Consider the following 57671-nt stretch of genomic DNA (forward strand, 5'->3'; position numbering starts at 1 on the left):
GTATCGTGAGCGGGCTGCTGTGGGCCCTGAGGCCCGCACGGCGTCGCCGTCCGGCGTCGAAAGACCAATTCTGCTGCGGGATCCGCCGCTGGACTCTACCGTTAAGCCTTGGCTAAGGGGGCTAACAGGAGGATCCCAAGTGCGCGCTTTTCAATGCGTTCCCGTCATCGCCGGCCTCGCAACCGCCCTGATCGGAGGCGCCCCGGCGGCATCGCCGGTGGCCAGCGCGCACGCGGCCGCGGTCTCCCTGACGGGCAACGGTACGTCGCTCGGGGACGGCGTGGCGTTCCTCATGGGCGGAACCGGAATCCCGCAGCCGCCGCAGACCTACCTCGATGCCGTCAACGATCTGTTCTTGAGCCCGCATGGATTCGGTGGCGAGTTGGTGTCGCTGTTCACCCCGGAGAACGTCAGCGACACCTCGCGCGCGGTCGGCCTGCAGATGCTTGAGAATGCGGTGGCTGAGCGACTCAACAGCGGAGAGGTCGACGCCGACCATCCGATCGTGGTGTTCGGCTACTCGCAGAGCTCCTCGATCTCCGTGGGGCTGATGCAGTGGCTTGCCGAGCACGAGGTGTCGAACGATCTGGTGCGGTTTGTCTTGATCGGCTCGCCGGCTACCAGCGCCATCCCCACCGACCTGTATCACACCGACGTCTACAACTACGAATACGACCCGGTCGCTTTCAAGCCGACCTACTTCAACCCGCTGGCGGACCTCAACTCTGCGCTGGGCTTCATCTACGGGCACTCGGTGTATCTGAGCGCGACACCCGAGCAGATCGCGAACGCGATCGAGCTGCCGACCTCGGACCCTGACTCGCTGACCACCTTCCACATGCTGCCCTCCGAGATCTTGCCGCTGCTGGCGCCGCTGCAGTTGCTGCCGATTGTCGGAATGCCGCTCTATGAGCTTCTGGAGCCTGTCACCCGGATCCTGGTGAATCTCGGCTACGGCAGCATCGACCATGGCTGGCCGCCGGGGGACGTCGACGTGGCGGCGGGCTCGGGGCTGTTCCCGCCCGACATCGATTTCGGTGAGCTGCTCACTGCCTTGGGCAAGGGTGTAGTCGACGGGATCAACAACTCCATCGCCAGCTTGTTCGACCCGGACACCTACACGATTTACTCGCTGCAGGAGAACCCGTCGCTGGCCGGAATCGTTAACGAGGGATACCTCGCGGGCTACCTCGACTCCCCGCACCCGTCGCTGGAGGAGGCCCTGACCGGCCTGTTCAACTTCCTGACGGCGTTCACCGACACCACCCCGTACGAGATGCCTGAGCCGGTCGATCTACTCGGCTAAGCGGTTTTGCCTCGGAGAATTTGTTCGATCCGATCCAACAGCGCGTCGGGGTCTTCGTTGGCGGCGTCTTTCCAGGCGACGAGTGCGTTGGCGAGGTTGATCGGCTGGACGGTCAGGTGCAGGCCGAGCAGGACCGTCTGGACGTCGGTGTTGTCCGAATCCGCGGTGTGGTAGGCGATCTCGGATTGTAGCGACTGGCCGTTGACCGGGTTTGGGACGGTCTTGGGAGTGATCGACTCGATGTTCTCGCGGCGGATTTCGGTCCACTTTGACCCGGGGAGGGCTGACCGTAGGGCCAACGCCGACGAGCTGATGCAGAGCGGGCACCGGCGCCACATGCGTAGCACACTGACTACCGCCAATGGCATGACGCCCATCAGCAGGACGCCGACGAACCGAAGCCATGCCGGATTGCTTGGCTCGCGTCCGGCCGCAGTCCCGGCGACCCCCATGAGCGGGATCACGACGATGACCATGTAGGCGTTTCCCTCGAACCAGGGGGTGTAGCGGCAGATGATCTCGTCGGCTGTGCGGCGGAGCCCTGGACGGAAAATCCGACGCTGACCATATGCAATAAGTAGCGCCGTGCAGAGATTGACAACAGACCAATACCACTGCAGTCCCGCCCACATGGCCACCGGCAACAACAGGCACAGCGCTGCTGCAAAGGCGTATCGCAGCGCCGGCCCCCATGGGCCCCTTGTCTCGCAAGTTGTCACGGCCGGTCCTCCCGCGTTCTCCCCATCGGGGTGTAGCCATGGTCGCCGGTCGGCGCGCGACGCTGAGGCATGCTCAGCGGCATGATCAGTACGTCCGATTCCAGAGCGGAGTGTGCCATGTGGTTACGCGCCAACGTCCGAGTGACCGCGGAGGATCTGATCGATTCGGTCGAGGAGTGCGTCGGGGTCGTCGTCGGTGGCGTCTTTCCATGCGACAAGTGCGTTGGCGAGGTTGATCGGCTGGACGGTCAGGTGCAGGCCGAGTAGAACCGTCTGGATGTCAGTGCGCTCCGAACCTCCGGTGCGGTAGGCGATTTCGGTCTGCAACGACTGGCCGTTCACCGGATTAGGGACGATCTTGGGGGTGATCGACTCGACCTGCTCGCGCCGGATTTCCGTCCACTTAGAGCCCGGCGTGGCCGGCCGCAGAGCCAACGCCGATGGGGAAATGCACAGCGGGCAGCGGCGCCACATGCGTAGGGCACTGAATAACACCAACGGCATGACACCCATCAGGAGGATGCCACCGATCTGAAACCACGCTGGATAGCCGGGATCTCGGCCCGCCGCAGCCATAGCCACACCCATGAGCGGAATCACGGTGCCGGCCATGTAGGCGTTTCCCTCGAACCAGGGGGTGTAGCGGCAGATGATCTCGCTGCCTGTGCGGTTAAGTCCCGGCCGGAAAATCCGCCGCTGGGGGATGATGATGGCGAGCGCCGCGCACACAATGCCAAGCGTTCCGTACCAAGGGAATCCGACCCAGACGTCCGCTATTGCTAATAGCAGGAGGAAACCGCCGAAGGCGTAGCGGACTACCCGTGCCCATCGACCTTTCGTCCCGCTAGCCGCCATCAGCAGCCGTCTCCAGTTCTGCCCACCGGAGCGCCGCCCTCATTGCCGCTGGGTGCGCGACCAGCGGCGACCGGTCGGACCGCTAGCCAGATGTCCTCCCGCGGAACCGGTGAGTCTTGTAGGGCGGTCACCGTCAGCTGCGCGATCAGCGTCTCCTGTTCGGTTGTGATGATCCGGGATCGGGACATGCTGTCGAGAATCCCGAGTTCGTGGCTGATCTGCATCGCGAGTAATCCCGATGCACCGGGTCCCTCGGTGGCGGCAGCGAGTTCCCGGCGCAGTCCATGAGACCCGGGTACCGACTGCAGCTGCTGCTCGGACAACATGGCGAATACCTCACCGGCGTCGAGTGATGCCTCGACGTGATGCAGCGTCAAGACCGCGTTGGCGCAGAACCGGTCGATGCGCGGATCGCTGCGGCAGACCCATACGCCGATACCGACGGCGGAATCGAACGGTTCCCAGTTCGGCGGGACGTCCACGTCCATGGCAAAGCCGTCGAACCGGTCGACCGGGGCCACCGCAACGCGGTTCTGGGCCATAAACTCATCGAATCGCACGGTCCGCGCGCCTATCCGAATCCGAATAGTGACTTCGCGTCACGCGCGACGCTACCCACCGCATCTGTGACCGGATGCCACACCGCTTCGACGCTCTTGGACGCCAGCATGGCGGTGCCAGCACCGACAACGGCGCCGACCACCATTCCGGTGGCCGTTCCCGCCCCCGGGACTACGGAACCGGCCAACCCACCGAGTTGAGCGCCCGCCCAGAGACCCGCCGCGACGCCGACACCCTCGCGCGTGACCGCCTCGGCAACCGAGTTTCCGTCCTGAATGTCGGACATCACCGCCGGGACCGCACTGGCCACTCCAACCACCCGAGCAACTCGGGAGAAGCCCTTCAGCTCAACGCCGCCGACCGTCGGGTCTTTAAACCACTTCAACAAGCCGGGATCAGGTGCACCGGGGCCCGTGGTGGGGCCCTTTGCGATCACGTTGAGCGCGGCCTGGCGCACCCCGTCGGCAGTACCGCCGGCGATGGCACCTTCCCCTGCGATCAGTACGTCTTTCAGCGGCGGGACGAACCCGGGTATCTCGCCCGCGGCGCTGCTTTGCGGCTCGGTGCGCGGCGAAGTCGCTTGACGGTCACGCGGCAGTGTCGTGTGGGGCAGGCCGGCTGCAGCTGCGCCACCGTCAGCGCCTTCTTCTGGGAAGCTGAGGCGCTCCAGCCCGGCGGTGGCGGCGGCGAGATCGCGGGCGATCCCGGCCTCGGCGTTGACCAGGTTGTTGAGGCGGCTGCGGAGCGCGCTGACGTGGCCGTCGGCGGCCTGCTCGCGCGCGTCGCGTTCCGCGGTGGGGCTGTAGCAGGGCAGCGTGTCGGTGAGGGTGTAGTCGTCGTCGACGTTGAAACCGTCGGAGAGGGCGGCTTCCACCGCGGCAAGCACCGACTGTTTGTTCGCCTCCTGCTGGCCGTAACACCGCTGGGCTATCTCGTCGGCTGCCCGCAACTGATCCGCCGGCGTTCGTACCTTGACCGCATCGGCCGCGGTGCGGTCCTGCATGCCGTGGGCGGCGCTGCCCTCCCAAATTGTTCCTCCAGGGCGCATCGACGCCGTGCGAACTTCGGCGAACGCACTCTCCCAGCCGTCGGCAAGCCGGGACCAGTTCTCACCGCACGTCTTGAGGAATTCCCAGCTCGCCGCTCTTAGCACGGAAAGCGACGGCCAACCGTTGCTCAGCGTCATCGGTGGCTACCTCGGTAGGCCAAGCCCGCCGGCTCCGCCGTCGCCGCTCGGGGAACCGCCTGGCGCACCCGAGCCCACTGCGGCCAACGCCGCTGCACCGCCGTCGTCCATCGCCTCGTAATCGCGCGCCGCCGCGGTGAGCTCGGCCGCTGTCGCGTGCATCCGGCTGCCGAGAACCATGCCGACCCGGTTCGCACCGGCGCTGACGGCCGTCGCCGCCGCGCTGCTGGATTGCCACGAAGGCGCCGCCACCGTCGGTAGCGTCACCGCGACCTGACCGGCCAGGACGTCGCAGCGCTGCGCCCGCGCGCGCAGCCCTTCGGGCACGACGCGAAGCCCCGGTGTAGTCACGAAAGAAGGCTAACGGTATCGGAACGTCGGGCCAATTCACCGACGGTCTCAATCGAACAGCGTGGCGCAGCTGTGCTGTCGCTCCAGATCCAGCAGTACTCGTTTGCGGTCGATCCCCCCGCCGTAGCCGGTCAGGCTGCCGTTGCTGCCGATGACGCGGTGGCACGGCACGATGATCGAGATCGGGTTGCGGCCGTTGGCCAACCCGACCGCCCGCGAGGCCGTCGGCGCGCCGATCTGCATGGCCAACTGCCCATAGGAGCGGGTCTGGCCGTAGGGGATCGTCAGCAATGCGGTCCACACCCGACGCTGAAACTCCGTTCCGGCCATCTCGTAGGTCAGGTCGAACTCGGTGAGTTCGCCGGCGAAGTACGCCGCGAGTTGCTCGACCACGTCGGGGAATGCGGCGTCGTCACGTCGCCAGCCGGTGCGGTCGGGGGCGTGGGAGTGGTCGAGCATCAGCAGATGGCTCAGCTTGCCGTCCTTGCCGGCCAGGGTGAGCGGCCCGATCGGGCTGTCGATGGTGCGTTGGCAGGTCATGCGATCTCCTTGGACGTCGGGGGCCAGTCGTTGACGGCGTGATCGAGCGCGGCCCACAGCTGCTGGGTGGCATACGACCGCCACGGACGCCAGCGGGCAGCGTGGCGGGTCAGCGCCCGCGGCTGTTCCGGCAGCCCCAACTGCCGGGCGGCCACCTGCACGCCCAGGTCGGTTACCGGGAACGCATCGGGATCGCCCAGGGCGCGCATGGCGATGACCTCCGCCGTCCAGGCGCCCACCCCGGGAACTTCCAGCAGCGTGTGCCGGGCCCGGTCCCAATCGCAGCCCGCGCCCAGGGCGATGTCGCCGTCGGCCAGCTTCGCGACCAGGGCAAGCAGCGTGCGCCGACGCGCCCCCGGGAGCGCGAGCTGGTCGGGATCGATGCCGGCGAGGCGCTCCACCGACGGAAAGACGTGTGTCAGTCCGCCGGCCGGATCGTCGATCTGCTCCCCGTGGGCAAGCAGCAGCCGGCGGGCGTGGGTGCGGGCTGCCTTGATCGACACCTGCTGGCTGAGCACGGCCCGCACCGCCAGTTCGGCCTCATCGACCGTCCGTGGAATACGTTGACCCGGCGCCTTTTTCACGAGCGGCGCCAATGCGGGGTCATCGGTGAGGGCGTCGACGACCGCTTCGGGATCGGCGTCGAGATCCAGCAGCCGCCGGCAGCGGGTGATGGCGGCGGTGAGGTCCCGGAAATCCTCGAGCACCAGCCGGCATCGGACATGATCGGCGGCCGGACTCAAGCCGACTATGCCGTTGCCGTGCGGTAAGCGCAGCGTGCGCCGGTAGGCACCCCCGCGTACCTCTTCGCAACCGGGAACCGCGCAGGCCGCCAGATGGCCGAAGACGCCTTCGAACGCGAACGGGGTGCGCACCGGCAGCCGCAGCGTCAGGGCTCCCGGAGCGTTCTGGTCGGACACGATGCTCGGCCGGGTGACTGCCCGTTGCCGCAATGCTGTCGGGGTGGCGGCGTACACGGCGCGGACGGTGTCGTTGAACTGCCGGATGCTGGCGAAGCCCGCCGCGAACGCCACGTCGCCCAACGGCAGCCCCGTGGTCTCGATCAAGACCCGGGCCGTCTGCGCCCGTTGAGCACGGGCCAAGGCCAGCGGCCCGGCCCCGACCTCGTCCTGCAGCAGGCGCTGCAACTGGCGGGCGGAGTAGCCGAGGTGGCCGGCAAGGCCGGCCACCCCCTCCCGGTCGACCGTGCCGTCGGCGATCAAGCGCATCGCCCGGCCGACGACGTCGCCGCGGATGTTCCATTCCGGAGAACCCGGCGCGGCATCCGGTCGGCAACGTTTGCAGGCCCGGAAGCCGGCCCGGTGCGCCGCCGCCGCGCTGGGGTAGAACCGCACGTTGCGCGCCAGGGGCGGGCGCACCGGGCAACTGGGCCGGCAATAGATCCCGGTGCTCAGCACGGCCGTGTAGAACCAGCCGTCGAAGCGGGCGTCGCTGGACTGCACGGCACGGTAGCAGCGGTCGAAGTCCTCGTGCACGTTGTAACCATGGCACGCGCCGGCCGATGACACTAGCGGAAATGCGACACGATAGTGCCCGACCGGCGGCGCCCCCGGGGCTACCATCTGGGCGTGACGGCACTGGTACAGCGGTACTTGGACGGGATCCTCGCCGAGCATGCCGACGTGAGTGTCGGCGCCCTGGCCAGCTACATTCCCGAGCTGTCCCGGGTCGACCCGACGGGCTTCGGACTGTCACTGTCGTCCTCGGACGGTCACGTCTACGAATCCGGCGATGCCGGTGTGCAATTCACGATGCAGTCGATATCAAAACCGTTCACCTACGCCCTGGCGCTCGACCAGCTGGGGCAAGCCGATGTCGATGCGCGGGTCGGGGTGGAGCCCTCCGGTGAGGGATTCAACAGGATCAGCGTCGATCAGGTCACCAATGTTCCGAAAAACCCGATGATCAACGCCGGCGCGATCGTGGCGTGCTCCTTGATCCCGGGCAAATCCGCCGACGACCGATTCGGGCTGATCCGCGAGTTCTACAGCGCCTGCGCCGGTCGCGGCCTGGACTTCGACGAGGACGTCTACCGCTCCGAGAAGGCCAGCGGCAGCCGCAATCGCGGGATCGCCTATCTGCTGGACAGTTTCGGCGCGCTCGGCGCTGACCCCGACGACGCCCTTGATGTCTACATCCGGCAGTGCTCGCTGAAGGTGACCAGCACCGATCTGGCCCGGATGGCCGCGACGCTGGCGCGGGGCGGGTTCAACCCGCTGACCGGCCGGCAGGTGACCGACGCGGCGGTGGTGCGGCGCACGCTGTCGGTGATGGTGACCTGCGGGATGTACGACGCCGCCGGCGAGTGGGTCAGCGCGGTCGGTATGCCGGCCAAGAGCGGTGTGGCCGGTGGCATTGTGGCGGTGCTGCCCGGCCAGCTCGGGATCGGCGTCTATTCGCCGCGGATCGATGCCAAGGGCAACAGTGTGCGTGGGGTACTGGTGTGCCGCAGCCTTTCCCAACAGCTGGGTCTGCACTTTCTGACCGTGAGCAGCGAAGCCCATGCAGCGATTCGCGGCGTGTACACGCCGCGACCCGGCGTCCGCGTCTACGAGGTGCACGGCGATCTGCTGTTCGCCGGAGCCGAACAGGTGGCCCGCACCGCCACCCGCGAATGCGCCGACTTCGACACCGCGATCCTGGACGTCTCGCGCCTGCATACGATCAGCGATCCGGCCCGCGCCCTGCTCGCCGGGCTGGCCAACGATCTGCAAGGCCTCGGCAAGCAAGGTCTGCTCGTCGATCCCGCCGGCGCGGTCACACCCGACCCGGCAGCCTACGACGCGCTGGTATTCGCCACGATCGAGGATGCGCTCGCCTCGACGGAGCAGCGGGCCGGATAGCGCCGGCTACAGCGGACCGGCCAGCAGGGTGGGCTGGTCATATCCGCGCAGCACCACCGAATCGCCCAGCACCCAATGCGCCTGCTCACCGACGCTGGAGGCCAACATCGTCTGCGCCGTGGTCAAGAGCGGGAGGTGCCGGGTTTTGGCCAACTCACACAACCGAGCGGCTTCGTTGACCGGTTCGCCGATGACGGTGTATTCGAAACGTTCTTTGGCGCCGACATTTCCGGCGACGACCTGTCCGGACGCCACGCCGATACCGGCCCGGATCTCCGGCACCTCATCGGCCAGTCGATACAGAATCCCGCGAGCGGCGGCCAGCGCTTCATCTTCGGGCTGATCGAGGTGGTTCGGCGCGCCGAAGATCGCCAGGGTGGCATCACCCTCGAACTTGTTGATCAGTCCGCGATGGCGATCCACCTCGTCGACGACCACCGCGAAGAACCGGTTGAGCAAGGTGACGACCTCGGTCGCCGCCTTGGCGGTCACGATCTGCGTCGAGCCGACGATATCGACGAAAAGGACTGCGACATGGCGTTCTTCGCCGCCCAGTTGGATTCGGTCGCGTTCGGCGGCGGCGGCGACCTCGCGCCCGACATGGCGCCCGAACAGATCACGCACCCGTTCGCGCTCGCGTAACCCGTGCACCATCGCGTTGAAACCGCTCTGCAGCTCACCGAGTTCGGTGCCGTCGAACACCACCAGATCGCCGCGCAGGTTGCCTTGTTCGACGCGCTTGAGCGCGGCCCGCACTACCCGCACCGGAGCAGCGGTGAGCCAGGACAGAATCCACATCAGTAGGAATCCGAACACCAGGGTCGCAACCGAAATGATCAGTACCGCAATGCCGAACTGGGTCATGGTGAGGTTTTTCAACACCAACGCGAACATCGCCGTCAGTGCGATGCCCAGGACCGGAACACCCGAGCTGAGCAACCACACCATCATGGTGCGGCCCATGATGCCCGAGACGAACCGTCGCGGCGGCCGCCCGGCGGCGAGTGCCTGCGCGGCCACCGGCCGCAGCGCGAACTCGGTGAACAAGTAGCAGGCCGTGGCGACCTGGATGCCGCAGATGCCCACGGTGAACGCCACGATCGGAATGAAGATGCTGTTCTCCAACCCGTAGAGCAAGGTGAACAGCACCGCAGCCACGCCCCAGAGCGCGAGCACGACCTGCGACACCCGCCAGGGCGCCAGGAAGGCGTTGCGCTCATCCACCCGGCTGGGTTGTTGCTCCTTGATCGCCCAGCGCAACATCATGATGGTGCGCCGCGTGATCCAGTAGGTGCCGAAGACCATCGCGATCACCACGTAGGCCGGAACGACCCCATAGGTCAGCCATGCCGGGGCATCGGCGAACACGCTGGGCGTCGGGAAGGCCACCGTCACCAGCATTACCGCCACGCCGATCCCGAGCAGATTGGTCACCACGATGACCACCGTCATGATGAACTGGATGCGAATCCTGCGCAGGTACTGGCTTTCCGAGACCCTGCCCAGCAACCAGGAGCCGTATTCGGGTGTCTCCGGGAGCCGGCCGCTCTGGCGGGTCAGCAGCTCCAGGATCCGGCCCAGCCGTTGCGCGGTCGTCTTTGGCGGCTTCATCGTGGCGTAAGAATAATTCCTCGGGGCTGCGCCTAAGGTGGTTCGGATGCGACTCGTGATCGCCCGATGCACCGTCGACTACGTCGGCCGGCTCACCGCGCACCTGCCGTCGGCTCGCCGGCTGCTGCTGCTCAAGGCCGACGGATCGGTCAGTGTGCATGCCGACGACCGTGCCTATAAGCCGCTGAACTGGATGAGCCCGCCATGCCGGCTCACCGAGGAAGCCGGCGGCGAGTTCCCGGTGTGGGTGGTGGCAAATAAGAGCGGTGACCAGTTGCGGATCACCATCGAAGAGATCGAACACGACTCCAGCCACGAGCTCGGTGTCGACCCGGGACTGGTGAAAGACGGTGTGGAAGCTCAACTGCAGGCGCTGCTCGCCGAGCACGTCGAGCTGCTCGGCGAGGGCTACTCCCTGGTGCGCCGGGAGTACATGACCGCGATCGGCCCGGTGGATCTGCTCTGCCGGGACGCCCAGGGACGGTCGGTCGCTGTGGAGATCAAACGGCGCGGCGAGATCGATGGTGTCGAGCAGCTAACCCGTTATCTGGAACTGCTCAACCGGGACACGCTGCTCGCGCCGGTGAGCGGTGTGTTCGCCGCCCAGCAGATCAAACCGCAGGCCCGCACGCTGGCAACCGATCGCGGTATTCGTTGTCTGACATTGGATTACGATGCGATGCGCGGCATGAACAGCGACGAATACCGCCTGTTCTGATTACCGGGCGGAATAGAGGGCAAAACGTGCACGTTGGAGCCGTCCATGGCAATCGATGATCTGTTCCAGCCGCTGACGGTGCGCGCGCTTACCGTGCCGAATCGCTTCGCGATGGCGCCGATGACCCGGCAGGCATCGCCCGGCGGAATCCCGGCCCCGACGTCGCCGAGTACTACCGGCGGCGCGCCGCCGGCGGTGTCGGCCTGATCATCACCGAAGGTATCCGGCTGCCTGACCCGGCCGCCGGCTACCCGTTCAGCGTGCCGACGATCGCCGGCGACGACGTGCTCGCCGGGTGGACCCGGGTGGTCGATGCCGTGCACGCCGAAGGTGCCACGATCGCCGCCCAGCTGTGGCACCAGGGCGTGCAGCGCGACGATGCTGACGGTGTGGTGCCGGTCGGCCCGTCGGGTATCGACGGGCGCGGTGAGCCACGCGGCCGGGCGCTGCGGACCGACGAACTCCCCGTGGTCTCGGAGCTGTATGCGCGCAGTGCCGCCACCGCGCGAGACATCGGCTTCGACGCGGTCGAGATCCACGGGGCGCACGGCTACCTGTTGGACCAATTCTTCTGGGAGCGAACAAATCGGCGCACCGACGGCTATGGCGGAACGCTGGCCGCGCGGACCCGGTTCCCGGCCGAGGTGATCGCCGCGGTACGTGCCGCGGTGGGTCCGGAGTATCCGGTCATCTTGCGCTTTTCGCAGTGGAAGGGCACCGACTACAGCGCGACTATCGCCGACGACCCGAGCCAGTTGCAGGAACTGCTGACGCCGTTGGTCGAGGCGGGTGTCGACGTGCTGCACCCCTCAACGCGCCGGCACTACGTTGCGGCGTTCCCCGACCATGACGCGGACCTGAGCCTGGCCGGATGGACCAAGAAGGTCACCGGGGTGCCGGTCATCGCGGTCGGATCGGTCGGGCTGGAGACGCAGTTCCGCAGCGAAAAACGGGGCGAGGTGATCCAACCTGCTCCCGTCGACCGACTGGTCGAGCAGTTCGAAGCCGGGGAGTTCGATGTTGTGGCGATCGGACGGGCCCTGCTTGCCGACCCGACCTGGGTCAACCGTCTTCGCCGGGGGGAGCTGGACGGGTTCGGCGGGTACGACGCCGCTGTCGCCCTGGCTGGGCTGGCCTGACCGGTATGGCTCGTCGCCGGAGCCCGTCACCCCGGCCGTTGCCGCTCTCGCAGCGCATCGAGACCGGACCCGACGGGTATGAGTACGTCGTGGCTGCGATCGCGGGCTCGCGGGCCGTCAAGGTCTACCGGTGTCCCGGATGCGATCACGAGATTCGCACCGGCATCGCGCACGTGGCGGTGTGGCGCGCCGACTCCACCCAGGGAGAGGACCGACGGCACTGGCACACGCCGTGCTGGGCGCATCGCGCCACCCGGGCTCCGACCCGCAAGTGGTCGTGATCGCCGGGGGTCAGTGCGCTGCGGCGGCCTTGGCGTCGGAGGCCGGCTCGACCAACTCGACCAGCACCCCGCCGGCGTCCTTGGGGTGGATGAAGTTGATCCGGGAGTTCGATGTGCCCCGCCGCGGAGCGTCGTAGAGCAGCCGCACACCCTGCTCACGCAGCCGCTCAGAGAGCGCGTCGATGTCACTGGTCCGATAGGCGAGCTGCTGCAGCCCCGGGCCACGCTTGTCCAGGAACTTCGCGATCGTCGACGTCTCGTCGATCGGGGCCATCAGCTGAAGCTGGGCACTGCCGACCGGGGCGCCGCGCACCGCCAGCATCGCCTCGACGATGCCCTGCTCCTCGTTGACCTCCTCGTGCAGCACGATCATGCCGAGCTGGTCGTGGTACCACTTCTTGGCCGCTTCCAGGTCCGGCACGGCGATGCCGACGTGGTCGATCGCCGTCACCAGCGCCGAAGCCAGGGCGGGACGGACCTCGAAAGAGTCAGCGACGGATTCGGTCGTCATAAGAGCAACGGTAACCTGAGCGGAAATATCGCGCTGCGCCGATCCGCCTAGATCGGCCACCCACACCCGCCTGGGAGGTAGTCATGACGACATCGGTGATCGTTGCTGGAGCACGGACCCCGATCGGCAAGCTGATGGGTTCGCTGAAGGATTTCTCCGGCAGCGACCTGGGTGCGATCGCCATCGCCGGGGCGTTGGAGAAGGCGAAGGTGCCGGCCTCGCTGGTGCAGTACGTGATCATGGGCCAGGTGCTGACCGCGGGAGCGGGCCAGATGCCGGCCCGGCAGGCGGCGGTGGGTGCGGGCATCGGCTGGGACGTCCCGACGCTGACCATCAACAAGATGTGTCTGTCGGGGATCAACGCCATCGCCATGGCTGACCAGCTGATCCGCGCCGGCGAATTCGACGTGGTGGTGGCCGGCGGCCAGGAGTCGATGTCCAAGGCCCCGCATCTGCTGATGGACAGCCGGTCGGGCTACAAGTACGGCGACGTGACCGTGCTGGACCACCTCGCCTACGACGGCCTGCATGATGTGTTCACCGACCAGCCGATGGGTGCGCTCACCGAGCAGCGCAACGACACCGACAAGTTCACCCGCGCCGAGCAGGACGAGTTCGCGGCCGAATCGCACCGCAAGGCCGCTGCCGCGTGGAAGGACGGCGTGTTCGCCGACGAGGTGGTGCCCGTGAAGATCCCGCAGCGCAAGGGGGATCCGCTGGAGTTCACCGAGGACGAAGGCATTCGCGCCAACACCACGGCCGACTCGCTGGCCGGGCTCAAGCCGGCGTTCCGTAAGGACGGCACCATCACCGCGGGCTCGTCGTCGCAGATCTCCGACGGTGCGGCCGCTGTGGTGGTGATGAGCAAAGCCAAGGCGCAGGAGCTGGGACTGGACTGGTTGTGTGAGATCGGCGCACACGGCGTGGTGGCCGGGCCGGATTCGACCCTGCAATCTCAGCCGGCCAACGCCATCAAGATGGCCATCGCCCGCGAGGGCATCTCGGTCGACCAGCTCGACGTGGTCGAGATCAACGAGGCTTTCGCTGCGGTGTCGCTGGCCTCCACCCGGGAGCTCGGGGTGAATCCCGAGGTCGTCAACACCCATGGCGGGGCGATCGCGGTCGGGCATCCGATCGGGATGTCCGGCGCGCGGATCACGCTGCACGCCGCCCTCGAGCTCAAGCGGCGCGGCTCGGGCTACGCGGTGGCCGCGTTGTGCGGTGCCGGCGGCCAGGGTGACGCGCTGATTCTGCGTGCCGGATAACGGTGTCCCTACGGTTGCGTAGGTTGCTGGAGCGGCGGTATTCGCGCCGTCGAAATCGGGGTGTGATTTTGGTCATACTAGGCGCGAGCAGTGGTTGCACCGGCCCGGAATCAGCCATCGGCGCCGTGGCCGCGGCGGCGTGACACACTTGACGGCGTGACTCGTCCTCGACCCCCGATCGGCCCCGCGTTGGCCGGAGCAGTGGATTTGTCCGGTCTCAAGCAGTCGGCGCAGACCAGCGGTGCCGGTGCGGACGGTTCGGCTCCGCCGGGCGCCACCGAGATCACCGAGGCCAATTTCGAAGAGCAAGTCCTGGTCCGATCCAACCAGGTGCCGGTGGTGGTCCTGCTGTGGTCGCCGCGCAGCGACGCCTGCGTCCAGCTAGCCGACACCCTGGCCGGTCTGGCCACCAGCGACGGCGGCACGTGGTCGCTGGCCACCGTCAATGTCGACGTCGCTCCGCGGGTGGCCCAGGTGTTCGGTGTGGACGCGGTGCCCACCGTGGTGGCCCTGGCCGCCGGCCAGCCGATCACCAGCTTTCAGGGCGTGCAGCCCCCCGACCAACTGCGCCGCTGGGTGGACTCGCTGGTGTCCGCCACCGCGGGCAAGCTCACCGGCGGCGGCGATGCCGAGCAGCCGGCCCAGGTCGACCCGGCGCTGGCGCAGGCCCGCGAACAACTCGACGCCGGTGACTTCAGTGCGGCCCGCGACTCCTATCAGGCGCTGCTGGATGCCGACCCCAACCACGGCGAAGCTAAGGCGGCGCTGCGCCAGCTCACCTTCCTGGAGCGGGCGACCGCCCGCCAGCCGGATGCGCCCGCGCTGGCCGACGCCGCCCCGGACGACATCGAGGCCGCCTTCGCCGCCGCCGACGTGCAGATCCTCAACCAGGACGTCACCGCGGCCTTCGATCGGCTGATCGGATTGGTGCGACGGACCTCCGGCGACGAGCGCAGCACGGTGCGGACCCGGCTGGTCGAGCTGTTCGAGCTATTCGACCCGGCGGACCCGGAAGTGGTCGCCGGCCGGCGCAACCTGGCCAACGCGCTGTATTAGGCCGGCGCCAGCCACAGGGCGGACAGGGCCGGCAGCACCAGCACTGCCGAGGCGGGCCGGCCGTGCCACGGGTCGTCGGTGGCCTGCACCCCGCCCAGGTTGCCCGCCCCCGACCCCCGGTAGGCCACCGCATCGGTGTTGAGTACCTCCCGCCACCGGCCCGCGCTCGGCAGCCCCAGGTGGTAGTCGGTGTGTTCAACCCCGGCGAAGTTGAACACGCAAGCCAGCACTGAACCATCGGAGCCATAGCGCAGAAAGCTCAGCACGTTATTGGCGGAGTCGTTGGCGTCGATCCAGGAGTAGCCGCGCGGGTCGGCGTCCTGACTCCACAGGGCGGGCAGCGCACGGTAATGGGCGTTGATGTCGCCGACCAAGCGCAAGATGCCGGCGGAGTAGCCGTCGGCCTCGCGTTCCGGGTCGAGCTGGAACCAGTCGACGCCGCGCTCGTTGCACCATTCGCTGCGCTGCCCGAACTCCTGACCCATGAACAGCAACTGTTTGCCGGGGTGTGCCCACTGATAGGCCAGCAGGGTGCGCAGCCCCGCCGCCTTGCGATAGTCGTCGCCGGGCATCCGCGACCACAGCGTGCCCTTGCCGTGCACTACCTCGTCGTGGCTGATCGGCAGCACGAAGTTCTCGCTGTAGGCGTAGAGCATGGAAAACGTCATGTTGTGGTGGTGGTAGCTGCGGTGCACCGGGTCATGACCGAGATAGGCCAGCGTGTCGTGCATCCAGCCCATATTCCACTTCATCGAAAAGCCAAGGCCGCCAAGGCTGGTGTCGCGGGTGACGCCCGGCCAAGAGGTGGATTCCTCGGCGATGGTCACGATGCCCGGCGCGACCCGGTGGGCCGTCGCGTTCAGCTCCTGCAGGAACTGCACCGCCTCCAGGTTCTCCCGGCCGCCGTAGACGTTGGGGGTCCAGCCGCCCTCCGGCCGGGAATAGTCCAGGTAGAGCATCGATGCCACCGCGTCCACCCGCAGCCCGTCGACGTGAAACTCGGTCAGCCAGTACAGCGCATTGGCCACCAGAAAGTTGCGCACCTCCGGCCGGCCGAAGTCGAAGACGTAGGTGCCCCAGTCGAGCTGTTCACCGCGTCGCGGATCAGCGTGCTCGTAGAGCGGGGTGCCGTCGAAGCGCCCGAGTGCCCAGTCATCCTTGGGGAAGTGCGCCGGCACCCAGTCCACAATCACACCGACACCGGCACGGTGCAGGGCATCGACCAACGCCCGGAAATCGTCCGGCGTGCCGAAGCGTGCCGTCGGGGCGTAGTACGACGTCACCTGGTAGCCCCACGACCCGCCGAAAGGGTGCTCGGCAACCGGCAACAGCTCTACGTGTGTGAAACCATGCTGCACAACGTATTCGGTCAGCTCTACGGCGAGACGACGATAGTCGAGGCCCGGCCGCCAGGAGCCCAGGTGCACCTCGTAGGTGCTCATCGGCTCGGTCACCGGGTCTCGCCGGGCGCGCTGCGCCATCCAGTCGGCGTCGTTCCAGGAGTAGTCGCTGCGGGTTACCCGCGACGCGGTTCGCGGGGGCACCTCGGTGGCGAAGGCGAACGGATCGGCACGGTCGCTGACGGTGCCGTCGGCGCCGTGGATACGGAACTTGTATAAGCCGTCGGCGGGGAAGTCGGGCCAGAACACTTCCCAGACTCCGGAAGACCCCAACGCCCGCAACGGTGCGTCATTGCTGTCCCAGCCGTTGAAGTCACCGATCAGGCCGACGCCGGTGGCGTTGGGCGCCCACACCGCGAACGACACGCCGGACACCTCGCCGCGGGGCGTTGCGACCGTGCGGTGATGAGCGCCCATCACCTCCCAGAGCTGTTCATGGCGGCCTTCGGCGAACAGGTGCAGGTCGATCTCGCCCAGGGTCGGGGCGAAGCGGTAACCGTCCGCGACCGTGTGGATTCCGGTGGGCTCGGCGAACTGCGCGGCGTCGGGGTAATGCACCTCGAGGCGGTAGTCGGCCAGGTCGGTCAGCGGCAGGGCTGCCGCGAACAGTCCGGAACCGAGGTGGCGCATCGGGAACCGGTCAGCACCGACGAGCACCACGATGTGGCGTGCGCGGGGCCGCAGCACCCGAACCACGGTGTGGTCACCATATTCGTGAGCGCCCAGGACCGCATGCGGATCGTGGTGCTCACCGGCGAACAGCCGCGCCAAGTCCGCGCGTTCGGGCGCGAGGTGTCGGGTCATCATGTTCACCGGCGGCGCAGCAGTTCGGTGCGGGCCTGCGCCGTGATCGGCGGCATGTTGACGATGTGGGCGACCGCCCGCGCCGGGTCCAGGCGCACCCAGTTCTCCTGCCCCCAGTGGTAGTCCTCACCGCTGATCTGGTCACGGACCCAGAACCGTTGGTAGTCCTGCATTCCCAGCGCCCACATATCCAGCCGCAGCGTCGCGTGCTCGGGCGTGAACGGGTTCAAGGTGACCACCACCAGCACGGTGTCGCCGGTGTGCGGATCGAACTTGCTGTAGGCCAGCAACGCGTCGTTGTCGATCGAGTGGAAATGCACCGTGCGTAGCTGACTCAACGCCGGATGCATCCGGCGGATCTCGTTGAGCCGGGCAATAAACGGTTCCAGTGACCTGCCCTCAGCGACAGCGGCGGCGAAGTCACGAGGACGCAGTTCGTACTTCTCCGAGTCCAGGTACTCCTCGCTGCCCGCGTGCAGCGCGCGGTCTTCGAACAATTCGAAGCCGGAGTACACCCCCCACGCCGGTCCCAGGGTGGCCGCCAGCACCGCGCGGATGGCGAACATCCCGGGCCCGCCCGACTGCAAGCTGGCGTGCAGGATGTCGGGGGTGTTGACGAACAGATTCGGTCGGCGGTAGTCGGCCAGTTCGGCGATCTGCTGGCCGAACTCGGTCAGCTCTGCCTTCGTCGTCCGCCACGTGAAGTAGGTATAGGACTGGGTGAAGCCCAGTTTGGCCAGTCCGTACTGGCGCGCGGGCGGGGTGAAGGCTTCGGATAGGAACAGCACGTCGGCGTCGATGTTCTTGACGGCCCCGATCAGCCAGATCCAGAAGTCCGGTGGCTTGGTGTGCGGATTGTCGACCCGAAAGACCTTGACCCCGTGAGCTATCCAGAACCGGACCACCCGTAGCACCTCGGCGTAGAGCCCGGCCGGATCGTTGTCGAAGTTCAGCGGGTAGATATCCTGATACTTCTTCGGCGGGTTCTCGGCGTAGGCGATGGTGCCGTCGGGTAGCGCGGTGAACCACTCCGGATGCTGGCCGACCCAGGGGTGATCCGGTGCGCACTGCAGCGCCAGATCCAAGGCGACCTCGAGGTTCAGCCGCCGGGCTGCCGCCACGAAGTCGTCGAAGTCGTCGATGGTGCCGAGGTCGGGGTGCACCGCGTCGTGACCGCCCTCGGCGCTGCCGATGGCCCACGGCGAACCGACATCACCGGGCTCGGCCGTCGCGGAGTTGTTGCGGCCCTTGCGGTGCACCCGGCCGATCGGGTGAATCGGCGGCAGATAGACCACGTCGAAGCCCATCTCGGCGATCCGCGGCAGTGCCGCCGCCGCGGTGGCGAACGTTCCGTGCACCGGACGGCCGTCGGCATCCCACCCGCCGGTCGAGCGGGGGAACATCTCATACCACGCGCCGCGGCGGGCCAGCGGCCGATCCACCCACACCTGGTACTCCGGGCCCGGGGTGAGCAGGTCGCGCAGCGGGTGACGGGCCAGCAGCTCGTCGACCTCGGCCGAGAGTGCCGGGGCGGCCCGGGTCGCCGGGTCGCCGGGCGCGCGCAGGGCGGCGGCGGCCGCCTGCACCGGCCGGCGCTGTGCGGGCGGCATGGCGGCCGCGGCACGGTCCAGCAACCCGGCGCCGATCACCAGGTCGTTGGAGAGTTCGGCTTCGCCCTGGCCGGCGTCGAGCTTGGCGGTCACGGCGCTGCGCCAGCTCGCCACCGGGTCGCTCCAGCCCTCCACGCAAAACGTCCACAGCCCGACCGCGTCGGGGGTGAAGCTGCCGTGGAACACGTAGGCGTCGAACCCGGTCTCCATCCGGATGCACAGTGGCGTGCTGGACGCGTGCTCGTCCGGCGGCTCACCGGGTTGCGGATAGTGCCGTCCGAGGTAGCACACCACCAGGGTCGCGGCGACCGCGTCGTGGCCTTCCCGCCACACGGTGGCCTTCACCGGCACCGTCTCGCCGACCACGGCCTTGGCCGGGTAGCGGCCGCACGAGATGACCGGTTCGACGTCGTCGACCTCGACACGACCAGGCACGCACACTCCGTTCGTCGTGGGGCTGTCGGTGCCCACGGTAATGGGCTGCCGATGGCGACCGGCACGACACGGCCGGTTCGCCACCGCCGACCCTTCGGGCCAACTCCGGCGAGCCTCGCTGGACCGCCGTAAGGTAGTGACGCGTGAAAGCACTCCGCCGGTTCACCGTTCGTGCACATCTTCCCGACCGGCTGCGGGCACTTGAGCAACTCTCGATGAATCTGCGCTGGTCGTGGGAGCAGTCGACGCAGGAGCTGTTCGCCGCCATCGACCCGGAGCTGTGGGCCGGATGCGGCCGGGATCCGGTGGCGCTGCTGGGCGCGGTGAGCCCGAACCGGCTTGACGAACTGGCCGCCGACGAGGCATTCACCGGGCGGCTCGACTCCCTGTCAGCCGAGCTCACCGAGTACCTGACGCAGCCCCGGTGGTATCAACACCAGCAGGACAGCGGCGCGGCACTACCTGCGGGCATCGCGTACTTCTCCATGGAGTTCGGTGTCGCCGAGGCGCTGCCCAACTACTCGGGAGGCCTGGGCATCCTGGCCGGGGACCACCTGAAGTCGGCGTCGGATCTGGGCGTGCCGTTGATTGCGGTCGGGCTGTACTACCGCTCCGGATATTTCCGCCAATCGCTGACCGCTGACGGCTGGCAACGGGAGACCTATCCGTCGCTGGACCCGCAGGGGCTGCCGCTGCGGCTGCTGGCCGACGCGGCGGGCAATCCGGCGTTGATCGAGGTGGCGCTGCCGGGGGTGGGCCGGTTGTGCGCGCGGATCTGGGTCGCACAGGTCGGCCGGGTACCGCTGTTGTTGTTGGACTCCGACATCGGCGAGAACGAGCACCAGTTGCGCGGCGTCACCGACCGGTTGTACGGCGGTGACCAGGAGCACCGGATCCGCCAGGAGATCTTGGCCGGGATCGGCGGGGTGCGAGCGATCCGGGCGTTCACCGCCCTCACCGGCATGCCCGCCCCCGAGGTGTTCCACATGAACGAGGGCCACGCCGGCTTCCTCGGAATCGAGCGCATCCGTGAGCTGATCGCCGAACAAGGCCTGAATTTCGACACCGCGCTGGCGGTGGTGCGCTCGGCGACGGTGTTCACCACCCATACCCCGGTACCGGCGGGTATCGACCGGTTCGGAATCGACATGGTGCGGCGCTATTTCGACGGCGATGCGCTGGTCGCCGGGGTCCCGGTCGAACGGATCCTCGAGCTGGGCGCCGAAGACGATTCCGGCATGTTCAACATGGCCCACATGGGTCTGAGGCTGGCCCAGCGGGCCAACGGCGTCTCGCGGCTGCACGGCCGGGTCAGCCGGGCCATGTTCAACGGCCTGTGGCCCGGTTTCGACGCGGACGAGGTGCCGATCGGCTCGATCACCAATGGCGTGCACGCTCCCAGTTGGGCGGCTCCGCCGTGGTTGCAGCTCGGCCGCGACCTGGCCACCGCGGATTCGTTCAGCGAGCCCGCGGCCTGGCAGCGTCTTCAAGAAGTCGATCCCGTTGCGCTGTGGTCGATCCGCTCGCAGCTGCGGTCGTTGCTGGTCGACGAGGTCAGGTTGCGGTTGCTGCAGTCCGGTCTGGAGCGCGGCGCCTCCGAGGCCGAATTAGGCTGGATTGCAACGGCATTCGATCCCAATGTGCTGACTATCGGTTTTGCTCGCCGGGTGCCGACCTACAAGCGGTTGACGTTGATGCTGCGCGACCCGGACCGGTTGGAGCAGCTTTTGCTCGACGAGCATCGCCCGGTGCAGCTGATCGTGGCCGGCAAGTCCCATCCGGCCGACGATGACGGCAAGGCGCTGATCCAGCAGGTGGTGCGCTTCGCCGATCGCCCGGAAGTACGCCATCGGGTTGCGTTCCTGCCCGACTACGACATGTCGATGGCGCGGCGGCTCTACGCCGGATGCGATGTGTGGCTGAACAATCCGCTGCGGCCGCTGGAGGCGTGCGGCACCTCGGGAATGAAGAGTGCGCTCAACGGCGGGCTGAACCTGTCCATCCGTGACGGTTGGTGGGACGAGTGGTTCGACGGGGAGAACGGCTGGGCGATCCCGACCGCCGACGGGGTGGCCGATGAGAACCGCCGCGACGATTTGGAAGCCGCGGCGCTCTACGACCTGCTGGCGCAGTCGGTGGTCCCGAAGTTCTACGACCGCGACGAACGTGGCGTACCGCCGCGCTGGATCGAGATGGTGCACCACACGCTGCAGACGCTCGGGCCGAAAGTGCTGGCCTCGCGGATGGTGCGCGACTACGTCGAGCGGTGCTACGCCCCGGCGGCGCAGTCGATGCGGCGCACCTGCGAACCGATCGACGGGGTGCCCTACGGTGCGGCGCGACGGCTGGCCGACTACCGCCGGCGCGTTCAGCGGGCCTGGCCGCAGATCGAGATCACCGACGTCGACAGCACCGGACTGCCCGACACCCCGCTGCTGGGTTCGGAGCTGACGCTGACCGCCACGGTTCGGTTGGCCGGCCTGGGGCCCGACGAGGTGACGGTGCAGGCGGTGCTGGGCCGGCTCGATTCCGGTGACAGTCTGCTGGAACCGGCCACCGTGGTGATGACACACGAGCGCACCGGCGCCGATGGAACCGAAGTGTTTTCGACGACCACCCCGCTCCCGGTCGCCGGTTCGGTGGGCTACACCGTGCGGGTGCTGCCGAGCCACCCGTTGCTGTCCGGCGATGCCGAGCTGGGCCTGGTCACGTTGGCCACCTAACCGCGCTTAGCGCGAGCAGACATGAAAGCCTTTCAAATCGACCGCTTTTAGGGGCTTTCGCGTCTGCTCGCCGGGGCGTCAGGGGAAGCGCTGCAGGCAGCGGTCGAAGTCGCCGAGCACCCCGGTGCGGTAGGCGTCGATGCGGGAGAAGCCGGCGGGCACCGACTCACCGTTGACGTCGCCGGCAGCCAGACCGTTGGTGAGCAGCCCGGCGACGGCCTCGTCCAGATCGCCTGCGGTCAACGCGATGATGCCGCCGTTGGAGGTGGTGATCCCTTGGGACAGCTTGGTGGTGGCCACTCCGGTCAGGCACGCGGTGCGCAGCGCCGCGGCGGCGTTGTCGAGCACCAAACCCCCGTGCTCGATCTGCACCGCCTGCAGGTACCGCGACATCAGCACCGAATAGGCGGTGTTGTCGCCGGACAGCGTCGCCAACTTCTTGTCCTTGCTCGGGGTGCCCATGGCCTGCAGGGCCGGCAAGTCGACCGCGATGGTGTTGGTCGCCGGACAGTACGACGCCGGCGAGCTGGGACGGGCATCGGTGCACGACGAGCCGGCGGCGGCGTCGAAGGTCAGTTGCGGCGGTTTGGCCGGGGTGAACGCGATGTTCATCGCCTCGACGATGAGCCGCACCGACGCCTCGCTGACGGGTACCTCACCGGTCTCGTTCTGCTGCAGCTGCACGGGTAGGTCGCCGCGACGTTGTTCGATCTCCTTGGCGTCGATGGCCTTACATGATCCGGCGCCGTCGGTAAACCCGAATTGGAACGCCGAGATCCGCTCGAAGGCCGAGCCGTGTTCATTGTCGCCGATGGTTTCTCCGGGGTTCAGCAGCGGATCGCGCAGCGCCAGCATCGCGGCCAACACGGCGTTCAACCCGTCACCGGTGCTGAGCGTGAAGCGGGGCGAGTCACCGTGGGCGACCCAGCGCAGGTAGACCCCCGCCAGACAGTCGGCCTGCTGCTCCGCCACCAGGGTCGGGGTCTGGCGCCGTTTGGTGATCCCGGCCGCGCGGGCGATCGCGTGGCCGTACTCATGAGCGAGCACCATGGTGATCGCCATGTCCCCGTAGGCGCTGCGCAGCGCCGGCAACAGCAACCGGCGATCCCACCCGATGGTGTGGTCCAGGTAGCAGTAGGCGGCGTTGACCAGCAGGAAAGTCCTACTCTTGCAGAACGTTCCGCGTAGCTGCCCGGGATCCCACGAGAGCAGCGATTTCACCGGCTCGAAATCGCCGTCAAAGGTGTTGGGATAGCTGACCGTCCAGAACGCCTCGAGATCACTGACCGACTGGGCGGCGAGCTGGTCGATGCGACCGCCGTCGGTGCCGGCGACCTCGCGGCTCGGTGGCGGGGCGTCGGGTCGCAGCCCGGTGGGCCCGTCGACCGCCTGCAGGCCGCCCACCCGGAAAGGGTCGGCGAAGATCGACACCGGATGACCGTCCAGCATCCGGGCGCATCCGCTCAACAGCAGCACCCAGATGCAGGCGGTGGCAAGAACACGGTGCCGTCGGCGGCCAGGTCGCATGGGACATCACGATAGTGCGCTCAACCGGCGCGCAGCCGCTGCAGTGCCAGACGGACCTTGGCGGTGTCGGTCGTCGCCCAGAACGGCGGCAGCGATGCCCGCAGATAACCGGCGTAGCGGGCGGTCGCCATCCGCGAGTCGAGCACCGCCACCACCCCCCGGTCGTCGACGCTGCGCAGCAACCGGCCCGCACCCTGGGCCAGCAACAGTGCGGCATGGTTGGCAGCGACCGCCATGAAACCGTTGCCCCCGCGGGCACTCACCGCGCGCTGCCGAGCGGTCAGCAGCGGGTCGTCGGGCCGCGGGAACGGGATGCGGTCGATGAGCACCAGCGACAGCGACGGGCCGGGTACGTCGACGCCCTGCCACAGCGACAATGTGCCGAACAGCGAGGTGTCGGCGTCGGCAGCGAACTGCTCGACCAACGCTCCGGTGGTGTCGTCGCCCTGGCACAGCACCGGGGTGTCCAGCCGTTCCCGCATCGCCTCGGCCGCGGCGCGCGCCGCGCGCATCGAGGAGAACAGACCCAGGGTGCGCCCGCCGGCCGCGGTGATCAGCCCGGCGATCTCGTCGAGCTGTGCCTGCGTTCCGGTGCCGTCACGACCGGGCGGCGGCAGGTGCGCGGCCACGTACAGGATCCCGGCTTTGGCGTGCGCAAACGGTGACCCGACATCCAGCCCGCGCCAACGCGCATCGCCGGACTGTGCGCCGCCGGTCAAGCCCCAGGCGCCGGCCATCGCGTCGAAGGAACCGCCGATCGTCAGCGTGGCGGAGGTCAGTACCGTCGTCGCCCGGGCGAACAGCCGCTCCCGCAACAGGCCGGCCACTGCCAGCGGTGCCACCCGCAGCACCGGACGCACCGATCCCCGGTTGTCTTCGTGGCTGAGCCACACCACGTCGGAGCGCTCGGGGATCGCCGGCTCGAACGAGGCCAGAATCCGCGCGGCGGTGTCGGCGATCTCGGAGAGTGCGGCGACCGCCTCCTTGCGGGCGGCGGCGGCTTTGGGGTCAGCCGGTGCAGTGTCGATCGCCGAGCGGACCGCGCCGGCGGCATCGCGCAGCGCGGCCAGGTAGGTCGCCAGCTCGTCGTCGAGGTGATCCATCCGCCCGGGGGTGCCGTCGTGAATCGCCGAGCCGAACGTCAGCGATGCGGCATCGAGGCGCTGCGCCAGTTCCGGGGAAACCAACCGGCTGATCCGCCGCACCGCGGCACTGAGCGTGGCCGCGGTCAGCTCCCCGGTGGCCACCGACGTCACCCGGTCCACCAGCTCGTGCGCCTCGTCGACCACCAGCAGTTGGTGCACGGGCAAAACGTTGGTCTCCGAGATGGCATCGATCGCCAGCAGGGCGTGATTGGTGACGACGATATCGGCCTCGGCGGCGACGGCGCGGGCTCGCTCGGCGAAGCAGTCGATACCGAATTGGCAGCGGGTTGCGCCCAGGCATTCCCGCGCCGACACGCTGACTTGAGACCAGGACCGCTCGGGTACACCGGGTTTGAGGTCGTCGCGGTCGCCGGAGTCGGTGGTCTGCGCCCAGGCGGTGAGCCGCTGCACGTCGCGGCCCAGGGCGCTGGCGGCGAACGGCTCGAACAGTTCCTCCTGGGGCGCCTCGTCCGACTCATCAGCTGATCCACTGTGGATCTTGTTCAAGCAGAGGTAATTTCGTCTGCCCTTGAGCAGAGCGAAGGTGGGACGCCGGGGGAGCACAGCTTCGAGTGCGTCGGCCAGGCGCGGCAGGTCGCGGTCCACGAGCTGGCGCTGCAGCGCGATGGTCGCGGTCGACACCACCACTGGATGGTCGTCGGTCACCGCTCGGGCGATCGCGGGGACCAGGTAGGCCAGTGATTTGCCGGTGCCAGTGCCGGCTTGCACCGCCAGGTGTTCGCCGTTGTCGAAGGCCTGTGCCACCGCCTCGGCCATGCGTACCTGGCCGTCGCGTTGGCTGCCGCCCAGGGCGGCTACCGCGGCGCCGAGCAGCTCGGGGACGGAGGGGTCAGCCATGGTGTGCTCACGGTAGCCCGCCTCGGACGGGCGTCGTCATGTCCTCACGTCGCCCCGGGCGTCCCGGTGGCGAGATAGGTTCCGTGCCCCTCGACGACCTGGCCGTCCTCGTCGAAGCGCAATACCTCGTTGACGAGGCCGTCGTTTTGGTTGCGGTAGGTGATGACGACGGTGTCGATGCCCCGATAGACGGCTTCGACGACGAAATGCAGATCCGTCAGCCGCTCCAGCGCTGCGGTCCAATAGCGGCGCAGCGCGGGTTTCCCACGGATCACCCCCGCCGTCTCGGGAAACATCTGGGCGGCCACCGGCGAGGTGAAGAGCACGTCATCTCGAAAGTGCGCCAGCACCGCCTCCACGTCGTGGGCGTTCCAGGCCCGGGCCCACTGCCGGCTGAAGGCCGTCGCATCGAGCTTCATTCCGCGAACTGTAGCGACACGACCACCCTGGACCCCACTCATTTGCCTGCTGATTCGCATACCCTGTGGCGATGACCAGCCAGCGATTGCCCGGCGGAGCGGTGCACGAACTCCCAGACGATCTGCGCGACGGGTTGGCCGTCAGCGCCACCGCGTTGGCGGCGTGGCAGGACATTACGCCGTTGGCGCGCAACGAGTTCATCTGCTGGGTCGAGGACGCCAAGCAGGCCAAAACCCGCGAACGACGCATCCGCCGGACCCGCGAGGAGCTGGAGGAAGGCAAACGGCGCCCGTGCTGCTGGCCCGGGTGCAAGCACCGCGAACGCAACGGCCGTTAGGCCGACGACCTGGGTTCACCGGCGATCACCCGGGTCGGTATCGCCGGCTCACCGTGCGCGAGCTTCAGTCCCTCCCAGGGCAGACTGTGCAGTCCGGAAGCCACGCGGTCGCGGGCCGCGGCCAGGGCCGTCGCTCCGGTACCGGTGACCACCTCGCCACCGCGCACCAGCGGAACGGTCAGCAGCCGGTTCGGTTCGTTGACCTCCGGCGGCCGGCCGGCGGGGTAGACGACCTCCTCGACGAGGGTGCCGCTCGACCGCGACACCCGCAGCGCCTGCTTGCGCCCGCCCGCCGACGTCTTGTCGGTGCTGCGCTTGTGCACCGGCACACCATCCACCTCGACCAGCTTGTAGACGAACCCGGCCGCCGGCGCACCCGATCCGGTCACCAGCGCGGTGCCGACGCCGTAACTGTCGACTGGGGCGGCTCGCAGCGCCGCAATGGCGAACTCGTCGAGATCACCGGAGACCACGATCTTGGTCGCGGTGGCGCCCAACCGGTCCAGCTGGTCGCGGACCTGATGGGCCAGCACCGCCAGCTCGCCCGAGTCGATCCGGACCGCGCCGAGCCGCGGGCCGGCCGCCTCCACGGCACGGGCCACTCCGGTGGTGACGTCGTAGGTGTCGACCAACAGCGTGGTGTCGACACCCTGCGCGGCGACCTGGGAGCGGAATGCCGCCAGTTCGCCGGCATCGTCGGCGCCGGTGTGCAGCAGGGTGAAGGCGTGCGCGCTGGTGCCCAGCACCGGCACGCCGAAGCTGCGGTGCGCTTCCAGATTGGACGTCCCGGCGAACCCGGCCAGGTAGGCGGCGCGGGCCGCGGCGACGGCGGCCTGCTCGTGGGTGCGCCGTGACCCCATCTCGATCAGCGGCCGGTCACCGGCCGCGCTGACCATCCGGGCGGCCGCCGAGGCGATGGCGGTGTCGTGGTTGAAGATCGACAGCAGCAGTGTCTCCAGCACGATGCACTCGGCGAAGCTGCCGTGCACGCTGAGCACCGGTGACCCGGCGAAGTACAACTCGCCCTCGGCGTAACCGTCGACGTCACCGCGAAAGCGGAAATCTCCCAGGTACCGCAAGGTCTCCGGGTCCAGGAACTCCGCGAGCAGGCTCAGCGCGGCGTCGTCGAAGCAGAACGCGGTCAGCGCCGCCAGGAAACGGTCGGTGCCGGCGACCACCCCGTAGCGGCGGCCTTCGGGGAGCCGGCGGGCGAACAATTCGAAGCTGGTCCGCCGGCTGGCCGTGCCGTCGCGCAGCGCCGCGGCCAGCATGGTCAGCTCGTACTTGTCGGTGAGCAGCCCACCGCAGCGGGCCGAGGTGTCCACCCGCCAACCGTATCGGCTGGACTCGACCCCACCTCGGCTCGGTATCCTGAGCGGTATGGCCACGTCAGCAGCGACGTCCACCCCGGTGAAACCGCAGGGCACCGGCCAGCGGCAGGCTGACCCGGTCGAGGACACCGCCTCGCCCTGGGTGACCATCGTCTGGGACGACCCGGTCAACCTGATGACCTATGTGACATATGTCTTTCAGAAGCTGTTCGGTTACAGCGAGCCGCACGCGACCAAACTGATGTTGCAGGTGCACCACGAGGGCAAGGCCGTGGTGTCTGCCGGGAGCCGGGAGTCGATGGAGGTCGACGTGTCCAAACTGCATGCCGCCGGGTTGTGGGCGACCATGCAGCAGGACCGCTGAGACGCCAACCGAAGGGAACCGGGCCCTACCGTGCACAAGTGGAAGCGGGTTGAAACCGACGACGGCCCCCGCTTCCGGTCCGCGCTGGCACTGCATGAGGCTGCGCTGCTCCGGAATCTGGTCGGCTCGATCGACGGCATGCTCGAGGCGCGTCAATCCGCCTCTCCGCCGGATGAACTCGAGCAGATAACCGGGATCCGGACCGGCAACGCCAACCCGCCGGAGGACGCCACCACGCGGCGGCTGCTGCCGGACTTCTACCGGCCCGAGGGTGACGGTGGGCCGGCCGAGGACTCCACCGTTGATGTGACCGGCCTGAACGCTGCGCTGCGCAGTCTGCACGAGCCGGAGATCATCGATGCGAAACGCGCTGCAGCACAACAGCTCCTGGACTCACTGCCGGAGCAGGGCGGTCGTTTCGAGCTGACCGAGGAGCAGGCGAACGCCTGGATCGCGGCGGTCAACGACATTCGTCTGGCGCTGGGCACCATGCTGCAGATCGGTCCCGACGGCCCGGAGCGGCTGCAACCGGGTGATCCGATGGCCGGTCAGCTCAGCGTCTATCAGTGGCTCACCGTGCTGCAGGAATACCTGGTGGTCGCCTTGATGGGACGGCGATGACGGGCATGGGTTCGATCACCGATGTCGCCGGCATCCGGGTGGGTCACCATCACCGGCTCGATCCGGATGCGACGCTCGGGTCCGGTTGGGCCAGCGGGGTCACCGTGGTGTTGACGCCACCGGGGACGGTCGGTGCCGTCGACTGTCGTGGGGGCGCGCCGGGAAGCCGGGAGACCGATCTGTTGGACCCGGCCAACAGCGTGCGCTGGGTGGATGCGGTGGTGCTCTCCGGCGGGAGCGCCTACGGCCTGGCGACCGCCGACGGGGTGATGACCTGGCTGGAGGAGCAGGGCCGCGGGGTAGCGCTGGACGGCGGCGTGGTGCCGATCGTGCCGGCCGCGGTCATCTTCGACCTGCCGGTCGGAGGCTGGGATCGGCGGCCCACTGCGCAATTCGGCTATGCCGCCGCCGCGGCGGCCGCCGGGCCCGGTGGCCAGAATCCGGCCGTCGGCAGCGTCGGCGCCGGAGTCGGGGCCCGGGCCGGGGTCCTCAAGGGCGGGGTGGGCACCGCATCGGCCACCCTCGAACTCGAGCAACACACCGTGACGGTGGGGGCGCTGGTCGTGGTGAACCCCACCGGCGAGGTCATCGACGCCACGACCGGCCTGCCCTGGTCGGCCCATCTCGTCGAGGAATTCGGTCTGACCGCGCCGCCGTCCGAACAGCTGGCGATGCTCGCCGGGTTGGAGCCCAAGTCCGTCGCGCTCAACACCACCATCGCGGTGGTGGCTACCGACGCCGCGCTCAGCCCGGCCGGCTGCCGGCGGGTGGCGATCGCCGCCCAAGACGGGCTGGCGCGCACCATCCGGCCCGCCCATACCCCGGTGGACGGCGACACGGTGTTCGCGTTGGCGACCGGGGCCGTGGCGGTTCCGCCGCTGGCGGGCACCCCGGCCGCGATGTCGCAGGAGACCGGGCTGATCACGGCGGTCGGTGCGGCCGCGGCGGACTGCCTGGCGCGAGCGGTGCTGGTCGGGTTGCTTTCCGCCGATCCGGTGGCCGGAATAGCGAGCTACCGGGACACGTTGCCGGGGGCATTCGCCAACAAGGCCACGGGGAGGTCGTGACAACTGTGGGCAAGACCTCCCGGACCGGCGCGTCGCCCGCGCCACGGCCCGACAAGAAGTCGGTCTGGCGCACCGGCGGTACCACCGTGGCGGCATTCGTCGCGCTGCTCTACCTCATCGAAGCCGTCGATCAGCTCGGCGGGCACCGGCTGGACCGCAACGGCATCCGGCCACTTCAGACCGACGGCCTGTGGGGGGTGCTGTTCGCGCCGCTGCTGCACGCCAACTGGGGGCATCTGCTGGCGAATACCGGTCCGGCGCTGGTCCTCGGTTTCCTGGTGACCTTGGCGGGGCAGTCCCGGTTCCTGCTCGCCACCGCGATCGTGTGGCTCCTCGGCGGGCTGGGTACCTGGCTGATCGGCAATGTCGGCTCGGCGTGCGGGCCCACCGACCACATCGGTGCCTCCGGGCTGATCTTCGGCTGGTTGGCGTTCCTGGTGGTGTTCGGGCTGTTCACCCGCCGAATTTGGCAGATCGTGGTCGGATTCGTGGTGTTGGTGCTCTACGGCGGGATTCTCTGGGGGGCAGTGCCGGTGCTGAACGTTTGTGGCGGGGTGTCCTGGCAGGGTCACCTGTGCGGGGCGATCGCCGGGGTGGTGGCCGCCTACCTGCTGTCAGGCCCCGAGCGCAAAGCCCGCGAGCGGCGGCGGGCGGTATCGGCGTGATCGGGATCTTCGACTCCGGGGTCGGCGGGCTGACCGTCGCACGTTCCATCATCGATCAGCTGCCCGACGAGGACATCGTCTATGTCGGTGACACCGGCAACGGGCCCTACGGCCCGCTGACCATCCCGGAGGTCCGCGCGCACGCGCTGGCCATCGGCGACGATCTGGTCGACCGGGGCGTCAAGGCCTTGGTGATCGCCTGCAACACCGCGTCGGCCGCGTGCCTGCGCGATGCCCGGGAGCGCTACGACGTGCCCGTCGTCGAGGTGATCCTGCCGGCGGTGCGCCGGGCGGTGGCCACCACCCGCAACGGCCGGATCGGGGTGATCGGCACCCAAGCGACCATCACCAGTCACGCCTATCAGGACGCGTTCGCCGCGGCCCGCGACACCGAGATCACCGCGGTGGCCTGCCCGCGCTTCGTGGACTTCGTCGAACGCGGTATCACCAGCGGTCGGCAGGTGTTGGGGCTCGCCGAGGGCTACCTGGAGCCGCTGCAGCGCGCCGGAGTCGACACCCTGGTGCTGGGCTGCACCCACTACCCGCTGCTGTCGGGGTTGATCCAGCTGGCGATGGGTGAGCAGGTGACACTGGTGTCCAGCGCTGAGGAGACCGCCAAGGAGCTGCTGCGGGTGCTGACCGAGCTCGATCTGCTGCGCCCGCATGGGGCCGCCCCGGCGACCCGGGTGTTCGAGGCGACCGGCGACCCCGAGGCGTTCGCCGCATTGGCCACGCGATTTCTGGGCCCGGCCATCACCGGCGTCGGAGCCGTCCGTCGTCACGCCCCGTTGAGTTAGCCGTGCGGCGTGATTTCGATGACGAATAGCGGGCAAAGCGCTCGTGTCTTGGTCATCGTTGCGACGAACATGGCACAGTAGGGAACGTGCGACTCACCGTGCTCGGCTGCTCCGGCAGTGTGGTGGGTCCGGACTCGCCGGCATCGGGCTACCTGTTGCAGGCTCCGGACACCCCGCCGCTGGTCATCGACTTCGGGGGCGGGGTGCTCGGCGCGCTGCAGCGGCACGTCGATCCGGGTTCTGTGTGTGTGCTGTTGTCGCACCTGCATGCCGACCACTGCCTGGACCTACCGGGACTGTTCGTCTGGCGCCGCTACCACCCGTCGGTGGCAACCCAGCCGTTCGCCAAGGGCTTCATCTACGGGCCGAGCGACACCTGGTCGCGGATGGGTGCCGCGTCCTCGCCGTACGGCGGTGAGATCGACGACATCACCGACATCTTCGATGTGCACACCTGGGTGGACGGCGAACCGGTCGAGTGCGGAACGGTCAGTGTGCAGCCCCGGCTGGTCTGTCACCCGACCGAGTCGTTCGGAATGCGGATCACCGACGCATCCGGGGCGACCCTGGTCTACAGCGGTGACACCGGCTACTGCGACGGGGTGATCGAGCTCGCCCGCGGCGCCGATGTCTTCTTGTGTGAGGCGTCGTGGACCCACGAGGCCAACCGGCCGCCGAATCTGCATCTGTCCGGCACCGAGGCCGGCCGCATTGCGGCAGCCGCCGGCGTCGGCCAACTGCTGCTCACCCATATCCCGCCCTGGACCTCGCGGGAGGACGTCATCGGCGAGGCCAAAGCCGAGTTCGACGGGCCGGTGCACGCGGTGGTGTGTGACGAGAGTTTCGACATCCAGCGGGGTTGACCCGGGCGATCACCATTAGGGTTGACCGCGTGTCCAAACGAGAAGACGGTCGCCTCGACGACGAGTTGCGCCCGGTCGTCATCACCCGCGGGTTCACCTCGAACCCGGCCGGGTCGGTGCTGGTCGAATTCGGCAACACCCGGGTCATGTGCACGGCCAGCGTCACCGAAGGCGTGCCGCGCTGGCGCAAAGGCTCCGGGCGCGGTTGGCTGACCGCGGAGTACGCCATGCTGCCCGCCGCCACGCACAGCCGCTCCGACCGTGAATCGGTCAAGGGCCGGGTCGGTGGGCGCACCCAGGAGATCAGCCGGCTGGTCGGCCGCTCGCTGCGGGCCTGTATCGACCTAGCCGCGCTGGGGGAGAACACCATCGCGATCGACTGCGATGTGTTGCAAGCCGACGGCGGCACCCGCACCGCGGCGATCACCGGAGCCTACGTGGCGCTCGCCGACGCGGTCACCTACCTGTCGGCGGCCGGCAAGTTGTCGGATCCGCGCCCGCTGTCGTGCGCCATCTCGGCCGTCAGCGTCGGTGTGGTCGACGGCCGGGTCCGCGTGGATCTTCCGTATGAGGAGGACTCCCGCGCCGAGGTCGACATGAACGTCGTCGCTACCGACACCGGAACCCTGGTGGAGATCCAGGGCACCGGCGAGGGGGCGACCTTCCCGCGTTCGACCCTGGACAAGATGCTCGATGCGGCCCTGGTCGCCTGCGAGAAGTTGTTCGTGGTGCAGCGCGAAGCGTTGGAACTGCCCTATCCCGGGGTGCTGCCGGAGGGGCCGGCACCGAAGAAGGCGTTCGGCAGCTGATCGATGTACAGGTGCCTAGCTATCCCGAGACTAGGGTCATCGCAATTTTGCGTTGGTTGGGTACTTGACTTTGCTAAGTAGCTCAACTAATCGATCGCATCGACCCGTTTAGCGGGGTAAACGCACTTGGCCGCCAAAGCGGCGGATGTTGCGTAATATCGCTGATCAGCGATCGGGCTCATGGAAGGGCATCGGATGAGCCAACTGACACCCGGCGAGCGCAATGAGTTGGCGGTCTTGTTGAGCGGGCCGCCGAAGGACAGGGGTTCGAGGACAGCCAACAGAAGAGCTCGGCGCAAACGGCGTCCTCAACCGAATCTGCTCGATGGACATACCCAATCGCTAGTCGCCGCGAAGTCAGCAGCACTGAATTTCGTTAAGCCTCCCCGGAAAATCTACGCGAAGACACTTGCTACGGTCATGGCAAAGTATTGGAATGAGGAGTTGACCCCGCGGCAACGCCAGCAGCTTGAGCGCGAGCTAGTGGACCACGGTTACCCCGTCGTGGGATCTGCTCAGCAGGCGCTTGTCCGCTATGTCACGGACGAGCTTGAAAAGCGCGGTCACATCTTGAAACCAGCGCCATTGCCCGTCGTGCCGAAACGGAACCGGGTCGAGCCGCGAATATCTAGACCTGCCCGGGTTAATCCAGTAGTGATCAGGCAGTTCAGTACCGATTCGTGGTCCGCCGACAGTGCGCTGAAGAGGATGGGCTACAAAGTGGGGAAAGGTGGACTGCACCCGGAGATGAGACGCCGCATCCTGGATCAGGCCTACCGCTCTGAGGACATTGACGGTTGGGGCCGACCGAGTAGCCGGCAGCGTTTGGACGCGATGCGGCAGCTGATTTCGCGAAGCGTGCAGCTTGCAAGAGCTCGTCGCAAAGGTGACTTCGGACAAGCGATTTCGGACTGGGAGGCAGATCTTGATTGGTTAGAGTCGAACTACCGCCGCTAAGGCGAAGACACAAAGGTGCTTAGAAGCGCTGTGTCCCTAACTTACCGCCATTAACCGTGATAGGAGAGCGCGGCTGTGAGATTTGTTGCTCAGGGCAGATGCTGACTGACATTTTGGTCGCCAGCCGCAACCGCAAGAAGCTGGCCGAACTCAGCCGGGTGCTCGAGCACGCCGGTATCTCGGGCCTGCGCCCGATCTCGCTGGACGAAGTCGCGCCGTTCCCCGAAGCACCCGAAACCGGGACGACGTTTGAGGACAACGCGCTGGCCAAGGCGCGTGACGGTTATCGGGCGACCGGATTGCCTTGCGTCGCAGACGATTCCGGCTTGACAGTGGACGCGCTCAACGGCATGCCCGGTGTGCTGTCGGCGCGCTGGTCGGGTGAGCACGGCAACGACGGCGCCAACACCGCCCTGCTGCTGGCCCAACTGCGTGACGTTCCCGATGAGCGGCGCGGTGCGGCATTCGTGTCGGCTTGCGCGCTGGTCTGGGGCAGCGGAGCCGACCACGAGGTGGTGGTGCGCGGCGAATGGTCGGGCAGCATCGCCCGGGAACCCCGCGGCGACGGGGGCTTCGGCTACGACCCGGTGTTCGTCCCCGCCGATGCCGTGCGCACCGCGGCGCAGCTGAGCCCAGCGGAGAAGGATGCCGCCTCGCACCGCGGCCGGGCGTTGGCGCTGCTGCTACCGGCGCTGCGGCAGCTCGCGGACTGAGCCGTGCCGCTAGCGCTCGGCGCAGAGTTCGCCGGTTACCGCATCGAACGCCTGCTCGGCTCGGGCGCCATGGGCGAGGTGTATCTGGCCCGGCACCCGAGGTTGCCGCGTCGCGACGCGCTCAAAGTGCTGCCCGCCGATCTGACCGGCGACAGCGAGTTCCGCCGGCGGTTCCAGCTGGAAGCTGATCTGGCGGCGACGCTGTTTCACCCCAACATCGTCGGCGTCCATGACCGCGGCGAATTCGATGGGCAGCTCTGGATCGCCATGGATTACGTGGACGGCACCGATGCGGCGCGTTTCATCGCCGACCGGTACCCGGGCGGGATGCCAGAAGGCGAAGCGCTGACGGTCGTCGGCGCGATCGCCGAGGCTCTCGACCACGCGCACCAGCGCGGGCTGCTGCATCGCGACGTCAAACCGGCGAACATCCTGATCGCCGAACCCGAAGGCGAATCCCAGCGGATCCTGTTGGCCGACTTCGGCATCGTCCGGCAACTGGGCGTCACCAACGGGCTGACCGCCACCAACTTCACCGTCGGCACGCTGTGCTACGCCGCACCCGAACAGCTGCGGGGCGAGGATCTGGACGGCCGGGCCGACCAATACGCGCTGGCGGCCACCGCATTTCATCTGCTCGCCGGGGTGCCGCCGTTCCGCGACGAGAACCCGGTGACGATCATCAGCCGGCATTTGACCGCCGCCCCGCCGCGGCTCAGCGAGCGACGACCGGAATTGGCTCACTTGGATGCGGTGCTGACCACCGGCCTGGCCAAGGATCCCGCCGAGCGGTTCGGTGACTGCCGCGACTTCGCCCGGGCGCTCGCTGGGGCTGCCGTTCAAGAGCCGGTGGCGGTCGCGGCCGGCATGGGTCGGCGCCGCTGGCCGTGGCTGGTCGGTGGCGCCGCGGTGCTGGCAGGGGTGGCCGGTGTTCTCGGGGTGGCCGATAGCGGTGGTGAGCAGGATGGCCTGGTGCCACCTCCACCGACCACCACCACCGTGCATCCGACGCACCGGGTGACCGTCACCGTGACCGAGCCGGCCGCGCCGCCGGCGCCGCTGATGTCCCCACCGGTGCCGGCACCGTCTCCGTCGTTCGTACCGCCACCGGTGACGTCGATCGAGCCCGTCGCGCCACCGGCCGGGGCGAGTGCCGTTTGCCGCGACGGCAGCTACTCATTCAGTAGGCACCGCAGCGGCGCGTGCTCCAACCACGGTGGGGTGCAGCGGTGGGTGAACCCGCCTCCGGGATGAGTCCGCGCGTCAGAGGTTAAACTGCGCCTTGATGTTTCGGCTCTGGAAATGCTCGACGATGATGCCGAGCAGCGGAATGGTGCCGGCCAGCAGCACGCCGATGGTCTTGCCGAGCGGCCAGCGCACCTTGACCGCCAGGTTGAAGGTGGCCAGCAGGTAGGCGAAGTACACCCAGCCGTGCACCACACCGATCCAGGTGGGCGGGTTATCCACCTTGACCACGTAGCGCACCACGATCTCGTAGCACAGGGCGATCAGCCAGACACCCGTTGCCCAGGCCATGACCCGGTAGGGCAGCAGCGCGCTGCGGATCTTCTCGGCAGGAGCGGCTTGGGCGGGGGTATCGGTCATGCGGTGTTCCTGTTCTTTCGTTCGTTCTCGGTGAGCTCGGCCAGGTAGGCGTTGTATTCCCGGAGTGCGGCGTCGTCGGTGGGTGCGGCGGCGGGCGCGGGCCGCTCGGGCAGCAGTCCGGCCGGTATCTCGGTCACCGTGTCGGCTCGGTGTGGCTCGGGCGGTGCTTCTTCGTAGCGGACGAATTTGCGGTAGGCGTAGACGCAGAACCAGGCGAACAACGGCCACTGCAGCGCGTAGCCGAGGTTCTGGAAGGTGCCGTTGACCTCCTGGAATCGGGTCCACTGCCACCACCCCAGCGCCAGGCACGCGCAGGCGGCGAGGATCACCAGCACGATCAGTGCCGGTCTCCGACGCCGTGTAGTGGACACCTTATGACGGTACCGCGCGTCGGCTGGGGCGCTGTCAGGTCTTCGGGCCGACGAACTCGTCGAGTCGCGCGGTTGCCGCTTTGCGGTAGACGGCGATCTCATACGTGCTGTTCTGCGTCCACGGAATTCCCAGGCGATCCAGCGCCGCGCAGTACAGGCCGCGGATGTCGTCGGCGCGGTTGGAGAAGTGGTAGCGCACACTGCGCACGCCGCGGTCGTTGGCCACCACCCGGCAACCGTCGCTGTCGATCAGACCACGGATGAACTCCTCGGTCGCCTGGTTGACGAGTTCCTGCTGCCAGGGTTCGAGCCGGATCGGCCGGTGGTGCTTCTTGCCGGGGCCGTGCTGGGGGAAGAGGCAGGGCCAGTGCTTTGAGCAGAGGTAGACCTCAACGCAGTGATCCGAACGCTTGAGCGCCCCGGCGTGCTGTCCCGGCATCACCGCATCGATTACCGCGCGACAGCGCGCGATGATCATGGGGTATTTGGCGTCGAGGGTGACCCTAAGTACCCAGCACCGGGGCTGCCGGGAAATGCAGCCATCGCCGAGGTACATCGCCGAGCAGGTAGCAGTACCCCGTTGGAGGCAAGCCAGAAAAGTCATGGGACCGGCAGTCTTCGCCCGGTTGCCGGACCCGTGGATCGCGACGCCAGCCTCGCACCGTGGTCCGGGGAATGCCAGTCCGCCGGGAAATCGCGCAACCGTTCATGCCCGTAGCAACAAGGCGTTGCACCGAGTCGAATTCCGGTGGGTCGCATGATCCCGCCTTTTCGCACGTTGTATTCCAACGTAGTTCGGTACACCGACAGAATTTTCCGCCGATGCGACCGGTAGGATTTCAACGCCGGCGGGCGTGGTGGAACTGGCATACACGATGGTTTTAGGTGCCATTGCTCGAAAGAGCGTGAGGGTTCGAGTCCCTCCGCCCGCACAAATGTGATGAGTCACGTCATCGGTGACACCTTTTGACTCGCGTCATCGGACTGCAGCGCGGTCCCACGCTGGCGGGCTTCTCGGTCGGCCAAGTTCGGGCGCCGTGGTCGCGCCCCGGGGCGGTTGGTCGTCGATTTCCGCCATGTGGTGTTTGCCCGCCTCTCCGCGACAATCGCTGCGGCGAGCCGGAATTGACCGGAGTTGTCGCGGAAAGGCGGGCAAACATCCTGCCGTCCGGTCGCGGGATCGTCCAGTGGCGGACGGTTCGTAACAGGCGAACCGACGTCAGCGGAAGGGCATGCCCGGTCCCCTACAGTCCCAAGCCGTCGAAGATGCTCGACAGCGAGTTCCAGAAATCGGTGAGGTCATTAGACAGGGTCCCGGTGGGGTCGACGACGCCGAGCAGGTCGGGCCAGATCTGCATCGGATTCCATCCGCCCAACTCGCTTGGCACCGGGGGAATGTCGACGCCGCTGTCCGGGCCGCCGGTGCCGGCCCAGGGGCCCAGGTAAGCCGGGTCGGTCATCAGCCCCGCGTTGACCAGGAGCTTTGCCAAGTTCGGGTTGATGCTGTTGAGTTCATCGACGATCTGAGCTTCGGTGTCCGGGTTCAACGTGAACAATCCAGTCTGCAGACCTGCCACGGTGGCATTGATCTGTTCTGCTGTCGGTGCGTTCGCCAGCCCTGAGCTGTTGAGGGCCAGCCACTCGCTGATCAGCGGATTGGGCGGCCCGATGTTCTGGATCGACTGAACCACATCCGCGATGGTGACGCCGAAGGGCGGGGCGAACGGCGATTGGTCGCAGAGCGCCGGGCACAGCGGACTGCCCGGCGTGAACGGGTCGAAGTCCACGACCATTCCGGCGGCCAGGGCCTTCAGGGCCTGCCCCACCTCCTCCGGGCCGACAAGCTCGAAGCCGTTGAGGTTGACCGGTGCCTCCAGGCTCTGGAACCACTGCTCGAACGGCCCGAGCAGGTTGAGTTGGACATTGACCCCCGCCCACGGCATCAGGTTCTCGCCGTCGGGTCCGGTTGCGGTGCCGGGGAAACCGAAGCCGACCTGAGCCTGGCTGCCCGGCACCGCGTCGAGTGGGGCACCGGGAACCGAACCACCCGGGCCGATCCCCGCAGACGGGTCGGCGATTCCGGCCGCGGTCGGGTTGGTGGTATCGGCCGGGGTGGCAGGAAACTGGTATCCGGTGAGCAACTGCTCCAGTGGCACCTTCAACCAGTGACTGAAGAGCCCTAGTTGGTTGTCGGCGTTGGGAAAGTTCGTGAACACCTTCTCGAAGTCGATCAGCCTGTCGAGCCCGGTAAGACCGGTGATCGGCGCCGTCGGCACCATCGGCGCGCACTGGACTGCGTCGCACGATGCGCTGACCGGGAGTTCGGCCGCGGCCAGCATGGCGAACTGCTGACCCAGGCCCGCGGTCCCGTTGGCCAGCAAGGTCGGATCGATTTCGGGCTGGTCCACGCCGGAGACCTGTGGAGCGAATGGAAACAGGTAGTCGAAGACGGCCATGAAATGCCCTGGGTCGCCGGGGTCTTCGCCCCACAGGTTCGTCGCACTCGGCGTCCACCAGGTTCCGGTCGCGAACAGGGAGTCCGCCAACACGTTGGTCGCGGCGACTTCGTTGGCCGGAATGTTGACGAGGTCTTGGAACAAGTTGAAGGGCACGTTGAGGATGGAATCGCCGGCTATCAGGCGAACGGCTCGGTCGACAACCGACCTTCCCGCCGACCACGGCTTGACCGTTGCGACCTGAGCGACGACCACGGCGCTCACCGCAACCAATATCAAGCCAGCTCGCAGATACCGACGACGGTGTAGCGCAGTTGCCATGTCTTTCCCCCGACTGCCACACCACGCGGGCGTGGTGCACTCTGCGGGCCGGCGTGTCAGTCGCCCCGCTCTCCCCGTACGCCGTCTCAGCCGGGCGTGGCCCCACCGTCGAGGATCCACCGACTGAAAAGCGCGAAATGGACGTTAGACAGGTTTGCTGATAGGACCATGCCACCCACCCAAAAACTTGATATTTGCGGGCCCGTCAAGTCGCGGTACTGGGATCGACCAGGGGGTTTCGTGCGCGAGACGGCGGCAACGGCAGGCGGCGTTCAAGCTTTGCCGGCCACCGAGCGGGCGGCTACTCCAAGGCGGACGCCGGTGGCCCTCGGCCGACTACGCCGACTTCGCCCGCCGGCAGGGCCAGCGGTGCCAGAATGGACGTATTGGTCCGCCTCGGATTGGTGCAGCGTGATGAACAAGCAACTCATCGCAACGGCGCTCAGCGCGGTGCTGGCCGGCTTCGTGGTAGCGCCCGCCCCGGCGGCAGTCGCCGACGATCCCAGCAACGAGGACCAGGCGTTCTTCACTGACCTGGAGCAAGAGGGGCTTCACCCCAACTACGACAAACAGGTCTGCGGCACCATCAAGTGCGCCTCGCTGCGGGATCTGCTGGTGCAGGAGGGCCACGCGGTCTGCTCGGCGCTGGGCAGCTCGCCGCGGTTGGTGCCGATCTCGGTGATCGCCAACCTGGAAGTGTCGCCCGATGAGGCGCGCGCCATTATCAACGCGGCTCGACAGGCCTATTGCCCGCAGTTGCCCGACCCGTACACGCCGGCCGTCTGAGCTCGCCGAGCGACTCAGAGAGCCGTGCCTTGCGCGCATTGACCGCCACTCCCATGGCGGCCACCGCCCAGACGACGTACTGGACAGTCCAGGCCAGCCGGAAGGCCGAGAACGAATAACCGCCGGCCATCGCGATCACCAGCCCCATCGCCTGCATGATCAGCAACGTGGCGATGAAACCGCCGGTGTTGACCATGCCCTGCGCGGTGCCCAGCGCGGCCGGCGGGTTGTAGGTGCGGGCGAAGTCGAACGCCAGGATCGACACCGGCTGGCCCGCCGAGATCACCACGATCAGCACCACCAGGAGCCAGTGCGGGGCGGGGGAGGGCAGGGCCAGCAGCACCGCCCAGGTCGCGGCGGTCAGCGCTATCATCGCCAGGACCAGCCCCGCCCGGTGCTGGGGCCGGCGCGCCGAAAGGGTTCCGGTCAGCAGTCCGATCACGACGAAGGTCGCCACCGACACCGTCAACAACGCACCAGCCACGCCACGTGAAAGCCCCTGTGCGGTGGTCAGGTACGGCACGCCCCACATCAGCGCGAAGACGTTCGCCGAGAACGGTGTTCCCATGTGGGTGAAGAAACCCAACTTGGTGCCCGGCCGTGACCACACCGTTTTGACGTCGCCGAATGCCGCACGAAACGTCCGCGGCTGCACGTCAACCGCCGTGCCCGCCGGGGCGTCTCGGCACACAGCGAGCGTCAGCACCGCGGCCAGCACGCCCAGAGCGGCTGCCGACAGGTAGGCCGCGGTCCAGCCGCTGTGCAGCAGAATCGCCAGGAACGGCACCGCCGAGAGCAGCTGCCCGAGCTGGCCGCAGATCCCGGTCAGTTGGGTCAGTAGCGGAACACGTTCCGGCGCAAACCAATTGGGCAGCAACCGGATGACCGAGATGAACACGAACGCGTCGCCTAGGCCGACCGCGCCATACGCGCCGACCGCGACGGGGAGCGAATGGGTCAGCGAAAGCGTCGCCTGGGCGGCGGCGAGCACCGTGACGCCGCTGGCGATCATCGCTTTGGGGCCGAAGCGGTCCAGCAGCACCCCGGCCGGAATCTGCATGGCGGCGTAGACGATGAGCTGCAGGATCACGAATGACGACAGCGTGCCCGGACCGGCGCTGAACCGTTCGGCGGCGTCCAGGCCCGACACCCCGAAGGTAGTGCGGTCCAATACCGCGACGACGTAGGACAACAGCCCGGTGCCCCACACGATCCAGGGACGCAATGAGCGAGCCGAGTTCCGCGCCTGTGTCACCCGCCCATCCTGCACTGTGACGGTCAAGCTTCCGTGAGCGGCGGCGGGTCTGCCGTATCCTTTGGCGCGTGTTAATTTCCCGGCGCGACGTGCTCAAACTCGCCGCGAGCGCCCCGGCTGCGGTCGGTTTCGGCGCCGCGGCGGCGGCACTGCTCGCCGCGACCGCTGAGGCGGCTCCGCTGGGCATCCTGCTGGACTACGCGGCCGGGGTCCTGCCCGCCGAGCAGATCCGGGCAGCCGGCGCGGTGGGAGCCATCCGCTACGTCTCCGATCGCCGCCCCGGCGCCGACTGGATGCTTGGCAAGCCGATGCAGCCGGACGAGGCGCGTGATCTGCAGCAAAACGGCCTCAAGATCGTCTCCTGCTACCAGTTCGGCAAACAGGCCACCGCCGACTGGCTGGGCGGTCAGGCGGCCGGCGTCGAACACGCGCAGCGGGGCTTGCAACTGCACACCGCGGCGGGCGGCCCCGATAGCGCCCCGATCTACGCCTCGATCGACGACAACCCCTCATACGAGCAGTACCAGGCGCAGGTGGCCCCGTACCTGCGTGGCTGGGAGTCGGTGATCGGGCATCAACGCACCGGTGTGTACGCCAACGCCAAGACCATCGAGTGGGCGGTGCAAGACGGCTTGGGTTCCTGCTTCTGGCAGCACAACTGGGGTTCGCCGGGCGGGGCCGCCCACCCGGCGGCCAACCTGCACCAGGTCGAGATCGACAAGCGCAAGGTCGGCAATGTCGGCGTGGATATCAACGAGATCCTCACGCCCGCGTTCGGGCAGTGGGCCTGACCCGCACGCCGGGTCCGGATGCGGAAAGTGGCCTCGTCGCGGCCCCCGGGGGGCGCGTGGCGGGGATCACGGCGCACGGTTGACACTGCGACATTGACTGTCTACGGCGACAATCGTTCGCCAGATGCGAACATAACGATTAGATAACAATGCAGCCTTGATCAGCGCTGTTGTGGCTACTCGACCGTAACCCCGCGCACGCAGGACGTTTGGTCCCCGAGGATCGAGGCGCCGTCCGAACGCGTGATATCCGCAGGTGGGTTACCCGGGCGTAGAACTCATCAGTAACCAATTACCTGCAGAAACGGCACAGGTTCTTATGACACTCTTACTGCTGTAGCGCGGCCGCGACGACGCGAGAGCCCGCTGCCCGACCAAGGGCCCAGCCGGTCAAGCCGGCCGGCGATGACCAAAAGACGCGATGTGCCAGAGCAGGGGAGATATATACCGTGACGATCCACGAACATGACCGGGTGTCCGCCGACGGCGCCGGCTCGGGCCCGTTCGCCAACGCCTCGTCCGCCCTGGTGGATCGTCTGACGGCCGGTGAGCCGTACGCGGTCGCCTTCGGCGGTCAAGGCAGCGCCTGGCTGGAGTCGCTCGAAGAGTTGGTCTCCTCGGCCGGGATCGAGACCGAGCTGGCCACCCTGGCCGGTGAGGCCGACCTGCTGCTGGAGCCGGTCGCCAAGGAACTCGTCGTAGTCCGGCCCATCGGCTTCGAACCGCTGCAGTGGGTGCGGGCGCTGGCGGCCGAGGACCCGATCCCGTCGGCCAAGCAGCTGACGTCGGCCGCAGTGTCGGTGCCGGGCGTCTTGTTGACCCAGATCGCCGCGGTGCGGGCGCTGGAACGTCAGGGCCTGAACCTGTCGGCCACCCCGCCGGTCGCCGTCGCGGGGCACTCGCAGGGCGTCCTGGCCGTCGAGTCGCTGAAGGCGGGGGGCACCACCGACGTGCAGCTGCTCGCGATCGCCCAGCTGGTCGGCGCCGCCGGAACTCTGGTGGCCCGCCGCCGCGGCATCTCGATCCTGGGTGACCGCCCGCCCATGGTGTCGGTCTCAGGCGCCGACCCCGAGCGCATCCAGCAACTGCTCGAGGAGTTCGCCACCGACGTGCGCACCGTGCTGCCGCCGGTGCTGTCCATCCGCAACGGCCGGCGCGCGGTCGTCATCACCGGCACCCCCGAGCAGCTGTCGCGCTTCGAGCTGTACTGCGAGCAGATCGCCGACAAGGAGGCCGCCGAGCGCAAGAACAAGCTGCGTGGCGGCGCGGTCTTCTCGCCGGTCTTCGAGCCGGTGCAGGTGGAGGTCGGATTCCACTCGCCGCGGCTGTCCGACGGCATCGAGATCGTCGGCGAGTGGGCGGCCAAGGTCGGCCTCGATGTGGAGCTGGCCCGCGCTATGGCCGACTCGATCCTGGTGCGCCAGGTCGACTGGGTCGACGAGATCACCGCCCTGCACGACGCGGGAGCCCGCTGGATTCTGGACCTGGGGCCCGGCGACATCCTGACCCGCCTGACCGCACCGGTGATCCGCGGTCTGGGCATCGGGATCGTCCCGGTGGCCACCCGCGGTGGACAGCGCAACATGTTCACCATCGGCGCCGTGCCCGAGGTGGCCCGGCCCTGGACTAGCTACGCCCCCTCAGTGGTGCAGCTGCCCGACGGCAGGATCAAACTCGACACCAAGTTCACCCGCCTGACCGGCCGGTCGCCGATCCTGTTGGCCGGCATGACGCCGACCACCGTCGACGCCAAGATCGTCGCCGCGGCGGCCAACGCCGGGCACTGGTCCGAGCTGGCCGGCGGCGGGCAGGTCACCGAGGAGATCTTCAACAACCGCGTCGCCGAGCTGACCACACTGCTGGAGCCGGGCCGCACCGTGCAGTTCAACTCGTTGTTCCTGGACCCTTACCTGTGGAAGCTGCAGGTCGGCGGGAAGCGGCTGGTGCAGAAGGCCCGTGCGTCCGGCGCCCCGTTCGACGGGCTGGTGATCAGCGCCGGCATCCCGGAGCTCGAGGAAGCCGTCGAGCTGATCTCCGAACTCAACGAGGCGGGTATCAGCCACGTGGTGTTCAAGCCGGGCACCGTCGAGCAGATCCGCTCGGTGATCCGCATTGCCGCCGAAGTGCCCACCACTCCGGTGATCGCGCACGTCGAGGGCGGCCGCGCCGGTGGTCACCACTCCTGGGAAGACCTGGACGACCTGCTGCTGGCGACCTACTCGGAGCTGCGTTCGCAGCCCAACATCACGCTGTGTGTCGGCGGTGGCATCGGCACCCCCGAGCGGGCCGCCGAATACCTGTCCGGGCAGTGGTCGCAGCAGCACGGCTTCCCGCTGATGCCCGTGGACGGCATCCTCGTGGGGACCGCGGCGATGGCCACCAAGGAGGCCACCACCTCCCCGGCGGTCAAGCAGATGCTGGTCGACACCAAGGGCACCGACCACTGGATCGGTGCAGGAAAAGCTCACGGCGGCATGGCATCGTCGCGCAGCCAGCTCGGCGCTGACATCCACGAGATCGACAACACCGCGTCGCGCTGCGGCCGGTTGCTCGACGAGGTCGCCGGCGACGGCGAAGCGGTCGCGGCCCGCCGCGACGAGATCATCGCCGCACTGGCCGACACCGCCAAGCCGTACTTCGGTGATGTCACCGAGATGACCTACGCGCAGTGGCTGCGCCGGTACGTCGAGCTGGCGATCGGTGACGGTGATTCGACCGCCGACACCGCCTCGCCGGACAGCCCCTGGCTGGCCGACACCTGGCGGGAGCGGTTCGGCGCGATGCTGCAACGCGCCGAAGCCCGGCTCAACGAGGTCGAGTCCGGGCCGATCGAGACGCTGTTCGCCGATTCCGAAGCGGGACAAGAACTCCTGGAGCGTCCCGACGAGGCGATCGCCGCGCTGCTGGCCCGCTACCCCGACGCCGAGACGGTCCGGCTGCACCCGGCCGACGCGCCGTTCTTCACCCAGTTGTGCAAGACACCGGGCAAGCCGGTCAACTTCGTGCCGGTGATCGACAAGGACGTGCGCCGCTGGTGGCGCAGTGACTCGCTGTGGCAGGCGCACGACGCCCGCTACACCGCCGAACAGGTCTGCATCATTCCGGGCATCACCGCCGTGGCCGGGATCACCCGGGTCGACGAGCCGGTCGGCGAGCTGCTGGACCGCTTCGAGCAGGCGGCAGTCGACCAGCTGCTGGCCTCCGGTGCCAAGCCCACCCCGGTGACGGCGCGCCGGCAGGGCCGCGCCGATGTGACCGGCCCGCTGGCCGTGCTCCTCGACGCCCCCGACGTGCTGTGGGCCGGCCGCACCGCCACCAACCCGGTGCACCGGATCGGTGCCGCCGACGAGTGGCAGGTGCAGGAGAACCGGGCGGCCACCCACCCGACGACGGGCGCGCGCCTGGAGGTAGTCCAAAACGGGGAGGCGCCGAACGTCATATTGAGCGTGCCGCTGTCCGGTGTCTGGATCGACATTCGCTTCACCGTGCCGGCCTCGGTCGTCGATGGCGCTGCCCCCTTGGTGTCCACCGAGGATGCCGCCGCTGCCATGCGCGCGGTGCTGGCCATCGCCGCCGGCGTCGACGGGCCGGGGGCGCTGCCGCCGGTGGTCGACGGCTCGGCCACCGTGACGGTGGCATGGAACCCCGAGCAGGTCGCCGACCACACCGGGGTGACCGCCACGTTCGGCGCGCCGCTGGCGCCCGGACTGTCCACCGTGCCGGACGCCCTGGTTGGTCGGTGCTGGCCCGCGGTGTTCGCCGCCATCGGCTCGGCCACCACCGATGCCGGTTTCCCGGTCATCGAGGGCCTGCTGAGTCTGGTGCATCTGGATCACGCCGCCCGTCTGCTCGCCGCATTGCCGGCCGAGCCGGCCGAGTTGACCGTCACCGCAACGGCTTCGGCAGCCACCGACACCGAGGTTGGGCGGGTGGTCCCGGTTTCGGTCACGGTCTGCGCGGCCGACGGAACAGCGTTGGCCACGTTGGAGGAGCGGTTCGCGATCCGTGGGCGCACCGGTGCTGCGGAACTGACCGACCCGGTTCGGGCGGGCGGCGCGGTCTCCGACAACGCCACCGACACGCCGCGCCGCCGCCGTCGTGACGTCACCGTGACCGCGCCGGTCGACATGCGGCCGTTCGCGGTGGTGTCCGGCGACCACAACCCCATCCACACCGACCGGGCCGCTGCGCTGCTGGCCGGCCTGGAATCGCCTATCGTGCACGGCATGTGGCTCTCGGCCGCGGCCCAGCACGTGGTGACCGCTACCGACGGCCAAGCCCGCCCGCCGGCGCGGCTGATCGGCTGGACGGCCCGTTTCCTGGGCATGGTCAAGCCCGGCGACGAGGTCGACTTCCGGGTCGACCGGGTCGGAATCGACCTGGGCGCCGAGGTTTTGGAAGTCAGCGCACGTATCGGCTCGGACCTGGTGATGTCGGCGACCGCGCGACTGACCGCGCCCAAGACCGTCTACGCGTTCCCCGGCCAGGGCATCCAGCACAAGGGCATGGGCATGGAGGTCCGGGCCCGCTCCAAGGCCGCCCGCAAGGTCTGGGACTCTGCGGACAAGTTCACCCGCGACACCCTGGGCTTCTCGGTGCTGCACGTGGTGCGCGACAACCCGACTTCGCTGATCGCCTCCGGCGTGCACTACCAGCACCCCGAGGGCGTGCTGTACCTCACGCAGTTCACCCAGGTGGCGATGGCCACGGTGGCCGCGGCGCAGGTCGCCGAGATGCGTGAGCAGGGCGCGTTTGTCGAAGGTGCGATCGCCTGCGGTCACTCCGTGGGTGAGTACACCGCCCTGGCCTGCGTCAGCGGTGTCTACGAACTCGAAGCCCTGCTGGAGGTGGTGTTCCACCGCGGCTCGAAGATGCACGACATCGTGCCGCGCGACGCCATGGGGCGTTCCAACTACCGGCTCGCCGCGATCCGGCCGTCGCAGATCGACCTCGACGACGCCGACGTCAAGGCTTTCGTCGCCGAGATCGCCGAGCGCACCGGGGAATTCCTGCAGATCGTGAACTTCAACCTGCGCGGCTCGCAGTATGCGATCGCCGGCACGGTGGCCGGTCTGGAGGCCCTGGAGGAAGAGGTGGAGCGGCGCCGCGAGATCACCGGCGGCAAGCGGTCGTTCATCCTGGTGCCCGGCATCGACGTGCCGTTCCACTCCGAGGTGCTGCGCATCGGCGTGGATGACTTCCGGCGTTCGCTGGAGCGGGTCATGCCGCGCGACAAGGACCCAGAGCTGATCGTCGGCCGCTACATCCCCAACCTGGTGCCCAAGCCGTTCAGCCTGGATCGTGAGTTCATCCAGGAGATCCGCGACCTGGTGCCGGCCGAGCCGCTGGATGAGATCCTCGCCGACTACGACACCTGGCGTAACGAGAAGCCGCGCGAACTGTGCCGCAAGATCGTCATCGAGCTGCTGGCCTGGCAATTCGCCAGCCCGGTGCGCTGGATCGAGACGCAGGACCTGCTGTTCATCGAGGAGGCCGCCGGCGGCCTGGGCGTGGAGCGGTTCGTCGAGATTGGGGTGAAGTCGGCTCCGACGGTCGCCGGGCTGGCCACCAACACGCTCAAGTTGCCCGAATACGCCCACAGCACAGTGGAAGTGCTCAACGCCGAGCGCGACGCTGCGGTGCTGTTCGCCACCGACGAGGACCCGGAGCCGGAACCGGAAGAGGATGTGCCGGCTGAGGTTTCGGCAGACGCCGCGCCGACGGAGGCGGCCGCCCCGGCACCTGCTGCACCGGCCGCTCCGTCAGGGGGCCCGCGTCCCGACGACATCGCGTTCGACGCCGCCGACGCCACGTGCGCGCTGATCGCGTTGAGCGCCAAGATGCGCATCGACCAGATCGAGGCGCTGGACTCCATCGAGTCCATCACCGACGGCGCGTCCTCGCGGCGCAACCAGTTGCTGGTGGACCTGGGTTCGGAGCTGAACCTGGGCGCCATCGACGGGGCCGCCGAGGCCGATCTGTCGGCGCTGAAGTCGCAGGTGACCAAGCTGGCACGCACCTACAAGCCGTACGGGCCGGTGCTGACCGACGCGATCAACGACCAGCTGCGCACGGTCCTTGGGCCGTCCGGCAAGCGGCCCGCTGCCATCGCCGAACGGGTGAAGAAGACCTGGGAACTCGGCGACGGCTGGGCCAAGCACGTCACCGTCGAGGTCGCGCTGGGCACCCGGGAAGGCACCAGTGTCCGGGGCGGCGCGCTGGGCGGGCTGCACGAGGGCGCGCTGGCCGACGCCGCCGCCGTCGACAAGGTCATCGACGCGGCCGTGGGTGCGGTCGCCGCGCGCCGTGGGGTCGCAGTGAGCCTGCCGTCGGCCGGTGGGGGTGGCGGTGCGACGGTGGACGCCGCCGCGCTGGGTGAGTTCACCGAGCAGATCACCGGTCGCGACGGTGTGCTCGCCTCGGCGGCCCGGTTGGTGCTGGGCCAGCTCGGCCTCGACGAGGTGGTGAGCGCGCCGGAGAGCGCCACCGACGCTGATCTGATCGACCTGGTGACCGCAGAACTGGGGTCGGACTGGCCACGGCTGGTGGCGCCCGCGTTCGATGCGCGCAAGGCGGTGCTGTTCGACGACCGCTGGGCCAGCGCCCGTGAGGACCTGGTCAAGCTGTGGCTGACCGACGAGGGCGACATCGACGCCGACTGGCCGCAGCTCTCCGAGCGCTTCGAGGGCGCCGGGCACGTCGTCGCCACCCAGGCCACCTGGTGGCAGGGCCGGGCGCTGGCGGAGGGCCGCCAGATTCACGCGTCGCTGTTCGCCCGGATCGCCGCCGGCGCGGAGAACCCGGGCCGGGGCCGCTACTGCGACGAGGTCGCGGTGGTGACCGGCGCGTCGAAGGGTTCGATCGCCGCGTCGGTGGTCGGCCAGCTGCTCGACGGCGGTGCGACCGTCATCGCGACCACCTCCAAGCTCGACGACGACCGGCTGGCCTTCTACCGCAGCCTCTACCGCGACCACGCCCGGTTCGGCGCGGCGCTGTGGGTGGTGCCGGCCAACATGGCCTCCTACGCCGACATCGACGCGCTCGTCGAATGGGTGGGTAGTGAGCAGTCGGAAAACCTTGGGCCGCAGTCGATTCACCTGAAGGACGCGCAGACACCGACGTTGCTGTTCCCGTTCGCAGCGCCGCGGGTCACCGGTGACCTGTCGGAGGCCGGGGCGCGGGCCGAGATGGAGATGAAGGTGCTGCTGTGGGCGGTGCAGCGCCTCATCGGTGGCCTGTCGAAGATCGGCGCCGAACGCGACATCGCCTCCCGGCTGCACGTGGTGCTGCCCGGCTCGCCCAACCGCGGCATGTTCGGCGGTGACGGTGCCTACGGCGAGGCCAAAGCCGCACTGGACGCGCTGGTGTCGCGCTGGAAGGCCGAGTCGTCCTGGGCGTCTCGGGTCAGCCTCGCGCACGCCCTGATCGGCTGGACGCGCGGTACCGGCCTGATGGGCCACAACGACGTCATCGTCGACGCCGTCGAGGAGGCCGGCGTCACCACCTACTCCACCGAGCAGATGGCGGCCATGCTGCTGGCGCTGTGCGACGTCGAGTCCAAGGTGGCCGCGGCCAACGCGCCGATCGAAGCCGACCTGACCGGTGGGCTGGCCGAGGCGAACCTGGACATGGCCGAACTGGCCGCCCGGGCCCGCGAGGAGATGACGTCCGACGCGGCAGCCGACGAGGATGCCGACGCCGCCGCCAATACCATTGCGGCGCTGCCGAGCCCGCCACGCGGCTACACCCCGGCACCCCCGCCGGTCTGGGATGACCTCGACGTCGACCCGGCCGACCTGGTGGTCATCGTCGGTGGCGCCGAACTGGGACCGCTGGGCTCGTCGCGCACCCGCTTCGAGATGGAGGTCTCCGGCGAGCTGTCGGCCGCCGGGGTGCTGGAGTTGGCCTGGACGACCGGGCTGGTCAAGTGGGAAGACGACCCGACGCCGGGCTGGTATGACACCGCAACCGGCGAGCTCGTCGACGAGTCCGAACTGGTCGAGCGCTACCACGACACCGTGGTGGAGCGGGTGGGCATCCGACAGTTTGTTGACGATGGCGCGATCGACCCCGACCACGCCTCACCGCTGCTGGTCAGTGTGTTCCTGGACAAGGACTTCTCGTTCGTGGTCTCCAGTGAGGCCGACGCACGGGCGTTCGTCGAGTTCGACCCCGAGCACACCGTGGTGCGCCCGGTGCCGGACTCCTCGGACTGGCAGGTGATCCGCAAGGCGGGCACCGAGATTCGGGTGCCGCGCAAGAGCAAGCTGTCGCGCACCGTGGGCGCTCAGATCCCGACCGGGTTCGACCCGACGGTGTGGGGGATCAGCCAGGACATGGCCACCTCGATCGACCGGGTGGCGCTGTGGAACATCGTCGCGACCGTGGACGCGTTCTTGTCGGCGGGCTTCACCCCGACCGAGCTGATGCGCTGGGTACACCCGTCGCTGGTGGCCAGCACCCAGGGCACCGGTATGGGCGGCATGACCTCGATGCAGACCATGTACCACGGCAACCTGCTGGGACGGGCCAAGCCCAACGACATCCTGCAGGAGGTTCTGCCGAACGTCGTTGCCGCGCACGTGGTTCAGAGCTACGTCGGGTCCTACGGCGCGATGATCCACCCGGTGGCCGCCTGTGCTACCGCGGCGGTCTCGGTCGAGGAGGGTGTCGACAAGATCCGGTTGGGCAAGGCCGAGCTGGTGGTTACCGGCGGCTACGACGACCTGACCCTGGAGGCCATCATCGGCTTCGGTGACATGGCGGCCACCGCCGACACCGAGATGATGCGCAACAAGGGCATCAGCGACTCGAAGTTCTCCCGCGCCAACGACCGGCGCCGGCTGGGCTTCGTCGAGGCCCAGGGCGGTGGCACCATCCTGCTGGCCCGTGGCGACCTGGCGGCCAAGATGGGTCTGCCGGTGCTCGCGGTGGTGGCCTATGCGCAGAGCTTCGCCGACGGCGTGCACACCTCCATCCCGGCTCCGGGCCTGGGTGCGCTGGGCGCCGGCCGCGGCGGCAAGGACTCCATGCTGGCCCGCTCGCTGGCCAAGCTGGGCGTGGGTGCCGACGACATCGCGGTGGTCTCCAAGCACGACACCTCGACGCTGGCCAATGACCCCAACGAGACCGAGCTGCACGAGCGGCTGGCCGACTCGCTGGGTCGCTCCGATGGCGCGCCGCTGTTCGTGATCAGCCAGAAGAGCCTCACCGGGCACGCCAAGGGCGGCGCGGCGGTCTTCCAGCTGATGGGCCTGTGCCAGGTGCTGCGCGACGGGGTCATCCCGCCCAACCGCAGCCTGGACTGTGTCGACGACGAACTGGCGACCGCCGGGCACTTCGTGTGGGTGCGTGAGCCGTTGCACCTGGGCGAGAAGTTCCCGCTCAAGGCCGGGCTGGTCACCAGCCTCGGGTTCGGCCACGTGTCCGGTCTGGTCGCTCTGGTGCACCCGCAGGCGTTCCTGGCCGCACTGGACCCGGCTCAGCGCGAGGCCTACCTGGAGCAGGCTTCGGCCCGGGTGCTGGCCGGCCAGCGCCGGCTCGCCTCGGCGATCGCCGGCGGTAAGCCGCTGTACGAGCGGCCGGCGGACCGGCGGTTCGACCACGGCACGTCGGAGAAGCGCCAGGAGTCGGCGATGCTGCTCAACCCGGCGGCCCGGCTCGGCGATGGCGACGTCTACATCGGTTAGCGTTAGCAGCCGTGGGAATCGTTGGTGTCGGGATCGACCTTGTCTCGATCCCCGACTTCGCCGAGCAGGTCGACCAGCCGGGAACGGTTTTCGCCGAGACGTTCACCCCGGGTGAGCGCCGGGACGCCTCCGACAAGAGTTCGTCGGCGGCGCGACACCTGGCGGCCCGGTGGGCGGCCAAGGAGGCGGTGATCAAGGCGTGGTCGGGGTCGCGGTTCGCCCAGAAACCGGTGCTGCCGGAGGCGATTCACCGCGACATCGAAGTGGTCACCGACATGTGGGGCCGACCGAAGGTGCGGCTCTCCGGCGAGATCGCCACCCACCTGGCCGACGTGACGATCCACGTGTCGCTCACGCACGAGGGCGACACCGCCGCCGCCGTCGCCATCCTGGAGACGGGTTAACCTCCCCGTGGGCGTGGGTGTTTGCACACGACGCGCCGGGAAGAGTTGGCATTCTGCGCACGCTCGCGGCCGAAGGGGTGAGGCATGAGTGATCTGGTCCAGCGGGTGCGCGAGGTGCTGCCGTCGGTGCGGGCTGACCTCGAGGAGCTGGTGCGCATCGAGTCGGTGTGGGCCGACCCGGCACGACGCCCGGAGGTGCAGCGCAGCGCGGAACTGACCGCGCGGCTGCTGGGCCAGGCGGGTTTTCCCGATGTGCAGATTGTCGCCGAGGGCGGGGCGCCGGCGGTCATCGCCCGCTACCCGGCGCCTGAAGGCGCGCCGACCGTGTTGCTCTACGCCCACCACGACGTGCAGCCTGAGGGTGACGCCAACCAGTGGGCGTCGCCGCCGTTTGAGCCCACCGAACGCGACGGGCGGCTTTACGGTCGCGGCAGCGCCGACGACAAGGCGGGCATAGCAACACATTTGGCGGCATTTCGGGCACACGGCGGTCATCCACCGGTCGGGGTGACGGTCTTCGTGGAAGGCGAGGAGGAGTCCGGCTCGCCGTCGCTGGGTGCGCTGCTGTCCGCGCACTCCGAAGCGCTGCGCGCAGACGTGATCGTCATCGCCGACTCGGACAACTGGAGCACCGAGATTCCCTCGCTGACGGTGTCGCTGCGCGGGCTGGCCGACTGTGTGGTCGAGGTCGCCACACTCGACCACGGCCTGCACTCCGGACTGTGGGGCGGGGTGGTGCCCGACGCGCTGAGCGTGCTGGTGCGGTTGTTGGCCACCCTGCACGACGACAACGGCAATGTCGCCGTTGCCGGCCTGCACGAAAGCGTCGCCGCGCCAGTCGATTACCCGCCAGGGCGGGTACGCGCCGACACTGGCCTGCTGGAGGGGGTCGCCGAGATCGGTTCCGGTTCGGTGCCGCAGCGGTTGTGGGCCAAACCGGCGATCACCATCATCGGCATCGACACCACGAGCGTTGCGGCGTCCTCGAACACGCTGATCCCGCGAGCGCGGGCCAAGGTGAGCCTGCGGGTGGCTCCCGGCGGTGACGCCGCCGCCCATCTGACGGCCCTGAAAAGCCACTTGGAACAGCATGTTTCGTGGGGTGCGCAGGTGACTGTCACCCCCGGGGACGTCGGCGAGCCCTACGCCATCGACGCCACTGGCCCGGTGTACGACGCGGCCCGGGCCGCTTTCCGCCAGGCGTGGGGGGTCGAACCGGTGGACATGGGCATGGGCGGTTCAATCCCGTTCATCGCGGAGTTCGCCGCCGCCTACCCGCAGGCCACCATCCTGGTCACCGGTGTGGAGGACCCGGGAAGCCAGGCGCATAGCATCAACGAGAGCCTGCATCTCGGCGTGCTGGAACGCGCCGCCGCCGCCGAGGCGCTGCTGCTGGCGAAGCTGGTCGAGCAGCCGGCCGGATGATCGCCGGCCCGCCGCCTTTGCCACTCGCCTTGCCGGATGCGGTACGGCAGTTGGCCGGCGACGGCAACGCACATCCGGTGTGGCAGAACGAGGTCGGTGGCACCACGTTCGAGGTCGCCGGTGCCACCGGCCACCGATTCATCAAATGGTCACCGTCCAGCAGCGGCATCGACCTGGCAGCCGAGGTGGCACGACTGCGGTGGGCGGTCGACTACGCGGCGGTTCCGAGGGTGCTCGGTCACGGTCGCAACAGCGAGGGGCAGTGGCTGGTGACCGCGGCACTGCCCGGAACCAGCGCGGTCGCGCCGCGGTGGATCGCCGACCCACGTGCAGCGGTGACAGCACTCGGTCGGGCGTTACGTTCGCTGCATGACACCCTGCCCGTTGCGTCATGCCCGTTCGACTGGAGCGCCGAGACGCGGATCGAGGATGCCACGCTGCGTGCCGAACAGTTGAATCCCGCCGCCTGGCCGAAGGAGTTCACCGGCCTCAGCGTGGCCCAGGCGTTACGGCGGGTCGCCGATCCGCCGCCGCTCGATCGCCTCGTGGTCTGTCACGGCGACGCCTGCGCGCCCAACACCTTGTTGCACGACGACGGCCGCCTTGCCGGTCACGTCGATCTCGGCACCCTGGGGGTGGCCGACCGCTGGGCCGACCTGGCGGTCATCACCTGGAGCACCGAGTGGAACTACGGCGCCGACTGGACCGACGCGCTGCTCGACGCCTACGGCGTGCAGCGCGATCAGGCGCGTATCGACTACTACCGGCTGTTGTGGAACCTCGGACCCTAGATCGAAAGGTCCCGGCGCAGTTTGGCCACATGCCCGGTGGCCCGCACGTTGTACTGGGCCTCGGCGATCTTGCCCTGCTCGTCGACGACGAAGGTCGAGCGGATGACGCCCTGCACCGTTTTGCCGTACATCTTCTTCTCACCGTAGGCGCCCCAGGCCGCCAGCACGCTGCGGTCCGGGTCGGACAGCAACGGAAACGTCAGCCCTTCGGTGTCGCGGAACTTGGCCAGCTTGGCCGGCTTGTCGGGGGAGATGCCGATGACGTCGAGCCCGGCGTCGTTGAAGTCACGCAGGTTGTCCCGGAAGTCGCAAGCCTGCTTGGTGCAGCCGGGCGTCGAGGCCGCCGGGTAGAAGTAGACGACCACCCGCCGTCCCCGGTAGTCGGCCAGTGACACCGTGTTGCCGTCGGCGTCGGGAAGGCTGAACGCCGGCGCGTCATCGCCGGGCGCCAGGCGTGCGGTGTCGGTCAACAACTGCCCCTTTCTGCTCGCCGGAGCGTGAGACCAAGCCCGGCTGCTCTAGGGTAGTTCGGCAGGGGCAGCATCGGGTGGACAGGGAGGACGAGACGTGGCGGAGCGCGATCCCGAGCGGATCAAGAAGGACATCGACCAGGCGCGCGAGCAGTTGGCGGCCACGGTTGACATTCTCGCGGACCGGGCCAACCCCCGTCACCTCGCTGAGCGGGCAAAGACACGGGCTGTCAGCTTCGTCACCCAACCGGCGGTGATGGTCTCCCTGGCCGGGGTCGGTGGCCTGCTGGTCGTACTGGCGATCCGGCGAATCCGCAACCGCTGAGGCTGGGCGTAAATAGCGCGAATCGTCACGCTGGCCCGTCCAGCCATACTGCGACGCCACCATGGCCGGCGCAGGAACCGCTCCGATGGCTCGAAAATGAATATGTGCCATCTCGGCACTCGGCGGTCGCTCGGCCGGGCAACGTACTGGATGCGGACGGCGACGGAACGCACTCCCCATTTACGTTGCGGTAGCACCTGGAATACGGCTGCAATGTCGTTGGAAGGCTGCTTGTCGGCCACCAATCATCCAGGTTCGGGTTCATGTGGTGGCCCCGCGACCGGATCAGCGCCGTCAATACGACGAGAACGAGAACGACGCCTACCAGGATTAGAAGCCACTTCCACCGCGAACTGCTACTCGCTGTGGCGGTTGTATCCGTTGCCCCGGTGATCTCCCTTCCGGAAGTGGTATCCGATGACTTCGAGGTGGGGTCAGTCTCAGATGGCCGACTCCGGGAGATGGCGAGCCAGCGCTCGGAGATGCTTTTGAACCGTTTCACCTGTTCGAGTGGAAGCCCGTATTCCTCCGCTCCACGCTGGACGCGCTCCCAGACGGACCCGTATTCGCTGGCCACGTCAGCGCTTGGCGCGGTGCCCGTGGCGGGCGGTATCGGCGAGTAGGGGTATGCGTCGGGTGGGGCGGGATAGCCCGGGGCGGGGAAGCCTGCAGCGCGTTGAGCGACCCAGAGCCACGCGACCATGTCGGCATCAGTTTTCCGCTGTTCCTCCGCCACCAGTTCGTCGGGCACCACACTGGCAATGGTTTTGATCGGCGTGCCGTTTGCGTCCCCCTTATTGCCGAATCCAGTGACAATGGCGTAGATCTCGGGGCGGGAACCAGGGACGGTCACCCACTGGCCGGGACCTGGAGGTTCGCGAAAGGGCCAGTAGTAGACGCATCCGCATTCCGGCCTGTTGTCGGGAACTGGCTTGCCGAAGGAGCGGTACGCGATCCGAACTATTGTCGGCGCCGCATCGTTGGCGGTGTTGCCGTCAGCCTCGTTGTGCATCAGCAGGAATTGAGTATTCGGGCCAGGGCGTCGTGCTCTGGCTGGGTTACCCACAGTCCGTATCGGGTTTTCACGTCGACAATCCGTGTCGCGTAGGTGCAGCGGTAGGAGATCCTCGGCGGGAGCCACGAGGCGGCGTCGCTTGAGCCTTTCTGGTCGTTCACTGCCGCAGTTGTCGTTTGAAGGTTGATCGGGTCGTTGGCAAAATTCCTGCGAGTCATGTAGTTCCAGTCCTGGGCGCCTTTCTGCCAGGCGTCGAGGATAGGCACGATGTGGTCGATCTGGATTCTGCTCGACGACCCGGGCCCGCGCTGGTAGAGGATTGTTTCGCCGGTGTAGGGATCGTGGAGTATCCCGGATAGGACGATGCAGGTTTTGCGGCCCGGCTTGAAGCCGGCTCCGGTGAGGTCGCGTCGGAGGATGTCGTTGCGGGTGTCGCAGCCGTTGTGCCCGCCGTCCACGGTGACGTCGTCGCTCCATGGGCTGCCGAATAGGGCGCGGTCGTAATTGGTTTTTGGCGCGCGACCTTTGACGGGGAGAGTGGAGAGTTTCGCTAGTGCTGGGCTGCCCGCCGAAGGTGGGGCATGTGAGGTGGTGGGGTAGTTCGATGTGACTGTTGTTGCAGTGGTCGATGATCCCGAATCGAACGCTAAGACGGTTGCGATATAGATGATCGCGCAGGCGATGGCAGCGAGAAGCGCTACCCGACCAGGTCTACTGAAGGACATCGCTTTACCGAGTGGACGATCCGCTCATGCCGACGAAAAGTGCGGCGAACGGGACTGGGACGCGCTCCATGGGCGTTGAGTTTAGGCGCGGCCCCAATTTCTCTAAGATCGTTCAGATAAATGTCTCGACTTGTGGCGAGGACCCCATGGCTGTGGGTTGCGCTTTTGGCGCGGGCGGAGTGCCCCAGGCAAGGAACGGACCACCGCTGCGATCTACAACGGATGCCCAGCGCTTGGCGGGGTCAAGCGCAATCCTGTTGTGCTCGGGCAGCCAATGTCCACGGCGACCGCGCGGGCCGCAGCTGTGGCCGATGTGTACGTCTCTGGGGGAGCGGAACATCGAAACCCGTTCTGAGCTGTGCGCCGTCAGGGTTTCGAACCCCGGACCCGCTGATTAAGAGTCAGCTGCTCTACCAACTGAGCTAACGGCGCTGGGCGGTCAAGACCGCGAGGAAGACAATAACAGGCGCGGCACCGCGAGACGAAATCCGCTGGTGCCCGGGCGGGCGTTCGCGCCGCTCAGCGGCACCCTTGATTACCCACTAGACTGCCGGCGAGCAGTTTGAGCTGGGTCAGGTGGGAAAAGAGCATGGGGCAGGTTGGTTCGACGCGCCGCTGCCGGGGGAAGAGGTCCCGGCTGGCGGCAGTGCTGATGGTGCCGGTCGCGGTGTGGGGGCTGAGCGCTTGCGGCGGCAATGCCGACGCGGAGGCGGCGAGGATCATCACCGACAAGGGCACCCCGTTCGCCGACCTGCTGGTGCCCAAGCTCACCGCGTCGGTCACCGATAAGGCCGTGGGTGTGGCGGTGGACGTGCCGGTGACGGTGACCGCCG

General features: G+C 68.1%; 49 protein-coding genes, 2 tRNA genes and 1 pseudogene (1 of these 52 running past the window's edge). 28 read left to right on the plus strand and 24 right to left on the minus strand.

Going from position 1 to position 57671, the window contains the following annotated elements:
• The first annotated feature begins 139 nt into the window (after positions 1–139).
• A complete protein-coding gene (locus tag AC5Y4Q_RS15915; RefSeq protein ID WP_235664014.1) occupies positions 140–1306 on the plus strand; it encodes a PE-PPE domain-containing protein in 1167 nt (388 codons plus the stop codon).
• Here the strand turns inward: AC5Y4Q_RS15915 and AC5Y4Q_RS15920 are convergent.
• The 7 genes from AC5Y4Q_RS15920 to AC5Y4Q_RS15950 form a co-directional block, all read right to left on the minus strand.
• Entirely contained in the window at positions 1303–1782 is a 480-nt protein-coding gene (locus tag AC5Y4Q_RS15920) for a hypothetical protein (RefSeq protein WP_419179770.1), read from the minus strand. The two genes, AC5Y4Q_RS15915 and AC5Y4Q_RS15920, sit on opposite strands and share 4 nt — an antisense overlap.
• Positions 1783–2148: 366 nt before the next feature.
• Positions 2149–2880, minus strand: a complete 732-nt coding sequence (locus AC5Y4Q_RS15925) for a hypothetical protein (protein WP_125225989.1) — start codon at positions 2878–2880, stop codon at positions 2149–2151.
• Positions 2880–3440: an LpqN/LpqT family lipoprotein gene (locus tag AC5Y4Q_RS15930; RefSeq protein WP_125225988.1), complete on the minus strand. Its 561-nt coding sequence runs from the start codon at positions 3438–3440 to the stop codon at positions 2880–2882. Before AC5Y4Q_RS15930 ends, AC5Y4Q_RS15925 begins: the two co-directional genes overlap by 1 nt.
• Before the next feature lie 11 nt (positions 3441–3451).
• Entirely contained in the window at positions 3452–4627 is a 1176-nt protein-coding gene (locus AC5Y4Q_RS15935; RefSeq protein ID WP_235664013.1) for a hypothetical protein, read from the minus strand.
• 6 nt (positions 4628–4633) lie between these two features.
• Positions 4634–4978 carry a hypothetical protein gene (locus AC5Y4Q_RS15940; protein WP_125225987.1) on the minus strand — a complete coding sequence of 115 codons (345 nt, stop codon included), beginning with the start codon at positions 4976–4978 and terminating at the stop codon, positions 4634–4636.
• A 48-nt stretch (positions 4979–5026) separates the two neighbouring features.
• Complete coding sequence (locus AC5Y4Q_RS15945) at positions 5027–5518, minus strand: methylated-DNA--[protein]-cysteine S-methyltransferase (protein ID WP_064921353.1); 492 nt, start codon at positions 5516–5518, stop codon at positions 5027–5029.
• Complete coding sequence (locus AC5Y4Q_RS15950) at positions 5515–7014, minus strand: DNA-3-methyladenine glycosylase 2 family protein (RefSeq protein ID WP_125225986.1); 1500 nt, start codon at positions 7012–7014, stop codon at positions 5515–5517. Before AC5Y4Q_RS15950 ends, AC5Y4Q_RS15945 begins: the two co-directional genes overlap by 4 nt.
• 93 nt (positions 7015–7107) lie before the next feature.
• Here AC5Y4Q_RS15950 and glsA point away from each other — a divergent pair, with 93 nt between their 5' ends.
• Positions 7108–8382 carry a glutaminase A gene (gene glsA / locus AC5Y4Q_RS15955; RefSeq protein WP_064921355.1) on the plus strand — a complete coding sequence of 425 codons (1275 nt, stop codon included), beginning with the start codon at positions 7108–7110 and terminating at the stop codon, positions 8380–8382.
• A gap of 6 nt (positions 8383–8388) precedes the next feature.
• Here the strand turns inward: glsA and AC5Y4Q_RS15960 are convergent, their stop codons facing one another.
• Positions 8389–9993 carry an adenylate/guanylate cyclase domain-containing protein gene (locus AC5Y4Q_RS15960; protein WP_064921356.1) on the minus strand — a complete coding sequence of 535 codons (1605 nt, stop codon included), beginning with the start codon at positions 9991–9993 and terminating at the stop codon, positions 8389–8391.
• Between the two features lie 46 nt (positions 9994–10039).
• On the opposite strand from AC5Y4Q_RS15960, the gene nucS reads away from it, so the two are divergent.
• The 3 genes and pseudogenes from nucS to AC5Y4Q_RS15975 all read left to right on the plus strand — a co-directional run bounded on the left by nucS (position 10040) and on the right by AC5Y4Q_RS15975 (position 12131).
• Entirely contained in the window at positions 10040–10711 is a 672-nt protein-coding gene (gene nucS / locus AC5Y4Q_RS15965) for an endonuclease NucS (protein ID WP_064921357.1), read from the plus strand.
• 45 nt (positions 10712–10756) lie between these two features.
• A pseudogene (locus tag AC5Y4Q_RS15970) lies at positions 10757–11850 on the plus strand (NADH:flavin oxidoreductase).
• A 5-nt stretch (positions 11851–11855) separates the two neighbouring features.
• Positions 11856–12131, plus strand: a complete 276-nt coding sequence (locus AC5Y4Q_RS15975; RefSeq protein WP_064921359.1) for an Rv1322 family protein — start codon at positions 11856–11858, stop codon at positions 12129–12131.
• Positions 12132–12141: 10 nt separating this feature from the next.
• Here the strand turns inward: AC5Y4Q_RS15975 and mce are convergent, their stop codons facing one another.
• On the minus strand, positions 12142–12642 hold the full coding sequence (gene mce, locus AC5Y4Q_RS15980; RefSeq protein WP_064921360.1) for a methylmalonyl-CoA epimerase: 501 nt from the start codon (positions 12640–12642) through the stop codon (positions 12142–12144).
• A gap of 83 nt (positions 12643–12725) precedes the next feature.
• Here mce and AC5Y4Q_RS15985 point away from each other — a divergent pair, with 83 nt between their 5' ends.
• The gene (locus AC5Y4Q_RS15985; RefSeq protein ID WP_125225984.1) at positions 12726–13907 is read left to right on the plus strand and encodes an acetyl-CoA C-acetyltransferase; all 1182 of its coding nucleotides are present in this window, start codon (positions 12726–12728) and stop codon (positions 13905–13907) included.
• A 156-nt stretch (positions 13908–14063) separates the two neighbouring features.
• Positions 14064–14963, plus strand: coding sequence for a tetratricopeptide repeat protein (locus AC5Y4Q_RS15990; RefSeq protein WP_064921362.1), 900 nt, complete (start codon positions 14064–14066; stop codon positions 14961–14963).
• Here the strand turns inward: AC5Y4Q_RS15990 and glgB are convergent.
• Both glgB and AC5Y4Q_RS16000 read right to left on the minus strand, forming a co-directional pair.
• Positions 14960–17170, minus strand: coding sequence for a 1,4-alpha-glucan branching protein GlgB (gene glgB / locus AC5Y4Q_RS15995; RefSeq protein ID WP_499959615.1), 2211 nt, complete (start codon positions 17168–17170; stop codon positions 14960–14962). The two genes, AC5Y4Q_RS15990 and glgB, sit on opposite strands and share 4 nt — an antisense overlap.
• A 2-nt stretch (positions 17171–17172) precedes the next feature.
• A complete protein-coding gene (locus AC5Y4Q_RS16000; protein WP_185746699.1) occupies positions 17173–19218 on the minus strand; it encodes an alpha-1,4-glucan--maltose-1-phosphate maltosyltransferase in 2046 nt (681 codons plus the stop codon).
• 137 nt (positions 19219–19355) lie between these two features.
• Between AC5Y4Q_RS16000 and glgP the strand changes: the two genes are divergently transcribed.
• Entirely contained in the window at positions 19356–21935 is a 2580-nt protein-coding gene (glgP, locus tag AC5Y4Q_RS16005) for an alpha-glucan family phosphorylase (RefSeq protein WP_499959616.1), read from the plus strand.
• Between the two features lie 78 nt (positions 21936–22013).
• Here glgP and AC5Y4Q_RS16010 read toward each other — a convergent pair whose 3' ends face one another.
• The 3 genes from AC5Y4Q_RS16010 to AC5Y4Q_RS16020 are packed head-to-tail and all read right to left on the minus strand — an operon-like array spanning position 22014 to position 25884.
• Positions 22014–23462, minus strand: a complete 1449-nt coding sequence (locus AC5Y4Q_RS16010; protein ID WP_064922457.1) for a neutral zinc metallopeptidase — start codon at positions 23460–23462, stop codon at positions 22014–22016.
• A 20-nt stretch (positions 23463–23482) separates the two neighbouring features.
• Positions 23483–25465 (minus strand): ATP-dependent DNA helicase, encoded by a 1983-nt coding sequence (locus AC5Y4Q_RS16015; protein ID WP_064922458.1) that lies wholly within the window; start codon positions 25463–25465, stop codon positions 23483–23485.
• 44 nt (positions 25466–25509) lie between these two features.
• On the minus strand, positions 25510–25884 hold the full coding sequence (locus tag AC5Y4Q_RS16020; RefSeq protein WP_064922459.1) for a nuclear transport factor 2 family protein: 375 nt from the start codon (positions 25882–25884) through the stop codon (positions 25510–25512).
• Between the two features lie 71 nt (positions 25885–25955).
• Here AC5Y4Q_RS16020 and AC5Y4Q_RS16025 point away from each other — a divergent pair, with 71 nt between their 5' ends.
• A complete protein-coding gene (locus AC5Y4Q_RS16025; RefSeq protein WP_064922470.1) occupies positions 25956–26222 on the plus strand; it encodes a YdeI/OmpD-associated family protein in 267 nt (88 codons plus the stop codon).
• Here the strand turns inward: AC5Y4Q_RS16025 and AC5Y4Q_RS16030 are convergent.
• The gene (locus AC5Y4Q_RS16030; RefSeq protein WP_267887753.1) at positions 26219–27547 is read right to left on the minus strand and encodes a nicotinate phosphoribosyltransferase; all 1329 of its coding nucleotides are present in this window, start codon (positions 27545–27547) and stop codon (positions 26219–26221) included. The genes AC5Y4Q_RS16025 and AC5Y4Q_RS16030 overlap by 4 nt on opposite strands.
• 55 nt (positions 27548–27602) lie before the next feature.
• Here AC5Y4Q_RS16030 and clpS point away from each other — a divergent pair, with 55 nt between their 5' ends.
• From clpS to AC5Y4Q_RS16080, 10 genes are all read left to right on the plus strand, one after another.
• Positions 27603–27917, plus strand: a complete 315-nt coding sequence (clpS, locus tag AC5Y4Q_RS16035; RefSeq protein WP_064922460.1) for an ATP-dependent Clp protease adapter ClpS — start codon at positions 27603–27605, stop codon at positions 27915–27917.
• A 30-nt stretch (positions 27918–27947) separates the two neighbouring features.
• The gene (gene aosR / locus AC5Y4Q_RS16040) at positions 27948–28538 is read left to right on the plus strand and encodes an oxidative stress transcriptional regulator AosR (RefSeq protein WP_064922461.1); all 591 of its coding nucleotides are present in this window, start codon (positions 27948–27950) and stop codon (positions 28536–28538) included.
• Between the two features lie 5 nt (positions 28539–28543).
• On the plus strand, positions 28544–29605 hold the full coding sequence (locus AC5Y4Q_RS16045) for a P1 family peptidase (protein ID WP_064922462.1): 1062 nt from the start codon (positions 28544–28546) through the stop codon (positions 29603–29605).
• Between the two features lie 5 nt (positions 29606–29610).
• Complete coding sequence (locus tag AC5Y4Q_RS16050) at positions 29611–30270, plus strand: rhomboid family intramembrane serine protease (protein ID WP_064922463.1); 660 nt, start codon at positions 29611–29613, stop codon at positions 30268–30270.
• On the plus strand, positions 30261–31067 hold the full coding sequence (gene murI, locus AC5Y4Q_RS16055) for a glutamate racemase (RefSeq protein WP_109535691.1): 807 nt from the start codon (positions 30261–30263) through the stop codon (positions 31065–31067). Before AC5Y4Q_RS16050 ends, murI begins: the two co-directional genes overlap by 10 nt.
• A gap of 86 nt (positions 31068–31153) precedes the next feature.
• A complete protein-coding gene (locus tag AC5Y4Q_RS16060) occupies positions 31154–31930 on the plus strand; it encodes a cyclic nucleotide-degrading phosphodiesterase (RefSeq protein ID WP_064922465.1) in 777 nt (258 codons plus the stop codon).
• Between the two features lie 29 nt (positions 31931–31959).
• Positions 31960–32739 carry a ribonuclease PH gene (gene rph / locus AC5Y4Q_RS16065; RefSeq protein ID WP_064922466.1) on the plus strand — a complete coding sequence of 260 codons (780 nt, stop codon included), beginning with the start codon at positions 31960–31962 and terminating at the stop codon, positions 32737–32739.
• 195 nt (positions 32740–32934) lie between these two features.
• Positions 32935–33696 carry a hypothetical protein gene (locus AC5Y4Q_RS16070; protein ID WP_125225681.1) on the plus strand — a complete coding sequence of 254 codons (762 nt, stop codon included), beginning with the start codon at positions 32935–32937 and terminating at the stop codon, positions 33694–33696.
• Positions 33697–33794: 98 nt separating this feature from the next.
• Entirely contained in the window at positions 33795–34409 is a 615-nt protein-coding gene (gene rdgB / locus AC5Y4Q_RS16075) for an RdgB/HAM1 family non-canonical purine NTP pyrophosphatase (RefSeq protein ID WP_125225682.1), read from the plus strand.
• Between the two features lie 3 nt (positions 34410–34412).
• A complete protein-coding gene (locus AC5Y4Q_RS16080; RefSeq protein ID WP_125225683.1) occupies positions 34413–35663 on the plus strand; it encodes a protein kinase domain-containing protein in 1251 nt (416 codons plus the stop codon).
• Positions 35664–35672: 9 nt separating this feature from the next.
• Here AC5Y4Q_RS16080 and AC5Y4Q_RS16085 read toward each other — a convergent pair whose 3' ends face one another.
• The 3 genes from AC5Y4Q_RS16085 to AC5Y4Q_RS16095 are packed head-to-tail and all read right to left on the minus strand — an operon-like array spanning position 35673 to position 36824.
• Entirely contained in the window at positions 35673–36014 is a 342-nt protein-coding gene (locus tag AC5Y4Q_RS16085; RefSeq protein WP_064922468.1) for a DUF3817 domain-containing protein, read from the minus strand.
• Positions 36011–36385, minus strand: a complete 375-nt coding sequence (locus tag AC5Y4Q_RS16090; RefSeq protein WP_109535690.1) for a hypothetical protein — start codon at positions 36383–36385, stop codon at positions 36011–36013. The genes AC5Y4Q_RS16085 and AC5Y4Q_RS16090 overlap by 4 nt, the downstream gene beginning before the upstream one ends.
• 34 nt (positions 36386–36419) lie before the next feature.
• Positions 36420–36824 (minus strand): LAGLIDADG family homing endonuclease, encoded by a 405-nt coding sequence (locus AC5Y4Q_RS16095; RefSeq protein ID WP_235663969.1) that lies wholly within the window; start codon positions 36822–36824, stop codon positions 36420–36422.
• A gap of 409 nt (positions 36825–37233) precedes the next feature.
• Between AC5Y4Q_RS16095 and AC5Y4Q_RS16100 the strand changes: the two genes are divergently transcribed.
• Positions 37234–37317, plus strand: a tRNA-Leu gene (locus AC5Y4Q_RS16100).
• Between the two features lie 312 nt (positions 37318–37629).
• On the opposite strand, the gene AC5Y4Q_RS16105 is transcribed toward AC5Y4Q_RS16100, so the two are convergent.
• Positions 37630–38997 (minus strand): hypothetical protein, encoded by a 1368-nt coding sequence (locus AC5Y4Q_RS16105; protein WP_499959622.1) that lies wholly within the window; start codon positions 38995–38997, stop codon positions 37630–37632.
• Between the two features lie 579 nt (positions 38998–39576).
• Between AC5Y4Q_RS16105 and AC5Y4Q_RS16110 the strand changes: the two genes are divergently transcribed.
• Complete coding sequence (locus AC5Y4Q_RS16110; RefSeq protein WP_064922119.1) at positions 39577–39948, plus strand: DUF732 domain-containing protein; 372 nt, start codon at positions 39577–39579, stop codon at positions 39946–39948.
• Here the strand turns inward: AC5Y4Q_RS16110 and AC5Y4Q_RS16115 are convergent.
• Complete coding sequence (locus AC5Y4Q_RS16115) at positions 39887–41173, minus strand: MFS transporter (RefSeq protein WP_235663972.1); 1287 nt, start codon at positions 41171–41173, stop codon at positions 39887–39889. The genes AC5Y4Q_RS16110 and AC5Y4Q_RS16115 overlap by 62 nt on opposite strands.
• Positions 41174–41271: 98 nt before the next feature.
• Here AC5Y4Q_RS16115 and AC5Y4Q_RS16120 point away from each other — a divergent pair, with 98 nt between their 5' ends.
• The 5 genes from AC5Y4Q_RS16120 (at position 41272) to AC5Y4Q_RS16140 (ending at position 54303) form a co-directional block, all read left to right on the plus strand.
• A complete protein-coding gene (locus AC5Y4Q_RS16120; protein ID WP_125225684.1) occupies positions 41272–41994 on the plus strand; it encodes a DUF1906 domain-containing protein in 723 nt (240 codons plus the stop codon).
• Between the two features lie 449 nt (positions 41995–42443).
• Entirely contained in the window at positions 42444–51683 is a 9240-nt protein-coding gene (locus tag AC5Y4Q_RS16125; protein WP_499959625.1) for a fatty acid synthase subunit beta domain-containing protein, read from the plus strand.
• Positions 51684–51694: 11 nt separating this feature from the next.
• A complete protein-coding gene (gene acpS, locus AC5Y4Q_RS16130; protein ID WP_064922123.1) occupies positions 51695–52087 on the plus strand; it encodes a holo-ACP synthase AcpS in 393 nt (130 codons plus the stop codon).
• A gap of 84 nt (positions 52088–52171) precedes the next feature.
• Positions 52172–53512 (plus strand): dipeptidase, encoded by a 1341-nt coding sequence (locus tag AC5Y4Q_RS16135; RefSeq protein WP_499959628.1) that lies wholly within the window; start codon positions 52172–52174, stop codon positions 53510–53512.
• Positions 53509–54303: an aminoglycoside 3'-phosphotransferase gene (locus AC5Y4Q_RS16140; protein ID WP_064922125.1), complete on the plus strand. Its 795-nt coding sequence runs from the start codon at positions 53509–53511 to the stop codon at positions 54301–54303. Before AC5Y4Q_RS16135 ends, AC5Y4Q_RS16140 begins: the two co-directional genes overlap by 4 nt.
• Here AC5Y4Q_RS16140 and bcp read toward each other — a convergent pair.
• Positions 54300–54773, minus strand: a complete 474-nt coding sequence (gene bcp, locus AC5Y4Q_RS16145) for a thioredoxin-dependent thiol peroxidase (RefSeq protein ID WP_064922154.1) — start codon at positions 54771–54773, stop codon at positions 54300–54302. The two genes, AC5Y4Q_RS16140 and bcp, sit on opposite strands and share 4 nt — an antisense overlap.
• A 97-nt stretch (positions 54774–54870) precedes the next feature.
• On the opposite strand from bcp, the gene AC5Y4Q_RS16150 reads away from it, so the two are divergent.
• Positions 54871–55098, plus strand: coding sequence for a DUF3618 domain-containing protein (locus AC5Y4Q_RS16150; RefSeq protein WP_064922126.1), 228 nt, complete (start codon positions 54871–54873; stop codon positions 55096–55098).
• 25 nt (positions 55099–55123) lie between these two features.
• Here AC5Y4Q_RS16150 and AC5Y4Q_RS16155 read toward each other — a convergent pair whose 3' ends face one another.
• From AC5Y4Q_RS16155 to AC5Y4Q_RS16165, 3 genes are all read right to left on the minus strand, one after another.
• Positions 55124–56110, minus strand: coding sequence for a DUF3761 domain-containing protein (locus AC5Y4Q_RS16155; RefSeq protein ID WP_342710494.1), 987 nt, complete (start codon positions 56108–56110; stop codon positions 55124–55126).
• Positions 56110–56838, minus strand: coding sequence for an HNH endonuclease family protein (locus AC5Y4Q_RS16160; RefSeq protein ID WP_064922127.1), 729 nt, complete (start codon positions 56836–56838; stop codon positions 56110–56112). Before AC5Y4Q_RS16160 ends, AC5Y4Q_RS16155 begins: the two co-directional genes overlap by 1 nt.
• Before the next feature lie 359 nt (positions 56839–57197).
• A tRNA-Lys gene (locus tag AC5Y4Q_RS16165) sits at positions 57198–57270 on the minus strand.
• 157 nt (positions 57271–57427) lie between these two features.
• Here AC5Y4Q_RS16165 and AC5Y4Q_RS16170 point away from each other — a divergent pair.
• On the plus strand, positions 57428–57671 hold the start of the coding sequence (locus tag AC5Y4Q_RS16170) for a L,D-transpeptidase (RefSeq protein ID WP_064922128.1). The gene runs 986 nt beyond the window's last position; only the first 244 of its 1230 coding nucleotides appear in the window; the start codon lies at positions 57428–57430; its stop codon lies beyond the right edge, outside the window.

This window comes from Mycobacterium sp. NGS16 (assembly GCF_059813225.1).

Excerpts from the sequence above, each read along its gene's own strand:
- clpS (WP_064922460.1), top strand. The coding sequence starts at position 27,603 with ATGGCCACGTCAGCAGCGACGTCCACCCCGGTGAAACCGCAGGGCACC.
- AC5Y4Q_RS15935 (WP_235664013.1), bottom strand. The coding sequence starts at position 4,627 with ATGACGCTGAGCAACGGTTGGCCGTCGCTTTCCGTGCTAAGAGCGGCG.
- AC5Y4Q_RS16155 (WP_342710494.1), bottom strand. The coding sequence starts at position 56,110 with ATGCACAACGAGGCTGACGGCAACACCGCCAACGATGCGGCGCCGACA.
- AC5Y4Q_RS16085 (WP_064922468.1), bottom strand. The coding sequence starts at position 36,014 with ATGACCGATACCCCCGCCCAAGCCGCTCCTGCCGAGAAGATCCGCAGC.
- AC5Y4Q_RS15925 (WP_125225989.1), bottom strand. The coding sequence starts at position 2,880 with ATGGCGGCTAGCGGGACGAAAGGTCGATGGGCACGGGTAGTCCGCTAC.
- AC5Y4Q_RS16140 (WP_064922125.1), top strand. The coding sequence starts at position 53,509 with ATGATCGCCGGCCCGCCGCCTTTGCCACTCGCCTTGCCGGATGCGGTA.
- rdgB (WP_125225682.1), top strand. The coding sequence starts at position 33,795 with ATGCTGACTGACATTTTGGTCGCCAGCCGCAACCGCAAGAAGCTGGCC.
- AC5Y4Q_RS16010 (WP_064922457.1), bottom strand. The coding sequence starts at position 23,462 with ATGCGACCTGGCCGCCGACGGCACCGTGTTCTTGCCACCGCCTGCATC.
- AC5Y4Q_RS16070 (WP_125225681.1), top strand. The coding sequence starts at position 32,935 with ATGAGCCAACTGACACCCGGCGAGCGCAATGAGTTGGCGGTCTTGTTG.
- AC5Y4Q_RS16015 (WP_064922458.1), bottom strand. The coding sequence starts at position 25,465 with ATGGCTGACCCCTCCGTCCCCGAGCTGCTCGGCGCCGCGGTAGCCGCC.
- AC5Y4Q_RS16020 (WP_064922459.1), bottom strand. The coding sequence starts at position 25,884 with ATGAAGCTCGATGCGACGGCCTTCAGCCGGCAGTGGGCCCGGGCCTGG.
- mce (WP_064921360.1), bottom strand. The coding sequence starts at position 12,642 with ATGACGACCGAATCCGTCGCTGACTCTTTCGAGGTCCGTCCCGCCCTG.
- AC5Y4Q_RS16160 (WP_064922127.1), bottom strand. The coding sequence starts at position 56,838 with ATGTCCTTCAGTAGACCTGGTCGGGTAGCGCTTCTCGCTGCCATCGCC.
- AC5Y4Q_RS16045 (WP_064922462.1), top strand. The coding sequence starts at position 28,544 with ATGGGTTCGATCACCGATGTCGCCGGCATCCGGGTGGGTCACCATCAC.
- AC5Y4Q_RS16110 (WP_064922119.1), top strand. The coding sequence starts at position 39,577 with ATGAACAAGCAACTCATCGCAACGGCGCTCAGCGCGGTGCTGGCCGGC.
- nucS (WP_064921357.1), top strand. The coding sequence starts at position 10,040 with ATGCGACTCGTGATCGCCCGATGCACCGTCGACTACGTCGGCCGGCTC.
- AC5Y4Q_RS16135 (WP_499959628.1), top strand. The coding sequence starts at position 52,172 with ATGAGTGATCTGGTCCAGCGGGTGCGCGAGGTGCTGCCGTCGGTGCGG.
- AC5Y4Q_RS16095 (WP_235663969.1), bottom strand. The coding sequence starts at position 36,824 with ATGCCGGGACAGCACGCCGGGGCGCTCAAGCGTTCGGATCACTGCGTT.
- AC5Y4Q_RS15985 (WP_125225984.1), top strand. The coding sequence starts at position 12,726 with ATGACGACATCGGTGATCGTTGCTGGAGCACGGACCCCGATCGGCAAG.
- AC5Y4Q_RS16025 (WP_064922470.1), top strand. The coding sequence starts at position 25,956 with ATGACCAGCCAGCGATTGCCCGGCGGAGCGGTGCACGAACTCCCAGAC.
- AC5Y4Q_RS15960 (WP_064921356.1), bottom strand. The coding sequence starts at position 9,993 with ATGAAGCCGCCAAAGACGACCGCGCAACGGCTGGGCCGGATCCTGGAG.
- AC5Y4Q_RS15920 (WP_419179770.1), bottom strand. The coding sequence starts at position 1,782 with ATGGTCATCGTCGTGATCCCGCTCATGGGGGTCGCCGGGACTGCGGCC.
- glgB (WP_499959615.1), bottom strand. The coding sequence starts at position 17,170 with ATGATGACCCGACACCTCGCGCCCGAACGCGCGGACTTGGCGCGGCTG.
- AC5Y4Q_RS15975 (WP_064921359.1), top strand. The coding sequence starts at position 11,856 with ATGGCTCGTCGCCGGAGCCCGTCACCCCGGCCGTTGCCGCTCTCGCAG.
- AC5Y4Q_RS15945 (WP_064921353.1), bottom strand. The coding sequence starts at position 5,518 with ATGACCTGCCAACGCACCATCGACAGCCCGATCGGGCCGCTCACCCTG.